Raw genomic sequence first — 57021 nt, forward strand, 5'->3', positions numbered from 1 at the left:
TCCGCGCGCTCAACCACATCGGCTACGACGGCCCGATCTCCATCGAGTGGGAGGACGCGGGCATGGACCGGCTGCACGGCGCACCCGAGTCCCTCGCCTACATCCGCGCACTCAACGCCATCACCCCGCCCGACGCGGCCTTCGACGCCGCCTTCTCCTCCGAGAGCTGATCCCGCCTCTGCTCTCTCCAACAGGGCCGGGCGGCGCCTTCGCCGCCCGGCCCTGCCGTGCTCAGACGGTCCGGCGGGGTGGGAGCAGGGCGTTGACGCGGTCGGAGCCGGGCCAGACGTAGGGAAGGTCGTCGGGCTCGCCGGGGAACAACGGGCCGTAGAACCCGGGATCCTTGCGCAGCAGGGCGGAGCGGTGGCTGAGGTGGAGGGCGGGATCGCCCAGCCACGGCGGAAGCTCGCCCGCCTCGGCGAGGGCCACCTGGGTGCGGGGCGTCTCGATGCCGCGGCAGCCGAGCAGCTCCCTGGTCATCGTCCCGGCGCAGGTGTCGGCCCGGCCCATGTCGCACCACGCCGCGACGATCTCCAGGCCGTAGCGGACCAGCGCCTCCTCGTACCCGGCCCACATGTGCGCGACGGGATGGTGCCGCCAGCCGTACCCCGGGACGGTGAGCGTACGCAGGACCTGCAGCGCCTCGACCCGCTGCTTGCCCAGGCGGAGCGGGTCGAGCACGCGCGCGGAGGCGGTGAAGTCCGGATACGGCAGGAACGTCTGCATGTCGCCGTCCGGGTACCCGCGACCGCCGGAGATATCCGGCCGGGCAGGGAGATCTCCGGTGGTCAGGGGTGGTCCTGCCGTGTGCTCAGTCGAACAGCACGATCTGCCGGAGCACCTCGCCGCCGCGCAGCGCGGCGACCGCCTCGTTCAGGTCGCCGATCCTGATCCGCGAGCTGATCATGCTGTCGAGGTCGAGCCTGCCCGCCTTGTAGAGGTTCACGAAGCGGGGGAAGTCCCTGCGGACGTCGGCGCCGCCGTACAGCGAGCTGAGGATGTTCTTGCCCTCGAACAACAGGCTGAAGGCGTTCAGCGGCACCTGGTCGTCCACGGCGCCCGCGCCGACGACGATGACGTCACCGCCGCGCCTGGTCGCCCGCCAGGCCGTCATGATGGCCGCCGACCTGCCGACCGCCTCGAAGCCGTGGTCGAAGCCCTGACCGCCGGTCAGGGCGCCGATCGCGTCCGTGACCTGGTCGGGGGTGCAGGCGTGGGTGGCCCCCACCTTCAGGGCGAGCGCGTGCTTGGACTCCAGCGGGTCGATCGCGAGGATCGTGGTCGCGCCGGAGATCCGGGCTCCTTGGATCACCGACAGCCCGACGCCGCCGCAGCCGACCACCGCCACGGTCGCCCCCGGGCGGACCTTCGCCGTGTTGAGCACGGCGCCGACGCCAGTGGTGACGCCGCAGCCGATCAGCGCCGCCACCTCGTACGGCACGTCGGGGTCGACCGCGATCGCGCCCTGCCAGGGCACGACGATCTCCTCGGCCCAGGTGCCGCACCCGGCCATCCCGAACGCGGGGGTGCCACCGCCGAAGCGGAAGCGCGGCTCGGTGAAGCCCTTCATCATGTAGGTCATGCACAGGTTCGGCTGACCCGCCCGGCAACTCGGGCAGTCGCCGCAGGCGGGCGTCCAGTTGACGATGACGTGGTCCCCCGGGCTGACGGTGGTGACGCCGTCGCCCACCTCGACCACCTCGCCCGCGCCCTCGTGACCGGGGACGATCGGCAGGGGCTGAGGGAGCACGCCGGTCAGCACCGACAGGTCGGAGTGGCACACGCCGGTCGCCCGTACGCGCACGCGCACCTCGCCCGGGCCCACCGGCGTGACCGTGATGTCGTCGCGGATGTCCAGCCTGTCGTCGCCGACCGCGTGCAGGATCGCGCCGCGCATGGTCACGGGCCTGGTCACGGGCGTCGTCACTCGTCCACGAGGGACAGCGCGGCCTTCGGACAGGACCGGACCGCGTGGCGGACCCGGTCGAGCAGTTCGGCGGGCGGCTCGGGCGTCAGCACCCAGAGGTTGTCCTGGTCGTCGACCTCGAAGACCTCCGGAGCCAGACCCATGCAGACGGCGTTGGCCTCGCACGCCTCGTAATCCACAACGATCTTCACGACGCGTCCTCCTCATCGGGGGCCCGGGTAGGGTGCCCGTCATGGTAACTCCGATGCCCCTTCCGCTGCGCCGTGCCGCCGAGAAGGCGCGCGGCTTCATGCCGCCCGCCGAGGGCGAGGCGCTGTACGAGACCGCCGCGACGTACGGCCTGCGGGGGCCGGTCTGCGAGATCGGCACGTACTGCGGCAAGTCGGCGATCTACCTGGGCGCCGGGGCGCGGCAGGCGGGGACGGTGGTCTTCACCGTGGACCATCACCGGGGGTCGGAGGAGATCCAGCCCGGCTGGCCGCACCACGACCCTGATCTGGTCGACGCGAGGACCGGGCGGATGGACTCGCTGCCGTTCTTCCGCGACACGATCGCCGCCGCCGGTCTGGAGGACGAGGTGATCGCGGTGGTCGGCGACTCGGCGACGGTCGCCCGGTTCTGGGCCACGCCGCTCGCCGTGCTGTTCGTCGACGGCGGCCATTCGGAGGAGCCGGTGACCGCCGACTACGAGGGATGGGCGCCGCACGTCATGCCGGGCGGCGCGCTCGTCTTCCACGACATCTATCCCGATCCCGCCGACGGCGGGCAGGCGCCGTACCACGTCTATCTGCGCGCGCTGGAGTCGGGCGCCTTCAAGGAGGTGCGGGTCACCGGGTCGCTGCGTGTGCTGGAGAAGAGCTGATCAGGCGCGGGCGCGTTCGCAGCCGCACTCGCCGGTGATGCGGGCCTCCCGGCCGCCGGCGTCGCGGAAGATCCCCGAGCCGGGGGTCGCGCGGGCGAGCGCGTCGGCGGCGAGCACCACCGCGGCCGCCGTGTAGCCCGACCGCTCGTCGGGGAAGTGCCGCTCGTTCACGAACTGCCACCCGGTCCAGTAGGCCCCGTCCTCGTGGCGCAGGTGCTGCATGTCCGCGAACACCGTCAGCGCGCGGTCCCGCAGCCCGGCGGAGTCGAGCGCGAGCACCAGCTCGCACGACTCCGCGCCGGTCACCCACGGCTGGTCGGAGACGCAGCGCGCCCCGAGGCCGGGTTCCACGAAGGTGTCCCATTCCAGGTCGAACCGGCGGACGGCGTCAACCCCGCGTACGGCGCCGCCGAGCACGGGGTAGTACCAGTCCATCGAGAACCGGCTCTTGTCGGCGAACGCCTCGGGGTGGTGGGCGACGACGTGGCCGAGCCGGTCGGCGGCGAGCTCCCAGTCGGGCTGCGGGTCGCCCAGCCGTTCGGCGAGCAGCGCCCCGCAGCGCAGGCCCTGGTGGATCGACGAGCACCCGGTGAGCAGGGCGTAGTCCGCCGGTCGGCCCTCGGCGTCGCGCTGCCAGAGGATCTCGCCCCGCGTGGTCTGCAGCCCCATGACGAAGCCGAGGGCCCGGACGACCGCCGGCCACATGGCGCGGGCGAAGTCCTCGTCGCCGGTCACCAGCAGGTCGTGCCAGACCCCCACCGCGATGTACGCCGCGTGGTTGGACTCGCCGGCGGCCTCGGCGGGCCGCCCGTCCCGGATCCTCATGGGCCAGGAGCCGTCCGGGCGCTGGTGCCGTACGAGCCAGTCGTAGCCCTTGCGGGCCTCGTCGCGCAGCCCGGCCACGGTCAGCGCCATCAGGCACTCGATGTGGTTCCAGGCGTCGATGTGGCCCTCGGGCCAGGGCACCCCGCCCTCGTCGTCCTGGATCGCGGCGATGCTCTCGGCCGTACGGAGGACCTGGTCTGCGGTGATGATCCCGGGAACGTGCGGCACCCGCCTCATGCGGGCTTCCGGACGTAGACGACCACGCTCTTGCCGATCAGGGGGTTGAGCACGGCCTCGGCCAGCCGGGTGGCGAGGGGGCGCTTCATGATGTCCCAGACGAGAAGCTCGTGGTACGCCTTGGCCAGCGGATGCTCGTCGTTCTTCACCCCCACCGCGCACTTGATCCACCAGTACGGCGTGTGCAGCCCGTGCGCGTGGTGGTGGCCGCCGACCTCCAGGCCCGAGGCCTTCAGCTTCGCCTGGAGCTCCGCCAGCGTATAAATCCGGATATGTCCGCCGGGGGTGGTGTGGTAGTCCTCCGACAGCGCCCAGCAGACGCGCTCGGGGAGGAAGCTCGGGACCGTGATCGCGGCCCGGCCGCCCGGCTTGAGCACGCGTACGATCTCCCGCATCGCGGCCATGTCGTCGGGGATGTGCTCCAGCACCTCGGCGGCGATCACGCGGTCGAAGGAGGCGTCGGGGAACGGCATGTCGAGGGCGTCGCCGACGACGGTGTCGCCGGTCGCGCCCGCCGGCACCTCGCCCTCCTTGTCCATGGCCGCGAACATGGCCGCCACGCTCTCCATCTCGGCGGCGTCCATGTCGAAGGCGACCACGTCGGCGCCGCGGCGCAGCACCTCGAAGGCGTGCCGGCCACCACCGGCCCCGAGGTCGAGGACGCGGTCACCCGGTCCGACCGGCAGCCGGGCGAAGTCGACGGTCAGCACTCGGTGCCTGCCTTTCGTGGGGTCGTGCTACCTGGGGCTGTGCTTCCTGGGCGGTGCTTCCTGAGCTGTGCTTCGCCGGGGCCGGGGAGTCACCGCGAGGGGGTGTGCGCGGCGATGGCCTCGTGGTAGGCCTCGACGGTGCGCCGGGCGACGACCGGCCACGCGTAGCGCTCCATCACGCGGTCGTAGCCGCGGCGGCCGTACTCCTCGCGCTCGCGCGGGGAGTCGAGCAGGCGGCGCAGCACGGCCGCGAGCTCCTCCGGGTCGCCCGGCGGCACCTGGATCGCCGCGTCGCCGACCACCTCGGGCAGGGCGCCCGTACGCGAGGCGACCAGCGGGGTGCCGCACGCCATGTGCTCGACGGCCGGCAGCGAGAAGCCCTCGTACAGGGAGGGGACCACCGCCACCTCGGAGGTGGCGATCAGCTCGGCCAGCTCCTCGTCCGGGATGCCGTGCACGAACCGCACGCGGTCGTGCAGCGACAGCTCGCCGACCAGCTGTTCGGTGGGCCCGCCGGGGGTGGGCCTGCTCACCACGGTCAGGTTGACCTCCCGCTCGGTGGCGAGCTTGGCCACGGCCCGCAGCAGCGTCGCGACGCCCTTCATCGGGGAGTCGGCGCTGGCCACGGCCACGATCGAGTTCTCCCGCTTCGGCAGTTCCGGCCGAGGGTGGAAGAACCGCGTGTCGACGCCGAGGGGGATCAGCCGCATGTTCGACTGCGGCACGTTGAAGTCGCGGTGGATGTCGGCGAGCGACGACTCGCTGACGGTCAGGATCGGGCTGAGCCGGGGGGCGACGACGCTCTGCATGCGGACGAACCCGTACCAGCGGCGCATCGACAGCCGCTTCCACCCCTTGGCGGCCTTGAGTTCGATCCGCCGGTCGACGCTGATGGGGTGATGGATGGTGCCCACCACCGGCACCAGCTTCTGGATGCCGAGCAGGCCGTACCCCAGCGTCTGGTTGTCCTGGACGACGTCGAAGTCGTCCCGCCGCCTCCTGAGCTCGCGGAAGGCGCGCAGGCTGAACGTCAGCGGCTCGGGGAACCCGGCCGTCCACATGGTGGCGACCTCCAGCGCGTCGATCCAGTCGCGGTACTCCGCGAGCTTCGGTGTGCGGAACGGGTCCTCGTCGCGGTAGAGGTCCAGGCTGGGGACCTTGTTGAGGATCACGCCCTCGTCCAGCTCCGGGTACGGCTGGCCGGAGAAGACCTCGACGTGGTGGCCCAGGGCGACGAGCTCACGGCTGATGTGGCGCAGGTACACCCCCTGGCCGCCGCAGGTGGGCTTGCTGCGATAGGACAGCAGCGCGACTCGCAGCCTCTCCGCCAAGAGGCACCCCTTTCCAGTCGTGCCCCCGTGGGGCTGCTGCCAGGAACACTACCATTTGACCTTATCCGGGGTGCTGTGAGGTGGAAGTGGTCCTCGCTCGACCCTCACCCTCCCCGACCTGGGGTGTTAGGTTACCCGAACGGGATTCGGTGTAACGCGTTCTACTATCGGCCAGGTGGGTGAGGTCGGGCAGGGCGGTACATTCGCCTCTCATAGGCCGAGTTGGATGGTATGAGGAGGATCCGTTGGCCAGGCGTGCGCTGATCACCGGCATCACCGGTCAGGACGGCTCCTATCTCGCCGAGCACCTGCTGCGCGAGGGATACGAGGTCTGGGGGCTGGTCCGCGGCCAGGCGAACCCGCGCGTGCCGCGCGTGCGCCGCCTCCTGCAGGACGTGCGGCTCGTACGGGGCGACCTGCTCGACCAGGGATCGCTCATCTCGGCGGTCGAGAAGGCGCAGCCGGACGAGGTCTACAACCTGGGGGCCATCTCGTTCGTGCCGATGTCGTGGGAGCAGGCCGAGCTCACCGGGGAGGTGACCGGCATGGGCGTGCTCCGGGTGCTGGAGGCCATCCGCGTCTGCTCCGGGATCACCGCCGCGCGCCGCTCGCCCGCGGGACAGATCCGCTTCTACCAGGCGTCGTCCTCGGAGATGTTCGGTCAGGTCAGAGAGACGCCGCAGACCGAGCGCACCCCCTTCCACCCCAGGTCGCCGTACGGCGTGGCCAAGGCGTACGGGCACTTCCTCACGCAGAACTACCGCGAGTCGTACGGGATGTTCGCGGTGTCGGGGATCCTGTTCAACCACGAGTCGCCCCGGCGCGGGGCGGAGTTCGTCACCCGCAAGGTCTCGCTCGGCGTGGCGAGGATCAAGCTCGGCATGGCGTCGGAGCTGCGCCTCGGCAACCTGGAGGCACGCCGCGACTGGGGCTTCGCGGGCGACTTCGTCCGGGCCATGCACCTGATGCTGTCGGCCGCCGAGCCCGAGGACTACGTCATCGGCACCGGGCGTACGCATTCGGTGCGCGAACTGGTCGAGGCCGCCTTCGGCGCCGCCGGGCTGGACTGGGAGCGGCACGTCGTCTGCGACTCCTCCCTGCACCGGCCGGCGGAGGTCGACCTGCTGTGCGCGGACCCGAAGAAGGCCCGCACCCAGCTGGGCTGGGAGCCGACGGTGTCGTTCGAGGACCTCGTGGCGATGATGGTCGAGGCCGACCTGCGCCTCCTCGCCGACGGCCGCGATCCCGAGCAGGACAATCCCTCCTGGCCGTGACCGTCCCGCCGGGGCGGCGCGTTTCTGTCGGTGCGCTCTGGTACGACGGACACATGGGTGTGAGCGTCGAGGAGTTCCTGGGCATGCTGGACCGGCTGCCCGAGGTGCGGCAGAGCGAGGGAGGCGACTGGGTCTCCTTCAAGGTGCGTGACAAGGGTTTCGGCTACCTGTGGGAGCGGACCCGGACGGTCGGCCTCAAGGCCACGATCGAGGAGCAGATCGCGCTGGTGGCCGAGCGTCCCGAGGTGTTCGAGCCGCAGTTCACCGCCGGGCGGTTCGGCTGGGTCGTCGTCCGCCTGGACGGGATCGATCCGGACGAGCTGTTCGAGCTGGTCACCGAGGCGTGGTGCCTGACCGCGCCCAAGGCCCTCGTCGAGGCATTCGAATGACGTCCCGTTGAACTGGAACTCGTTCTAGCCCAATTCCCGGCGTGGCTGCGGGGGTGATTCCGGGAGCGGGCGGTGAATTCTAGAAACCGGCGAGCAGTCGCTCGGCGGCGAGTTCGATCCGGTGCTGGATCTGCTCGTAGGTTCGCCGTCCGCGCAGCATCTCCAGCAGCTCCTGCACCCACACCCCCACCAGGGACCCGGTGAGAGCGAGCTGGTCGTCGGGAGGAAGATCCGCGGTGCGGCCGCCGGCGGCGACGCGCAGCACCAGGCTCGCCATCCGGTCGCCGAACGGCGCCTCGACCTCCGCGATGATCAGGGAGCGGATCAGCGCGTCGGCCAGTTCCGGCTCGCGCATCAGCCCCCGGGTCGCCCGCATCAGCACGTCGGCCGCGCGGCCGGCGGGATGGGCGGCATTCGGGGGCCGCCGCTCGATGCTGGACTCCAGCAGGTCGATCTCCTCGCCGACCACCGCCACGACCAGGTCCATCTTCGAGGGGAAGTAGCGGTAGAGCGTTCCCAGCGCGACGCCCGCGCGTTCGGCCACCGTGCGCATCTGCATCGCCTCGACGCCCCCGCGGGAGGCGAGGGCCGCGGCCGCCTGCACGATCCGCCGGCGTCGCTGGTGCTGGCTCCGGGTGCGGACTCCGGGAGTGGCCGGAGCCGCATGCGCGCCCGTGCCGGACGGTGCGTCGGGACGCGGCGGCGGGACGTCGGCGACCACATGCGAAGTGCGCATGAGAACACGCTATCCGACTCCCGCGCGCTCAGACTGGTTACCCACCAGTCACAGAAACGCGGGCATTTCGCGGAATGTAATCGGTTCTACTTCACTTGTCCCGAGCGGGAAGGTCAGTGCGTGACGATCGTCGGCACGGTGAAGAAGACGACCAGCGCGATGATCAGGCAGATCAGGAAGCCGACGACCTCCCACAGCCAGTCGTAGTGCCGGTCGCTCTTCTTGCGCGGTCCCTTCCCCGCGGGCCTGACGCCGGTGGCCTCGGCGTTCCCGGCGCTACCGGCGTTCCTGGTGGTCGTCTGCTTCTTGGCTGTCTGCTTCTTGGTCGTGTGCTTCTTGGCCGGGCGCTTGCCGTCCTTCCGCGCGGGCGCGACCGGCGAGGCGGCAGGGACGGCAGCAGGGACGGCGGCGGGCGCGGCCGACGCGTCGGCCGATGCGGCTGCCGGTGTGACGGCAGGGTCCGGGACGGGGTCCAGGACGTCGGCCTTCGCCGCAGGCGCGTCGACGGCCTGCTCGCCGCCCGCCTCCGGCACACCGTTCGCCTCCGGCACACTGTTCGTCTCCGGAGCGCCGGGGGCATCGTCCTCGGGGAACGCCGCCGGATAGCCGCCGACGGGATGCCTCACCTGCTCCTCGACCCGCGGGAACTCCGGGAACTCAGCCTGCGGGAACTCCGGGAACTCCGCCTGCGGGAACCGGGTCTCCGGGAACACAGCCTCCGGGAACACGGTCTGCGGGATCGCGGTGCTCTCGGCCGGGCGGAACGCCTCAGTCGGCCCGGATGCCTCGGGCGGAGAGGCGGCCTCCGTGACAAGCCGGGAGTCCGGCCCAGCGGCCGCATCAGCGGTCACGTCAGAGGCAGGCTGAGCAGCCGGCTCGCCGGTAGGCCTGGCGGGTGCCTCGGCCGGGGCCGCGAAGGCGTCGAAGGGTTCGGCGGAGCGGAGCGTCTCGAACAGGAGCGTGTGCGCCGCCTCGAACGGCTCGGCGGGCGTGGAGGCGGTGGCCGGGCCGGGGGGTGTGAACGCGTCGAAGGACTCACCGGGCGGGAGTGAGCCGGGAGGTGCGAAGGCGTCGAAGGACTCACCGGGAGAGAGCGGGCCGGCGGGCGCGAACGCGTCGAAGTCGCGCCGTTCGCCCGGCGTCTGCCGCTGCGGATCGTCCGCGAAGACGGCGGGGGCGGGTGGCGGATCGGCGGGCCGGGCCACGCCGGGAGGGGTCGCGGGAGCGAAGGCGTCGAACGGGTCGGCCGGGCGGAAGGCGTCGAACCTGTCGGCCTCAAAGCTCCCGGCCTCGAACCTGTCGGCCTCGAACCTGTCGGCCTCGAAGCTGTCGGCCTCGAAGCTCCCGGCTTTGAACCACTCGACGGCGGACCTGTCGGTGGCGGGACCTTCGGCACCCACAGAACCGCCATGGCCTGCGTGCCCCGCCGACCTCGCCGATTCCGGGACACCGAAGCCGGGCACGGGAACACCCGACGCGGACTCCGGAAGGCCGGAGCCAGGCGGCTGCGACCCAGGCGGCTGTGACGAGGCCTGAGACTGCGACCCGGGCGGCTGTGACGAGGCCTGAGACTGCGGCCAAGACGGCGTGGACGCCTGGGACGGCGCCTGGGACAGGGCGTCGGACAGAGCCTGGGACGGGAACCGTGGGGGAGTCCGCGGCTCCACCGGCGCCGCCAACGCCTCCTGCGCCGGACTCTCCTGCGCGGACGTTCCCTGTGCCCGGCTTTCGAGTGCCCGGGTTTCGTGCGACTGGGTCTCCTGTGACCGCGGCTCCGGCCGGGTCGCGCGCTTTCTGCGCAGGCGGCCCTCGGTGAGCGAGTTGAGTAGCGCGCCGCGCAGCCGGGGCATGGGCTCGGTCGTCGCCTCGTGCTTGGCCCTGCGCCGGGGCTCCTGGGGCGTGAGGGCCTCGGTCTTGACCACGCAGGTGTTGGTCACCTGGTCGGGGTCGCTCAGCGGCAGCGGCCAGGTCGGGGTGGTCGGCCACAGCCTCTTGGTGACGAGCCCGCCGGACTGAGCCCCAGACTGTGCACCGGGCTGTGCACCGGACTCGTCCGCCACCTGCCCGGTACCGGTCGCGGCCGGGTCGCCGGGCTCCTCGTACGGCAGCGCCGCCAGCACCCGGTTCCGTACGGAGGCGGACGGATGGCGCCAGGGCAGCCGGGCCAGCACGTCGGCCACGGGGGCGACCCCGATGGCGTCGTACACCTCCGCGACGGAGGGAGGCACGAACGGCGCGGACCTCGCCGCGGCGACCGCCGTCGCCAGCGTCTGGGTGAAGCGGCGCTTCGCTCCGGCGGCGAGTTCCCCCGCGGTGTCGACGGCCACGTCGAGCACCAGCGACAGCTCCGGGGGCGTGAGGCCGCAGACCTCCGACAGCAGCAGGACCTCCCGCTGGTGCGGCCGGATGTCGCGGAACACCCGCTCGATCAGCGCGGTGGCCGGGTCGGCGACGGAGTCCACGGCGGGCAGCGCGTAGCTGACGTCCCGGCGGTAGATCTCCCGGCGGGCCAGCGCGTACAGCATGGCGCGCGAGGGCGGGTCGGCGGCGGCCGGAGCGGTGGTGAAGACGGCCACCACGGCGTCGGCCGCCGAGGCGGTCTCGCCGAGCTGGTCGTGGCAGTACGCGAACAACCCCGCGGCGTGACGCTCGAAGAGCTCGGCGATCAGCTCGCTCCTGGAGCGCTGACCGGTGAGCGGTGATGTCACGACCGGCTCCTCTGGGGTTCGTGGCTGGTCCCTACGGGAGGAACGGAGCGGAGGGACAGGAGAGGCGTGAGAGTAATCATGCCAACACATCGGCGCACCACGCATCAGGAGATGCCCTATTGATAGATATTCAGGCCCGGATCTCGCGAGTATCCTCCATAGGCTGTCGGCCGGGCCGACGAACGCGGTGGGGGCCGCCACGATTTCCGGGGCGCTGACGGGGAAGAGCGAGGGCGCCTCCTGTGTTGCCTTGATCGCACACTCTTTCGAAGGGCAGATACGGCGTGATCACATTCGAAGGTGTCACCAAGCGCTACCGGGACGGGACGGTGGCCGTGGACGACCTGAGCCTCGAGGTGCCCACAGGTGCGATCACCGTGTTCGTGGGCCCCTCCGGCTGCGGCAAGACCACCTCGCTGCGGATGATCAACCGCATGATCGACGCCACCTCCGGCCGTATCGCCCTCGACGGCCAGGACGTGCGTGAGATCGACCCGCCCACGCTCCGGCGCGGCATCGGCTACGTCATCCAGCAGGCGGGCCTGTTCCCGCACCGCAGGATCGTGGACAACGTCGCGACGGTGCCGTACCTGCTGGGCTGGAACAAGAAGAAGGCCCGCGCCCGGGCGATGGAGCTGCTCGAACTGGTCGGGCTCGACGCGGGCCTCGCGAACCGTTATCCCTTCCAGCTCTCCGGCGGCCAGCAGCAGCGGGTCGGAGTGGCCCGGGCGCTCGCGGCGGACCCGCCGGTGCTGCTGATGGACGAGCCGTTCAGCGCCGTCGACCCGGTCGTCCGGGCCAGCCTCCAGGACGAGTTGCTCCGCCTGCAGTCGGAACTGCGCAAGACGATCGTGTTCGTCACCCACGACATCGACGAGGCGGTCAAGCTCGGCGACACGGTGGCCGTCCTGCGCGTCGGCGGGCGCCTGGCCCAGATGGCGGGCCCCGCCACGCTGCTCACCGAGCCGGCCGACGACTTCGTCCGCGGGTTCCTCGGGCGCGACCGGGGCATCCGGCGGCTGTCGTTCATCTCCGCCAAGGAGGTGCGGCTCGGCCCGGCGCCGCCCGACCTCGTGACCGGCGAGGACGGCAGGCCGCTCGGCTGGCGGACCGCCGACGGCCTCGCGGCGTACGGCACCTTCGACCCCGAGACCGACTCGCTGCGGGCCGCGCTCGACGCGGCGCTGCTGTCGGCGAACGGCGTCGCGGTCGCCGTGGACGAGGAGGGCCGCGTGCGCGGGGTGGCCGGGCGGGACGCGATCGACGAGCTGCTCGCCGAGTACGCGCCGCCTGTTAAGGGCGCCGGCTCCGCCGAGGGGGCGCCCGCGTGATCGAGGAGCCCCTGGTCCGCTGGGACTGGATCGCGCGCAACTGGGACAGCGGAAGCCCTTCGGCGATCAGCACGCTGCTGGAGAACCACGTCGTGACGGCCTTCCTGCCGGTGCTGCTCGGGCTGGTGGTGGCGCTGCCGCTCGGCCTCGCCTGCGCCCGGTGGCGGTGGCTGTACCAGCCGACGGCCGCGCTGATGAACGTGACCTACTCTCTGCCCTCCCTCGTGCTGTTCTCGGTGTTCCTGTCGGTCACCGGCCTCACCCGCGCGACCGTCGTCATCCCGCTGACGTTCTTCGCCCTGGCGATCCTGATCCCCGCCGTCGTGGACGGGCTGGCCTCGGTCCCCGACCCCGTACGGCAGTCGGCCGTGGCGATGGGCTTCCGGCCCGCGCGCCGTCTGCTCCGGGTCGAGCTGCCGGTGGCGGTGCCGGTGGTCCTGGCCGGGCTGCGGGTCGCGACCGTGTCCAGCATCAGCCTGGTGAGCGTGGGCGCGCTGATCGGCCAGGGCGGGCTCGGCAACCTGTTCATCGACGGCTGGCAGCGGCAGTTCTACACGCCGATCGTGGTCGGGATCGCGCTCATCGTGCTGCTCGCGGTGCTCGCCGACGGGCTGCTCGTGCTCGCCCAGCGGCTGCTGACCCCCTGGTCCCGGGCGAGGAGCACGGCATGAACGGGAGCGGCGTGAACGGGGGCACGGCATGAACTGGCTGGCCGACTTCTTCGGCGACGCGGCGCACTGGTCCGGCCCCGACGGCATCCCGGTCCGGCTGCTGGAGCACCTGGGATACTCGGCGGCGGCCTTCCTCGTCGCGGCGCTGATCGCCGTGCCGCTCGGCATGCTCATCGGTCACACCGGCCGCGGCGCGCTGCTCGTCGTGGTCGCGGCGAACGCCGCCCGGGCCCTGCCGACGCTCGGCCTGCTCGTGCTCGTCGTGCTGCTGGCCGGGGTGGGGACCGTGCTGCCGGTGCTGGTCCCGCTGATCGTGCTGGCGGTCCCGCCCATCCTGGTGAACACGTACGAGGGACTGCGCGGGGTGGACGCCGACCTGCGCGACGCGGCGTACGGCATGGGCCTGCGCGGGCCGCAGGTGCTGTTCCGGACGCTGACGCCGGTCGCGCTGCCGCTGATCCTGCTGGGGCTGCGCCTGTCGGCCATCCAGGTCGTCTCCACCGCCACCGTGGCGGCGTTCGTCGGCCTCGGCGGGCTCGGCCGGTTCATCATCGACGGCCTGGCCACCAAGGCGTACTCCAGCGTGATCGGCGGCGCGGTCCTGGTCGCGGCCCTCGCGCTGGCCGTCCAGTTCGGCTTCCTCCTCCTCGACCGGGTGGTCGTCTCGCCGGGAGTCCGACAGACCCGCTAATCTCCGTATTATCTCCCAAAAATGAAGGGTTTTTCCTTATGAGGCGTATGTTCGGCGTCGCGGCGGTCGCCCTGACCACGGCGCTCACATTGTCGGCGTGCGGGGGGTCCGACCCGCTGTCCACCACCGCGTCGGCCGCCCCTTCGGCCTCCGGGTCCGGCGGCGCGGCCTCCGCCAAGGTGGTCGTCGGCTCCTTCGACTTCCCCGAGAGCGTCCTGCTCGCCTCGATCTACGCCCAGGCGCTCCAGGCCAAGGGCGTCACGGTCGAGGAGAAGCCCAACATCGGCAGCCGCGAGGTGGTCTACGACCAGATCAAGAGCGGCGGCCTGACCGTGCTGCCCGAGTACGCCGGGTCGCTGCTGGCGTTCATCGACAAGTCGAGCACGGCCAGGACCAAGGACGACATCCTCGCCGGGCTGAAGGCGAAGCTGCCGCCCGAGCTGGAGATCCTGGAGCCCGCCGCGGCCGAGGACAACAACTCGCTCACCGTCACCAAGGCGACGGCCGACAAGTACAAGCTCGCCACGATCGAGGACCTCGCGAAGGTCTCCAAGGACCTCACGGTCGGCGGGCCGCCGGAGTTCAAGGACCGCCAGGAGGAGAACTTCAAGACCGTCTACGGCCTGGAGTTCAAGCAGTGGAAGCCCACCGGGGCCACCACCGCTGACGCGATCAAGAGCGGCACGGTCCAGGTCGGCAACGTGTTCACCACCGACCCCAAGATCGTGCTGAACGACCTCGTGCCGTTGCAGGACAACAAGAACGCCTTCGGCTCCGAGAACGTGACGCCCCTGGTCCACAAGGCCGAGGCGAACGACGCCGTGGTCTCCACGCTCAACGCGATCTCCGCCAAGCTGGACACCGAGACGCTGGTCTCGCTGATGAAGCGGATCGCCGTCGACAAGGACGACCCGCCGGCGGTCGCCAAGGACTGGCTGACCCAGAACGGCCTCCTCTAGGTGGGTCCGGAGTGAGGACCGGGTGAGTCCGGTGCAGGGGCTGTTCACCGAGGCCATGCGGCAACTCGCCGCGGGCGTCGCCGTGCTGACGGTGAAGGACGACCGTGACGACCTCGGCACGACGGTCGCGACCCTGATGTCGGTGTCGCTCGACCCGCCGCTCGTGCTGGTCAGCCTCGACTCGGCCGGTTATCTCGCCGAGGTGCTCCTGCGCCGGGACCGGTGGGCCGCCAGCCTTCTCGCGGACGGCCAGCAGGCGGTCGCCTCCCGCTTCGCCGCCGCGGGGCGGCCGGGGGCGCGGCTCCTGCTGGCCGGGGCCGCCCACCACCGCGGCGAGCACAGCGAGGCGCTGGTGGTGGACGGCGGAGTGGCGGCGATCGAGGCCGAGACGACGCAGGTCGTCCCGGCCGGCGATCACACCCTGTTCGTCGGCGCGGTGCTGGGCGTCGACTACGTCGACGCCCAGAAATCCCCGCTCGTACGGCTGCGCTCCCGCTACCGGACGGTCCAGTAGCCCGGCAGCACGAGCGGGCCGTACGCCGGGAGGCCGAGCTCTCCGGCGAGCCGGGCGAGTGGTCCCCACGCCTCCAGGCGCACCCGGGAGAGGGCGGCCGACCTGTCCTCGCTCGACTCCGCCGGCCGCAGCCGCTCCAGGGGGTGCATGCGGGGATAGGTCCGCACCGGGGCGGCGGTGGCGAGCCCGGCCCGGCGGCGGGCCAGGGCGAGGGCGTCCTCCAGGCCGCCGAGCTCGTCGGCGAGACCGGCCGCCCGGGCGTCGGCGCCGGTCCAGACCCGGCCCCTGGCCAGCTCGTGCGCCCGCTCCCTGCTCAGGCCGCGGCCGTCGGCCACCTTGCCCACGAAGTCGTCGTAGATGCGGTCGAGCCAGGCGTTGACCCGCTCCCACTGCGTCTCGGAGAACGCGGTCGTCGGCGAGAACATCCCGGCGTTGGCGCCCTCGGCGACCGACTCCGTCACCACGCCGAGCCGGCCGAGCAGCTCACCGACGACGGGCTTGCCGCCGAACACGCCGATCGAGCCGGTCAGCGTGCCCGGCTGGGCCACGATCACGTCGGCGGCCATCGACACGAAGTAGCCGCCGGAGGCGGCCAGGTCGCCCATCGACACGATGACCGGCTTGCCCGACTCGCGGGCCAGCACGACCTCCCGCCAGATGGCGTCGGAGGCGACGTACGAGCCGCCGGGGCTGTCCACCCGGAACACGATGGCCTTGACCTTGTCGTCCCGCCGCGCCGCGCGCAGGGCGGCGCAGACGGTGTCGGAGCCCATGGCGCCTCCGCCGCCGAGGGGAGACCTGCCGCTGCGCCCGAGGCGGATCGTGCCGGTGCCGTGCACCAGGGCCACGGTGTCGGCGCCGGGATGCGGCAGCTTCCCGGACAGCGCGCTCTTGGCGTACCGGGACACGTACTGCAGGTGGGCGCCGTCCTCGACGGTCTCCGCGTAGACCTCGTCGCGATACTTCAGTCCGTCCACGAGCCCGGCGTCGACGGCCTCGGCGCCGATGAACGGGCCCTGGTCGATCAGCTCGCGCACGCGCTCGGGGGTGAGCCGGCGCGCCTCGGCGATGCCGGCGGTGATCTGCTCGGTCACCGACTCGGCGATGCGGGTCGCCGACTCGCGGTGCGCGTCCGTCATGTGGTTCTGGGTGAACATGTTGGCCGCGGTCTTGTACTCGTGCCGCTGGCCGAGCTGATACTCCACCCCGGCCCTGGCGAGCGCGTCGCGCAGGAAGCGCTGCTCCAGCGCCACCCCGGTCAGCCCGACGTCGCCGGAGGGCTGGAGGTAGACCCGCTCGAACGCGCTGGCCAGATAGTACGGAACCGTGCCGGCGCCGAACTCCCCGAAGGTCTCGGCGAACGCGACGGTCGGCTTGCCCGCCGCGCGCAGCTTCACGACGGCTTCGCGCAGTTCCTGCACCGTCCCCAGGCCCAGGGGGTTCCCGCCGATCTTGACGATGAGCGCGGCGACCCGGGGGTCCTTGCGGGCGCGGCGCAGGCCCGACAGCACTTCCGCCAGGCGTGGCTTGCGCATCGACAGCAGGGCGGTCACAGGGTCGGCGGGCGGTCCCTCGGACAGCCCTTCGGTCAGGTCCAGCTCCAGCACCAGCGGCCCGGTGCGGCGCTGCCGCAGCTTGCCCACGGTCTCCACGATCGTCCTCGACGCGTCCATAAATGCCACCATAAGCGACGGTTTTCGCCTGTATGCCCCGACGATCAGGGGCCCCCGCGTGAGTGGGACACGCGGGGGCCCTGATCGGCTCGAAGCGGTTACCTCAACCCGTTGGACATCGCGGTGATCAGTTCGCCGTTGGCGGTGTCACCGCTGAACTCCCAGAAGAAGGCCCCGCCCAGACCCTGGTTCTTGGCGTAGGTCATCTTGCCGCCGATGGTGGCGGGGGTGTCGTAGCTCCACCAGTTGGAGCCGCACTTGGCGTACGCGGTGCCGGCGACCGTGCCGGTGGCCGGGCAGCTGTTCCTGAGGACCTTGTAGTCCTCGATGCCCGCCTCGTACGTGCCGGGCGCGGCGCCGGTGGCGGTGCCGCCGGGGGCCGACTGGGTCACGCCGGTCCAGCCGCGGCCGTAGAAGCCGATGCCCAGCAGGAGCTTGGCCGCCGGCACGCCCTTGCTCCGGAGCTTCTGGACGGCCGCGTCGGAGTAGAACCCGGCGGTGGGGATGCCCGAGTAGGAGGTCAGCGGGGAGTGCGGAGCCGTCGGGCCCTGGGCCGCCCAGGCGCCGAAGTAGTCGTAGGTCATGACGTTGTACCAGTCGACGTACTGCGCCGCGCCCGCGTAGTCGGCGGCGTCGATCTTGCCGCCGTTCGTGCCGTCCGCGGTGATGGCGGCGGTGACGAGATAGCTGGAGCCGAACCTGGCGCGCAACGCGGCCATCAGGTTCTTGAACGCCGCCGCGCCGCTGGAGTCACAGCTCAGGCCGCAGGCGTTCGGGTACTCCCAGTCGATGTCGATGCCGTCGAACACGTCGGCCCAGCGCGGGTCCTTCAGCAGGTTGTAGCAGGAGTTGGCGAAGGCGGTGGGGTTGGCCGCGGCCTGGGCGAACCCGCCGGACCAGGTCCAGCCGCCGAAGGAGTAGATGACCTTGATGTTCGGGTACTGCGCCTTGAGCTTGCGCAACTGGTTGAAGGCGCCGCGCAGCGCGCCGGCGTCCCAGGTGTCGGCCTTGCCGTCCACGCTGTTGGCCGTCGTGTACGCCATGTCGTAGTCGGCGTAGGAGTCGCCGATCGCGCACTGGCCGTTGGTCACGTTGCCGAACGCGTAGTTGATGTGGGTGAGCTTGGCGGCCGAACCGCTGGTCACGATGTTCTTCACGAAGTACTGGCGGCCGTAGACGCCCCAGTCGGCGAAGTAGCCGAGCACCTTCTTGCCGCCCGGAGGGGGAGGCGTCGGCGTCACGGTGGGCGTCGCGCTGGGGCTGGGGCTCGGGGTTCTGCTGGGGCTGGGGCTCGGGCTCGGGGAGGGGCTCCTCGTCGGGGTCGCGCTCGGAGAGGGGGACGAGGTGGAGCCGCCCGGAAGGAGCTTCCACAGGGCCGGCACGTTCGGCGGCTCCCACCCGGTCAGGGACGTGTGCGCCTGGATGCACTCGTAGTCCTTGCCCCCGTACGTGACCCGGGCGCCGACGGCGTACCAGGTGTTGGGGGCCCAGGCCGCGTAGGCCAGGGTGACGACTCCGGTTCTCGGGGCGGCGGCGACGGCGGCGGCAGTGGTGGTCGCGACGGTGGCGGAGGCGGTCCCGATCGCGAGCGGCGCGAGCAGCGCGGCGCCGGCGATCACGGACCCGAGGAGGATCTTTCGCAATGGAAACTCCCGGTCTGGGGGGTAAACGATAGGAAAGTTTCCTATTAGTTCGCAGCGTAAATACCGATCGCCGGAGGGTCAACGCCCCGGCGGCCGGTTAATCGCCGGTTAACTCCTCGCTAAGGTCGCACCCGGACGTCACCTGCACCGGAGGTGCGGACTCCCGTACGATGATGCGGTGAGCGGTCTCGTTCGCTCGGTCTGGCACGAGCCCCGTCCCCCCGATGCGCCCAGGCGGGTGTGGCGCGACTGGGCGCTCGTCGTGGTGCTGGTGCCGCTCGCGGTGCTGGAGGGGGTGCTGCGGCCGGACCTGCCGTGGCGGGTCTTCTCGGTGGTCGTCACCGCCGGGCTGACGCCCGCGCTGCTGTGGCGCCGGACCCGGCCCCTGGAGGCGCTGGCGGTCTGCTTCGTCACGACGAGCCTGGTCCCGGTCGCCCTGCACGGCGCGATGCTCGACATGTACTCCCTGGCCTACCTGCTGATCCTGCCGTACGCGCTGGTGCGCTGGGGGTCGGGCCGCGAGATCGTGATCGGCCTCGCGGTCATGCTCGCCGGGGCCGGCCTGTCCGTGCTCGTCGAGCACGCCGCGCCCGCCGACGCGATCGGCCCGTTCGCCGTCGTGCTCTCCACGACCACGCTGGGCGGGGCGTTCCGCTACCGGTCCAGGGCGAGGGCCCGCGAACTCGACCAGGTCAAGCTGCTCGAACGCGAGCAACTGGCGCGCGAACTGCACGACACGGTCGCCCACCACGTCTCGGCGATGGCGATCCGCGCGCAGGCGGGCCTCGCCACGGCCGCGGCGCGGCCCGACGCCGCGACGGAGGCGCTGCGGGTGATCGAGGCCGAGGCGGCGCGCGCCCTCGACGAGATGCGGGCCATGGTCCGCGTCCTGCGCCGGGACGAGCCGGCGGACCTGACCCCCGGCCGCCATATCGCCGACATCGAAGGGCTCGCGGCTCCCGGCGGGCCGGATCACCCGTCCGTCGGGGTCGAGATCTCCGGTGACCTCGGCGGCCTCTCCCCGTCGGTCGAGGCGGCGGTCTACCGCATCGCCCAGGAGGCCGTCACCAACGCGCTGCGGCACGCCCGCCACGCCACCCGGGTGGCGGTGCACGTCACCGGGGACGGGCCCTCGGTGTGCCTGCGCGTGAGCGACGACGGAGACGGCGGCTCCGCCCGCCCGGCGGGCCCGGCGGGATACGGCATCGTGGGCATGGCCGAACGCGCCGACCTGCTCGGCGGCACCTGTGTGGCGGGCCCGGACCCCGGCCGGGGCTGGACCGTGACCGCGGTGCTGCCCAGGAACGGGGTGGCCACGTGAGCATCCGGGTGCTCGTGGCCGACGACCAGGAGATCGTCCGCACCGGGCTCGCGATGATCCTCGACGCCCAGCCCGGCATCGAGGTCGCCGGCACGGCCGCCGACGGGCGGCGGGCCGTCGAACTCGCGCGGCGCCTGCGCCCGGACGTGTGCCTGTTCGACATCCGCATGCCCGGCCTCGACGGCATCGAGGCCACCCGCTGCCTCGCCGGGCCGGGGGTCGCCGACCCCCTCGCCGTCGTGGTCATCACCACGTTCGACCTCGACGAGTACGTCTACGCCGCGCTGCGGGCCGGCGCCCGGGGGTTCCTGCTCAAGAACGCCGGCGCCGAGATGCTCTCCCAGGCCGTGCACGCCGCCGCCGGCGGGGACGCGCTCATCGCCCCGAGCGTCACCGCGCGGCTGCTCGGGGCCTTCGCCCGGTCCGGCCCCGCGGCGCCGGCGGCGCGGCTCGTCGAGCCGCTGACGTACCGGGAGGAGGAGATCCTGGCGGCGGTGGCGCGCGGGCGGACCAACAGCGAGATCGCCGACGAGATGCACATCTCGCTCAGCACGGTCAAGACGCACGTCGCGAGCCTGATGGCCAAGCTCGGCGCCCGCAACCGCGTCGAGATCGCGATGTGGGCCTATCAGACGGGCCGCGTCACGGGCTGACGGGCGCCGAGCTCACGGGCGCCGGGCCGGCGCCGGAGGGCCCACTCGGCCACGGCGAGGTTGATCACCCACGCGGCGGTCATGAGCAGCGCGCGGGGGAGCGCGCCGGGCTGCTCACCGGTCAGCACGACCCAGGGCATGATGGTCAGCACCTGGGTGCCCGCGCCCATGCCGAGCGCGTAGCCGCGCGCCATCCACGCCCGGTGGCGGGCGACGTCCCGCCGCCGGATCGCCGCGAAGCCGAGGACGATCGACACGATCATGCCGCCGCCCACCACCAGCCGTACGCCGACGAGGAGGGCGCTGTCGTCCGGCAGGTGCGGGTAGAACAGCGTCATCCACAGGCCCGACAGGGCCGTGACGAGCCCGGCGGGCACCAGCACCCGTCCCGAGATCCGGTGCCAGCGCGGCGCGCGGCGGCGGAGCGCGGGGGCGAACTGCAGGGCGCCGAGGAGGCTGAACAGCGTGACGGCGACGATGTGCGCGACCACGGGGAAGGGCGTCGCGAAGTACCGGGCGCTGTTCGCGGTGACCGGCCCGCCGCCGGTCAGCTGCGACAGCCGGGTCGCGCCGGCGACCACGGGGACGGCGCTGAGCGCGATCAGCCCCGCCGGCACCAGCCATTCCCTCTTCCTCCGGCCGCCTCGCGTGGGCACGGACCGTCGCGTCGATGTCAGTTCTGTCATGGCCCGATCGTCGTACGCGGAGTGGGTGCGGATCATCGGCGGAACGGCTCGATCCGCACCGGTCCATCGGCTGCCGATCGGGCGTACTTTCGGCTGATGAGTCCCGGGCGCGGCGCTTCCTACGCTGGCCTCCCAGCCGCCGAGGCGACGAGGAGAGATGCGATGAAGGCCTACGTTCTACGCTCGTACGGCCCGCCCGAGGTCCTGACGCTCAGCGACGTCCCGACGCCGGAGCCCGGCCCCGGAGAGGTGCTGGTCCGGGTCCGAGCCACCTCCGTCCAGCCGTACGACTGGCACCACATGCGAGGCGAGCCGTACGTCGCGCGTCTGATGGGCGGCACGCTCGGCCCGCGCGGGCCGCGTCTCAGCGTGCTGGGCGCCGACGTGGCGGGACAGGTCGAGGCGGTCGGCGCGGGCGTCACCGCGTTCGGCCCGGGCGACGAGGTGTTCGCGCTGGTCACCGGCGGCGGCTTCGCCGAGTACGTCAGCGTGCGGGAGAGCGATCTGGTCCGCAAACCGGAGAACCTGTCGTTCGAGCAGGCGGCGGCGGTGCCGCTGGCCGCCGCCACCGCGCTGCTGGCCCTGGACGAAGGGCGGGTCCGGCCGGGGCACGAGGTGCTCGTGAACGGCGCGTCGGGCGGGGTGGGCACGTTCGCCGTGCAGCTCGCCAGGGCGTTCGGGGCCGAGGTCACCGGCGTCTGCGGCCCCCGCAACGTGGACCTGGTCCGGTCGCTCGGCGCGGGCGAGGTCGTCGACTACAGCAGGGCCGACTTCACCCGGACCGGCCGGCGGTACGACGTGCTGATCGACATCGCGGGCACCAAGCCGCCGGCGGCCTGCCGGCGGGTGCTGAGGCCCCGGGGGGCGCACGTCGTCGTCGGCGGGCCGGCCGGACGGTGGCTGCAGCCCGTCGGCCACACGATCGCGGCGCTCGCGACGTCGCCGTTCACGTCCCGGCGAGTGGTCCTCGCCGACGTGACCCGATGCCGCGAGAACCGGGCGAACCTGGTCAAGCTGGCCGGGCTCATCGAGCAGGGCGACCTCACCCCGGTCGTCGACCGCGTCTACCCGTTCGACGACCTCCCCGCGGCCGTCCGCTACGTGGAGGAGGGGCACGCCCGCGGGAAGGTCGTCGTCACGCTCTGAACGGCCTGCCGCGGATCAGGACTCGGCGACCAGGCCATCGGGCTCCGGCTCGGCCGACGCCGCGTCCTCCGGCTCCGGCTCCGTCCCCGGCAGGGCCGTCACGGTCCGCTCGTCCATCTCGGCGCTCACCGGGGTCGGCGTCTCCACCGGCCGCAGCCACACCACGCCGAGCGGCGGCACGCGCAGCCGCGCCGAGCAGGGCAGGCCGTGCCGCGGCGTCTCCACCGCCTCGACCGCGCCCATGTTGCCGACCCCGCTGCCCGCGTACTCGTACGCGTCGGTGTTGAGGACCTCCTCCCACCGCCCCGGGGTCGGCAGGCCCAGGTGGTAGTCGTCGTGCGGCGCGCCGGAGAAGTTGGCGACGCAGGCCAGCACCGAGCCGTCCGCGCCGTACCGGAGGAACGACAGCACGTTGCCCGAGGCGTCGTCGGCGTCGATCCAGCGGAAGCCCTCGTGGGTGTTGTCCCGGGAGTAGAGCGCGGGCGACTCGCGGTAGACGTTGTTGAGGTCCCTGATCAGCCGCCGCACGCCCTGGTGGAAGTCGAAGTCGAGCAGCCACCAGTCGAGGCCGCCCGCCTCCGACCATTCGGCGCCCTGGCCGAACTCGCCGCCCATGAACAGCAGCTGCTTGCCGGGGTGGGCCCACATGAAGCCGTACAGCGCGCGCAGGTTGGCGAAGCGCTGCCACTCGTCGCCGGGCATCTTGCCCAGCAGCGACCCCTTGAGGTGGACGACCTCGTCGTGCGAGAGCGGCAGCACGAAGTTCTCCGAGAAGGCGTACATCAGGGAGAACGTCATCTGGTGATGGTGATACTGCCGGTAGACCGGCTCCCGGGACATGTAGCTGAGCGTGTCGTGCATCCAGCCCATGTTCCACTTGAAGCCGAAGCCGAGACCGCCGAGGTAGGCCGGGCGCGAGACCCCGGGCCAGGCGGTCGACTCCTCCGCGATCGTCACGATCCCGGGCTCCTCGCGGTAGACGACGGCGTTCATCTCCTTGAGGAACTCGATCGCGTCGAGGTTCTCCCTGCCGCCGTACTCGTTGGGCGTCCACTCGCCCTCGCGGCGCGAGTAGTCGAGGTAGAGCATCGACGCCACCGCGTCCACCCGCAGGCCGTCGACGTGGAACTCCTTCAGCCAGAAGAGCGCGTTGGCCACCAGGAAGTTGCGCACCTCCTTGCGGCCGAAGTCGAAGACGTACGTGCCCCAGTCGGGGTGGGTGCCGCGGTGCGGGTCGCCGTGCTCGTAGAGCGGCGTGCCGTCGAAGCGGGCGAGGGCCCACTCGTCCATCGGGAAGTGCGCCGGCACCCAGTCGACGATCACGCCGATGCCGGCCCGGTGCAGCTCGTCCACCAGATGGCGGAAGTCGTCGGGGGAGCCGAACCGGGAGGTCGGGGCGTAGTACGACGTCACCTGGTAACCCCACGAGCCGCCGAACGGATGCTCGGCGACCGGCAGGAACTCCACGTGCGTGAACCCCATGTCCGTCACGTACTCGACGAGTTCCCGGGCGAGGTCGCGGTAGGACAGGCCGGGCCGCCAGGAGCCGAGGTGCACCTCGTAGGTGCTCATCGGCTCGACGAGGGCGTCCCGCGACGCCCGGGCGGCCATCCACTCCTCGTCCCGCCACTCGTACGCCGGCTTCTCCACGATGCTGGCGGTCGCCGGCGGGATCTCGGTGCGCCGGGCCATGGGGTCGGCCTTCTCCCGCCAGACGCCGTCGAGGCCGAGGATCTGGAACTTGTACCGGGCGCCCTCGCCGATCTCCGGGACGAACAGCTCCCACACCCCGGTCCCGCCGAGCGAGCGCATGGGGTGGGCGCCGCCGTTCCAGTGGTTGAAGTCGCCGATCACCCGCACGCCCTGCGCGTTCGGCGCCCACACCGAGAACGCCGTGCCGTCCACGTCCTCGTGGCGGACGACCCGCGCCCCGAGCACCTCCCACAGCCGTTCGTGCCTGCCCTCGCCGATCAGGTGCAGGTCGAGCTCGCCCAGCGTCGGCCAGTGGCGGTACGGATCGTCCGTCTCGTACGGCGGGGCGTCGGGGTAGGTGACGCGCAGGCGGTAGTCCGGGACCTTGTCGACGCCGGGCAGTGTCACCTCGAACACGCCGAAGGCGGTGTGGCCCATCTCGTGCGCCGAGCCCTCGGCCAGCACCTCGACCTTCTCCGCGAAGGGCCGCAGAGCCCTGATCGTGACGCCGTCAGGCCCGGGATGGGCCCCGAGAATCGAATGGGGGTCGTGATGGGCGCCCCCCGCCAGCCGGTCCAAATCCATGTCGCAAACCTGCCCTAGATATATCCCACCGAACACTGCGATCTTGTCAGCGGAAGGCGGCGAGCGGTATGGGCAACCAGGTCGGCCGGTTGCGCGCCTCGTAGACGACCTCGTACACGGCCTTGCTCAGCTCCAGCGCGCGCAGCAGGACCGCCTCGTCGCCGCGGACGCGCCCGCCGCCCTCGGAGTAGCCGGCGAGGAACGCCGCGCGGTTGCGTTCCGACCACTCCCGGGCCCGGTGCTCCAGCCCGGCGGCGTCCGGGTGGTCGGCCAGCAGGTGCCGGGCGGCGTACTCGAACGAGCGCAGCATGCCCGCCACGTCGCGCAGCGGCGAGTCGAGCGCCCGGCGCTCGGCCAGCGGCTGCCCCGGCTCGCCCTCGAAGTCGAGCACGACCCAGTCGGTCATGGTGCGCATGACCTGGCCGAGGTGGTAGTCGCCGTGGACCCGCTGCACCGGCACCTCGTGCGCGAGGTCGCCGAGCCGGTCGAACGCCTCGGCGGCGACGTCGGCGTGCTCGCCGAGCCCCGGCACCTCGGCGATCGCCCTGTCGAGCCTGCGGCGGAACCGCTCGGTCATCCGCTTGAGCTCCGGCGGCTCGATCGTGCCCGTGGGGAAGGCCCGGGCCAGCTCCCGGTGGACCTGCGCGGTGGCCACCCCCAGCCGCCGGGCCTCGCCCGCGAAGTCGCCCCCGGCGTCCTCCGCCGGCATGCCCTCCGGGGACGCGTAGAGGTCGCGCACGCTGGTCAGCGCCATCGACCAGCCCTCGTTGGCGTTCCGCAGGTACTCCTGCATGATCGCCAGGGTGGTCGGCTCGTCCTGCAGCGTGGTCTCGATCCAGCCGTACGGCCGGGCCACGTGGGACGAGTCCGCGCCGGCGAGCGCGGTGATGATCTCCAGCTCCGGGTTGGTCCCCGGGCTGAGCTGCCGGAACAGCTTGAAGATGTACGTGTCGCCGTACACCAGCGAGGTGTTCGACTGCTCGGCGGTCAGCACGAGGCTGCGCTGCGAGGTGTCGATCTCCACGCCGTGCGCGCGGTGGAAGGCGAGGCCGTCGAACCCGTGGTCCGCGGCCATCCCCTCCAGCAGGTGCGCGGTCAGGGCGGAGTCGTGCAGCGCGTCGTAGACCTCGGCCTCGCGGCCGTCGCGGCGGCACCTGCCGATGCGCACGTGCTCCAGCCGGTCGGGCAGGTGCTCGCGCAGCCCGACCGGGATCTGGTAGCGCGTGCGGCGGTCCCCCTGACGCACGCACACGACCAGATGGAGCAGCGCCGGGTCCCCGCCGGCGATCTCGATCTCGGAGTCGATGGACAGGTCGTCGATGGCGCGCCCCTTGCCGGCGAACCACCGTTGCCCGGTGATCCAGCCGGCCAGAAGCTCCTGAAGTGAAGTCGTCACTCCTCCTTCGTGCCGGCCGTCCGGTGCGTGACGGGCAACGTGAACCAGTAGAACCCATGCCCAGGGAGCGTCAAAAGATACGGAAGTTCGCCGATCGGGGGAAAAGGAACTCCGCCCATGCACTCGACCGGTGTCGATCCCTCGAACCTGCGCAGGTCGAGCTCGACCGGCTGGGGGAAACGGGAGAGGTTGTTGACGCACAGCACCCGGTCGTCGCCGAGCTCCCGCACGAACGCGAGCACGCTGGGGTTGGAGGAGTTCAGCTCGGTGAACTCGCCGAGGCCGAACACGGGATGCCGCTTGCGGATCTCGATCATCCGCTTGGTGAAGTGCAGCAGCGAGCTCGCGCTCTTCTGCTGGGCCTCGACGTTGATCGCCTGGTACCCGTAGATCGGATCCATGATCACCGGGAGGTAGAGCCGGCCGGGGTCGCAGCTGGAGAAGCCCGCGTTGCGGTCGGGGGTCCACTGCATCGGCGTGCGCACGCCGTCGCGGTCGCCGAGCCAGATGTTGTCGCCCATCCCGATCTCGTCGCCGTAGTACATGACCGGCGAGCCGGGCAGGCTGAGCAGCAGCGCGGTGAACAGCTCGATCTGGTTGCGGTCGTTGTCCAGCAGCGTCGCCAGCCGCCGCCGGATGCCGACGTTGGCCCGCATCCGCGGGTCCTTGGCGTACTCCGAGTACATGTAGTCGCGCTCTTCGTCGGTGACCATCTCCAGCGTCAACTCGTCGTGGTTGCGCAGGAAGATCCCCCACTGGCAGTTCTCGGGAATCTTCGGCGTCTGGGCCAGGATCTCCGAGATCGGATAGCGCGACTCGCGCCGCACCGCCATGAAGATGCGCGGCATCAGCGGGAAGTGGAAGGCCATGTGGCACTCGTCGCCCCCGGTGACCGGGTCGCCGAAGTACTCCACCACGTCGGCCGGCCACTGGTTGGCCTCGGCCAGCAGCACCCGGTCGGGATACAGGCGGTCCACCTCCGCCCGCACCCGCTTGAGGTAGGCGTGCGTCGGGGGCAGGTTCTCGCAGTTGGTGTCCTCCTGCTCGAACAGGTACGGGATCGCGTCCAGGCGGAACCCGTCGATGCCCAGGTCCAGCCAGAACCGGATGACCTCCAGCATCGCGTCCTGCACCGCAGGGTTCTCGAAGTTGAGGTCCGGCTGGTGGTGGAAGAACCGGTGCCAGTAGTACTGCCCCCGCACCGCGTCGAAGGTCCAGTTCGACGCCTCGGTGTCCACGAAGATGATCCGCGCGCCGGGGTACTTCTCGTCGGTGTCGCTCCACACGTAGAAGTCGCCGAACGGGCCGTCGGGATCGTTGCGGGAGGCCTGGAACCACGGGTGCTGGTCGCTGGTGTGGTTCATCACCAGGTCGGCGATCACCCGGATGCCCCGCTTGTGCGCCTCGTCCACCAGCCGGATGAAGTCTCCCAGGTCACCGAAGTCCGGGAGGATCTTCATGTAGTCGGAGATGTCGTACCCGCCGTCCTTGAGCGGGGACTCGTACAGCGGGAGCAGCCAGAGGCAGTCGATGCCGAGCCACTGGAGGTAGTCCAGCTTCTCGATGAGGCCGCGGATGTCTCCGGTGCCGTCGCCGTTCGAGTCGGCGAAGCCGCGGATCAGCACCTCGTAGAAGACGGCCCGCTTGTACCAGCGCTGGTCCCGCGGCTCCTCCTCGGTGAAGGTGTTCGGGATCGGCTGGGTGTGGCTGGGCTGGATGTGGCTGGGCTGAGGCGTGGTCGAGCTCACCTGTTGACTCCCCGTAGTGTGCAGGGCTGCGTCACGGGCGGAGCGCTGACCCGTGGCGGAGCGTGAGGATGTGTGCGGGTTGTACGTGCGGGTCGAGGCGCACGTAGTTCGCCTGCCCCCAGCGGTACGACTCGCCCGACAGTTGGTCGTCCACGACGAAGTCGGCATGCCAGTCGAGACCGAGGGCGGGCATGTCGAGCCGGACCGTCGCCTCATGGGTGTTGTATGGATCCAGGTTGACGACGGCCAGTACGACATCGCCTAGTCCGTGCCGTCGTGAGGCCGTGTCATAGGCGCCGGGCAGCCGCTTCGAGAAGCAGATCACGTCCGGCTGGTCGACGTTGTGAAACCGTAGGTTACGCAATTCCTGGAGCGCCGGGTGCGCTCTTCTCAACAAATTGAGCTGGGTAATGAACGGGGCAAGGCTGCGGCCCTCACGCTCCGCCGCCGCCCAGTCACGCGGACGGTACTGGTACTTCTCGCTGTCGAGATACTCCTCACTGCCCGGGCGGACCGGGACGTTCTCGGCCAGCTCGTATCCGGAGTAGACGCCCCAGGTGGGGGCCGTCAGCGCGGCCAGCACCGCCCGGATCCTGAACGCCGGCACGCCGCCGTGCTGGAGGTACTCGTGCAGGATGTCGGGCGTGTTGACGAACAGGTTCGGCCGCAGGAAGTGCGAGGTCTCGTGGGACAGCTCCCACAGGTACTCCTCGAACTCCTGCTTGTGGTTGCGCCAGGTGAAGTACGTGTAGGACTGGTGGAAGCCGACCTTGCCGAGGGTCCGCATCATGGCGGGACGGGTGAACGCCTCGGCCAGGAACAGCACGTCGGGGTCGGTCGCGTTGATGTCGGAGATCAGCCGCTCCCAGAACCGCACCGGCTTGGTGTGCGGGTTGTCCACCCGGAAGATCCGCACGCCGTGGTCCATCCAGTGCCGGACGACCCGCCTGACCTCCGCGTAGATCCCCTCGGGGTCCTTGTCGAAGTTCAGGGGGTAGATGTCCTGGTACTTCTTCGGCGGGTTCTCCGCGTACGCGATCGTGCCGTCGGCCCGGATGTTGAACCACTCCGGGTGCTCCTTGACCCACGGGTGGTCGGGGGAGCACTGCAGCGCGAGGTCGAGGGCGATCTCCATGCCCAGCTCGCGGGCCTTCGCGACGAACTCGTCGAAGTCCTCGATCGTGCCGAGATCGGGGTGGATCGCGTCGTGGCCGCCCTGCTCCGAGCCGATGGCCCACGGCGATCCGGGGTCGTACTGGTCGGGCGTCAACGTGTTGTTGCGGCCCTTGCGGAACTGCGCGCCGATGGGGTGGATCGGTGGCAGGTAGACCACGTCGAAGCCCATCTGGGCGATCGCCGGGAGCCGCCTGGCCGCCGTCCCGAACGTCCCCGACTTGGGGGCGACGCCCTCCTGCCCCACCACGGCCCCCTCCGAGCGGGGGAAGAACTCGTACCACGAGCCGAACAGCGCCCGCCGCCGGTCCACCCGCACGCGCTGGCGCCCGGAACGGGTGAGCAGGTCGCGCAGCGGATGCGCGGCGATCAGCTCCGCGGTCTCCGGCAGTTGCGTGACCGCGAAGCGCGCCCGGGGGTCCACCGCGTCGTCCCGCAGGCGGGCCGCCAGGGCCAGCAGCGCGGCCCGGTGCCCGCAGGTGCCGCCCGCCTCCGCCGCCACCCGGCAGTCCGTGGCCCGCACGCCCTTGGCCGCCCGCTCGAACAGCCGGGCGCCCTCCTCGCACATGAGGTCGGCGTCCAGGTTGCGGGGGATCTTGATGCCCGCGTCGTGCGTCCACGTGGCGATCGGGTCGCTCCAGGCCTCCACCCGGAACTGCCACAGCCCTTCGGTGGGCAGCGACACCTCGACGCTCCACCGGTCGGTGCCCGGCCCGGCCTCGCGCATGGGCAGCATCCGGCCCGGCGCGCCGTCCGGGTCGATCAGCACGACGCCGGCGGCGACCGCGTCGTGCCCCTCGCGGAACACCGTCGCGCTGATCTCGAAGGTCTCTCCCGCGGCGGCCTTCGCGGGCCACTGGCCGCAGTCGACGACGGGCTGGATGTCCTGGATGGGAATTCGTCCGATCATCGTCACTTCGTACTCGGGGGCGGCACACCGGGTACCGCCGGCAGGCGGGCAGCACGACAGAAGGGACCCGTAGACCGGAGTCCCACCTCGCTCTTACAGGGGTTGCCCTAATAGTCCACTCTTACCCCTGCCGAACGAAAGAGCGCTCGCCGTGTTTGGCGCGACGACGCCTGGAGATCGATCACTGGTGCCGGGCTAGATCGTCCGGCATGGACATCACCAGGTCAAGGGTACTTTGGTGAGGTTTGAACCTGCATGCTGGGGGTGAAAGCGTTCAACGAAGAACTCGATCCGCAGTACGACAGGTATGTTTTCGGTCGCGCGTCGTGGCGCTGAGTAACTAGGGTCTGACCTCGTGAGAGCTATCCGCAGGTTCACTGTCCGAACCGTTCTTCCCTCGCAGCTCGCACCTCTGGGTGAGCTGGTCCAGAACCTCCGCTGGTCGTGGCACCCCGAGACCATGGACCTGTTCGCGGAGGTGGATCCCGAGGTCTGGGAGCGTGTCGACCACGACCCCGTCGCGCTGCTCGGCGCGGTCGAGGCCGACAGGCTGCGCGTGCTCGCCCAGGATCGGCGCTTCCTGCGCCGCCTGGCCGACGCCGCCGACGACCTGCGGGAGTACATGACCGCCCCCCGCTGGTACCAGTCGCTGGAGGCCGCCCCCAAGGCGATCGGCTACTTCTCGCCCGAGTACGGCATCGCCGCCGCGCTGCCGCAGTACTCCGGCGGCCTCGGGATCCTCGCCGGCGACCACCTCAAGGCCGCCAGCGACCTCGGTGTGCCGATCCTCGGCGTCGGTCTCCTCTACCGGCACGGGTACTTCACCCAGTCGCTGTCGGCGGAGGGCTGGCAGCTTGAGCACTACCCCTCCCTCGACCCCGGCGGCCTGCCGCTCACGCTCCTGAAGGAGCAGGACGGGGCGCCGGCGCGCGTCGCGATCAGCCTCGCGGGCGGGCGCACCCTGCACGCCCAGGTCTGGGTGGCCCAGGTGGGCCGGGTGCCGCTGCTGCTGCTCGACTCCGACGTCGCCGAGAACGACGCGGTCGCCCGGGACGTGACCGACCGCCTGTACGGCGGGGGCGGCGACCACCGGCTGATGCAGGAACTGCTGCTCGGCATCGGCGGCGTGCGGGCCATCCGGGCCTACTGCCGGATCACCGGGCACCCCGAGCCCGAGGTGTTCCACACCAACGAGGGGCACGCGGGATTCCTCGGCCTGGAGCGCATCCGCGAGCTCACCGAGGCCCGGCTGTCGTTCGAGGAGGCGCTGGAGGCCGTACGGGCCGGGACGGTGTTCACCACGCACACGCCGGTGCCCGCGGGCATCGACCGGTTCCCCGCCGAGATGATCGCCCGCCAGTTCGGCGGCTCGAACGCCTGGCCGACGGTGTCGGTCGACCGGATCCTGGAGCTCGGCGCCGAGCCCGAGGGGCCCGAGTCCGACCCCGCGGTGTTCAACATGGCCGTCATGGGCATGCGGCTGGCCCAGCGCGTCAACGGCGTGTCCGAGCTGCACGGCAAGGTCAGCCAGGAGATGTTCCAGGGGCTGTGGCCGGGCTTCGACGTCGACGAGGTGCCGATCGGCTCGATCACCAACGGCGTCCACGCCCCGACGTGGGTGGGCCGGGAGATGATGGAGCTCGCCGGCAAGGAGCTGCCGTCGCTGATCGACAAGGCGCAGGGCTGGGAGGGCGTGCACAAGCTCTCCGACGCCGACATCTGGGGCATCCGGGGCACGCTCCGGGCCCGCCTGGTGGAGGAGGCGCGCCGGCGGCTGCGGAAGTCGTGGCGCCAGCGCGGGGCCACCGAGGCCGAGCTGACCTGGGTGGACGAGGCGCTCGACCCGGACGTGCTGACGATCGGCTTCGCCCGGCGGGTGCCCTCCTACAAGCGGCTCACCCTCATGCTCAACCAGCCCGACCGGCTCCGCAGGCTGCTGCTCGATCCGGACAAGCCAGTCCAGATCGTCATCGCCGGCAAGGCGCACCCCGCCGACGAGGGCGGCAAGAAGCTGATCCAGCAGATCGTGCGCTTCGCCGACTCCGAGGACGTGCGGCACCGCATCGTCTTCCTGCCCGACTACGACATGGCGCTCGGGCAGCTCATGGTCACCGGGTCGGACGTGTGGATGAACAACCCGCTGCGCCCGCTGGAGGCGTGCGGCACGTCCGGCATGAAGGCGGCGCTCAACGGCGGCCTCAACCTGTCCATCCGCGACGGATGGTGGGACGAGTGGTACGACGGCACCAACGGCTGGGCCGTCCCCAGCGCCGACGGGGTGGACGACCCCGAGCGGCGGGACGAGCTGGAGGCCACGGCGCTGTACGACCTCGTCGAGCGCGAGGTGGCCGACCGGTTCTACGACCGGGCCGCCGACGGCCTGCCGCGGCGCTGGCTGGAAATGGTCAAGCACACGCTCAGCTCGCTCGGGCCGAAGGTCCTCGCCGGCCGGATGCTCCACGACTATGTCACCGACCTCTACACCCCGGCCGCGGCCGGCGCCCGCGTGCTCGCGGCGGACGGCTACGACAACGCCCGGCTGTTCGCCGCCTGGAAGCTGCGCGTGGTCAAGGCGTGGCCGGGTGTGCGGGTCGAGCACGTGGAGGCGACCGGCGTGGGAGACACCCCCGAGCTGGGGGCCCAGCTGGAGCTGCGGGCCACGATCGCCCTCGGCGAGCTGTCCGCGGAGGACGTGCGGGTCGAGGCGGCGTACGGCCGCGTGGGGGCGCACGACGAACTGCTCGCGCCCTGCTACGTGACGCTCAAGGCCGACTCGGTGGGCGACGACGGCCGGGCGCACTACACCGGCGCCGTGCCGCTGGACCGCACCGGCGCGTTCGGCTACTCGGTGCGGGTGGTCCCGTCCCACCCGCTGATGGCGTCCCCGGCGGAGCTGGGCCTGGTCGCCGTACCGGAGGAGCCGGTCGGGATGACCAACGGCACCCTGCGTTAGACCCCTGCGCCTAGGCGCGGGTCGTCCCCCCTCATCCTGCTTTCGCCGCAGGTGAGGGGGGTAGACCCGCACCATGGCACAGGCGCTGCACATCGGAATGGTCGCGCCGCCGTGGTACGACGTCCCGCCCCGGGCGTACGGCGGCATCGAGACGGTCGTGCACGGGCTGGTCCAGGGTTTACGGCGGCAGGGCCACCGGGTGACCGTGATCGGGGCCGGCCGGACCGTGGACCTGCGGACTTACGACGAGCCGCCCTCGGCGCGCATCGGCGACCCCTTCCCCGAGGTGGTGCACGCGGCCGGCGCGGCCCGCCTGCTGCGGAGCCTGGACGTGGACGTCGTCCACGACCACTCGCTGGCCGGGCCGCTCACCGCCGCCGCCCGGTTCGTGCCGACGATCGTCACCTGCCACAACGACGTGGGGGGTGAGCTCGGCGACTACTACCGCGGGCTCGGGCCGGACGTGGCGCTGGTGGCCATCTCCGCCGCCCAGCGCGCCTGCGCGCCCGACCTCAACTGGGTGGGGCGGGTGCACAACGCGGTGGACGCCGCGGCGTGGCCGTTCCGGGAGCGCAAGGACGACTGGGTCCTGTGGCTGGGGCGGATGAGCCCAGACAAGGGCGCGCACCTCGCGGTCGAGGCGGCGCGCGCGGTGGGCCGCCGCATCCTGCTGGTCGGCCGGCAGGCCGAGCCGGGGGAGCTCGCCTACTTCCGCCGGCGGGTGTCGCCGCTGCTCGGCCCGGGCGCCGAATACCTGGGGGAGGCGGACGGCGCCCTCAAGAGCGAGCTGTTCTCGCGGGCCCGGTGCCTGGTGCTCCCGCTGCTGTGGGACGAGCCGTTCGGCATGGTGATGATCGAGGCGATGGCCTGCGGCACGCCGGTGGTGGCGCTGCGCCGGGGCGCGGTCCCGGAGATCGTGGTGGACGGGGTGACCGGGTTCGTCCGCGACACGCCGGCCGAACTGCCGGCCGCGATCGAGGCGGTCTCCGCGCTGGACCCGCACGCGGTGCGCGCCCGCGTCGACCGGCACTTCGACCTGCCCGTCATGGTGCAGGGATACGAGCAGGTGTACCGCAAGGTGCTGGCGCAGGCGGCCGGCGCTCCCCGGCAGCCCCTCCCGCTCGGACGCTGATCTCCGTCCCGGGTGGAGGGTCTTAGGGTGAGGCTCATGGGTGAAGGTGAATTCGTCAGGGTCGAGACCTCCGGGCACGTCGCCACGATCCGGCTCGACAGGCCGAAGATGAACGCGCTGAACCGGCAGGTCCAGGAGGAGATCGCGGAGGCCGCGCGGCTCGTGGACGCCGATCCGGACGCGCACGCGGTCGTCCTGTACGGCGGTGAGCGCGTCTTCGCCGCCGGGGCCGACGTCAAGGAGATGGCGGTCATGTCCTACGCCGAGATGGCCGTGCACTCGCGTGCGCTGCAGGACTGCTTCACCGCCGTCGCCCGGATCGGCAAGCCCGTCATCGCGGCGATCACCGGCTACGCCCTGGGCGGCGGCTGCGAACTCGCGCTGTGCGCGGACCTCCGGGTGGCGGGCGAGAGCGCGAAGCTGGGCCAGCCGGAGATCAACCTGGGGATCATCCCGGGCGCGGGGGGCACCCAGCGCCTGCCCCGGCTCGTCGGCCCGGCCAGGGCGAAGGACCTGATCTTCACCGGGCGGCACGTGTCCGCCGCGGAGGCGCTCGCCATCGGGCTGGTGGACCGGGTGGTCCCCGACGAGGAGGTCTATCCGGCGGCGCTCGAACTCGCCGCGACGTTCGCCGGGGGGCCGGCCGCCGCGATCCGGGCGGCCAAGCTGGCCGTCGACCACGGCCTGGAGACCGACCTGGACACCGGCCTGGAGATCGAGCGGCTCCAGTTCTCCGGTCTGTTCGCCACCGAGGACGCCAGGGAGGGGATGACGGCCTTCGCCGAGAAACGCCGTCCCACCTTCACCGGCCGCTGAGACCGCCTCCGGAGTTGAGCCGAGATCGCTCCAAAATGCCGCTATCGTGGCGGTTCATGATGCGGTTGCGAGTCCTGACCCCGTCGCGGTTGCGCCGGGCGCTGCTGTCCCGGCTCGATTCGCGGTACGTCACCAAACCCGACCACCGACAGGACCTCAAGGACGCCCTGTGGGAGGTGCAGATGCTCCGCCGGGAGGTCGTGGCGCTGCGCGACGAGATCGACCGGCTGCGGCGGGGGAACGCGGCGCCGGCCAGGGCGGCCGTCGACCCGAAGGCGGCCGAGGCGCACCGCCTCGCGACCGAGACCGCCGAGGCGGTCGACACGCTGCTGCAGAACGAGATGCGCATCTGGCAGGCGATCGACGACCTGTCGGCGCGCGTGGGCGACTCCGGGCGCGTGGGGTAGCCGGTCATGCGGGTGAAGTGGACGCGTGACGAGGGCGTGTGGCGGCTGGTCTTCCTGCTCGACCCCGAGGACGGGACCACGGGGGCCTGCACCGACGGCACCCCGGTCGAACTGCGGACGAACTCCTGTCACGTCCACACGGGAGCCGGTGGCGGGTCCCCCCACCCCGACCTGCTCGCGCTGTCCGCCTGGACGGTCGTCGCCCCGTGGACCCGCCGCCGGGTGACCTTCGACCGGCCGATCTCCCCGGGACTCGCCGAGGCGCTGCGTACGGGATGGGGGGTGGACGCCGGGCCGGTGGGAGAGGACGCCAGGAGCGGCGCCCGCCTGGCCATCTCCTACAGCGGCGGCGCCGACTCGATGGCCGTGGCCGCGATGTTCCCCGACGCGCCTTTCGTCCACTTCCAGCGGGTGAGCCACCCACGCGTGCCGAACCGGTGGACGCACTACCGCGCCGAGGTGCTCGCGGATCTCGCCCGGCGCACCGGCCGGGAGCTCCACATCGTCCCGTCGGACCTGGAGTTCCTGCTCAGCCGCCCCCGGCCCGGCTACCCGGAGCACCACGCCGTCACCGTGGGGGCGCTGCTCCTCGCCGACGACCTGGATCTTGGCGGCGTCGCCCTGGGCTACGAGATGGGGTCGCGATGGCTCGACAGCGGCCGGCAGGCCGACCGCTTCGCATCGGACAACCCCATGTGGGCGACGCACGGGCCGTGGGGCCGGCTGTACGCCGCCGCCGGGCTTCCGCTGGTGCTCCCGGTGGGCGGGGTGAGCGAGCCCGTGACCATGCGCATGGCGCTGGGCTCCGACCTCGCGCATCTGGTGCGCTGGTGTCTGCGTGGTGACATGTCAGGACCATGCCAGAAGTGCGGCAAGTGCCTGCGTAAGGAGCTGATCCTCGCCGCCGTCGAGGGCCGCCCGCTCAAGACGACACTCACCGCCGCGTCGGTCCCCGCCCGCGTCTGGCAGCAGCCGCCGCCGTACCCTGGCCAGGAGACGATCGAGTACGGCTGCGCGCGGGTGCCGGGCATCGAGACCACGCCGTTCGCCACGGCGGCGGAGCATCTCCGGGCGACGGTGGAGTCCACCCGCTGGATGGACCGCTGCTATCCCCCCGCGATCGACGAGACGCCGGAGCCCTGGCGCGGGGAGATCGGCGCCTACATGCGGGAGCACATCGGGCTCATGACCGCGGACGAGCAGCGCCAGGTGGAGGCATGGACGGCGGTATGAAGATCTACCTCTCGGTGGACATGGAGGGGGTCACCGGCCTCACCGACCCCGAGGAGATGCACCACGGCGGCCGGGGCTACGAGCGCGGCTGCGAGCTGATGACGGGGGACGCCAACGCGGTCGTCCAGGGCGCCTTCGACGCCGGCGCCGCGTCCGTGCTGGTGAACGACGCGCACGGGTCCACCAAGAACCTCAGGATCGACCTGCTGGACGAGCGGGCCACCCTCATCAGAGGGCCGGGCAAACCGCACCGCATGGGGCAGGGCCTCGTCGCCGGCATGGACGCCGCCTGTCTCGCCGGCTACCACGCCCGCGCGGGGGTGGCGCACGGCGTGCTCAACCACACCTGGATGGGCAAGGAGATCCAGAACGTCTACCTGAACGGCGAGATCTGCGGCGAGACCCGGCTCGTCGCCGGGTTCGCGGGGTCGATGGGCGTGCCGGTCGCGCTCGTCGCCGGCGACGAGGCGGTCTGCGAGGAGGCGCGGGAACTGCTCGGCGACGTCGAGACCGTCGCGGTGAAGAAGGGCGTGGACAGGTTCTCCGCCGAGCTGCTGCCCCCGGCCGTCGCCTGGCGGCGGATCCGCGAGGGCACGGCGCGGGCCCTCGGCCGGCTGGCCGACTTCCGGCCCTACGTGGTCGAGCCGCCGTACACCCTGGGCGTGGAGTGGAACTCCACCGCCATCGCGGCCGCCTGCGCGATCATCCCCGGCGTGCGGCTCGCGGACCCCCGGCACACCGAGTTCGGCACCGGCGACTACCACGAGATCATGGCCCTGTTCGGGCTCTTCTCCATGATCGGCGGGCAGGTCGCCTGCGGCAGCGGCCGGTACGGCTGACGCCCGGCCCTCCCGGCGCCCGACACCCGCAACCCCAACTGCACCTGCGCGGTCAAGGAGGACCGAATGCCACTCGACTGGGTTCCCGTCTCCGAGCGGCCGGATCTGCTCGCCGATCCGGTGGCCAAGGCCGTCGCCTCGCTCGGCGTGCCGCCGCGGGTCGCCGAGATCGACCCCGGCCTCTCCGACACCGCGGCCTTCTGCGAGCGGTACGGCGTGGCGATGGAGGACTCGGCCAACTGCGTCGTCGTGAGCGCCAGGCGCGGCGGGGAGACGAGGTACGCGGCCGTCATGGTGCTCGCCACGATGCGGGCGGACGTCAACGGGGTCGTACGCCGTCACCTGGACGCCAGGAAGGCGTCCTTCGCCCCGCAGGCGGAGGCCGTCGAACTGACCGGCATGGAGTACGGCGGCATCACCCCGATCGGACTGCCCGACGGCTGGCCGGTGCTCGTTGACGAAAACGTGACCCGGCGGCCGTTCGTCGTGATCGGCAGCGGTGTACGCCGCTCCAAGCTGGCGCTTTCCGGCGAGGCGCTGGTCGCGGCGACCCGGGGCGAGGTCCTCGCGCTCACCATGTGATCGCCCGCCCGGAAACCGTTCGTGTCCTTTCTCCGTTGTGCTGAGCGGAGATGTGGCGCGATGGTTCACTCATGGGCGTTCTTTTAGTCGGTATGGTGCTAAGGCGATGAATCAAGACGACCGACTCGGCCCGTACCGGCTGCTCCGGCGGCTCGGTGAGGGTGGCATGGGGGTGGTCCACCTCGCCCTGGACCCGCAGGGCCGGCAGGTGGCGGTCAAGGTCCTGCGCCCGGAGGTGGCGGGGGACGACGTGGCGCGCAGGCGGCTGTCGCGCGAGGTCGAGACCATGCGCAGGGTGCGCGGACGGCACATCGCGGAGGTCGTCGACGCCGACGTCACCGGCCGCCGGCCGTACATCGTCACGCGGTACGTGCCCGGACGGGCGCTGGACGAGATCGTCAAGAAGGACGGCCCGCTGCCCCTCGACGGTGTGCTCAAGATCGCCATGGGGGTGGCCGAGGCGCTCGCCGCCGTCCACGCCGCGGGGGTCATCCACCGCGACCTGAAGCCGGGCAACGTGCTGATGCTGGACGGCCAGCCGGTTCTCATCGACTTCGGCATCGCCCAGGCGGTGGACGCCACCCGGCTCACCCAGACCGGGATGTTCATCGGCACGCCCGGCTACCTCGCCCCGGAGATCATCGAGGGCCACGAGGCCGGGCCGCAGGTCGACGTGCACGCCTGGGCCGGCACCGTGCTGTACGCCGCGACCGGCCAGCCGCCGTTCGGCAAGGGCACGCTGGAGATGATCTTCTTCAACATCACCTCCGGCCGGGCCAACGTGGACGCCGCTCCGGCGCCGATCCAGCCGGTGCTGCGCGCCGCGTTCAACCGCGATCCGGCCAGACGGCCGACGTCGGCCGAGCTGGTGCGGCAGATCGGCCGGTTGATGCCGCAGGGCGCGGGGGGCAGGCCGCGGGTGCCCGACGAGATCATGACGGTGCCCAACGTCGACGACACCGGCGGCCAGCGGATGCCCGACTTCGGCGGCCGGCCGCCGGTGCGGCCACAGGCGACCGGGCCGGCGGTGACGCCGCCGGTCGCGCCCGTGGCGACGCCGCCGGTCACGCCGTCCCGCCCCGCCGACCGGGCGGAGGAGTTCGTCTCCCTGCTGCGGGACACGCCCGTGGCGGGTCAGGGCGGCGATCCCTTCCCGACCGTGCGGGTCACCGGGGAGGACCTGCGGAAGGCGGGTCTCGGGGCGCCGGCGGAGGGCGACATCCCCACCCGGATGCCCCCGCACCGACCCGGCCCGCACCCCGGCACCGGCCCTGGCACAGGCGCCGGTACAGGCGCCGGTACAGGCCCAGGCACAGGAGCCGGCGCGGGCCGGTCGGCCACGGGGCCCGACGAGTGGCCCACGCCGATGCTGCGGCCGGAGGGGGACGTCCCCACCCGGCGGGTCACCTCCGAGGAGGTGCGCCAGGCCGTCACCGGCGGGACGGCCCTGCCGCACGACCCGGCGCCGCCACGCCAGGCCCCGCGCGAGGCGGGCTCGCCCGGGCCGGGGCACCGGGACGTCGCGGCCCGCGACCAGGCCCTCTTCGGGCACGCGCCCGAGATCTACGAGCAGACGCCGCACATCCACCAGCACTATCCGCCCCAGCAGAACCTCGACCGGCAGAACGCCCACCAGCAGAATCCGGTGGCGTACATGCCGACGGTCCGGGTGCCGCCGCCGACCGTGCCGCCGTTCCCGCCCGGCGGGCTGCTCCAGCGTTCCAGGGCGTACGGCGTGGCGAGCGCGCTGCTGCTCGTCGTGATGACGAGCCTCGCGGTCGTCGCGCCGATGCTGGTCTGCCTGGTGGCCGTGCCGGTCGCGGTGCTGCTCCGCGCCGCCGACCTCGACCAGGCGCACCTGAACACGCGCCGCGCGGCGGGCGCCGCGGCCACGGACGTGCTGCGGGTGCTGGGCCGGCCGGCGGCGCTCGTCAGGTCCGCCGGGATCACGCTGGCGCTCGTGCCGTACGCGCTGGTCCTGGGGCTGGCCGTGACGCTGGCGCTCACCGTGCTCGTGGGGTCGGCGCCCCTGCTCGCCGCGCTGAGCTGGGGTGTCGCGGTGGCGCTGTGGACGTTGTGCGCCGGGCCGGGGGTGACCGGCCCGAGCCGGCAGATGCGGCGCACCCTCGCCTCACTCGCCCCCGGCGACGGCGCGGCGCAGGGGCTCGCCTGGGGGATCGGCGCGGTCGCGGTGCTCACGGCGGCGATCGCGCTCGCCGCCCTCATGGGTAAACAAACAGCAGGGCACTTCTGGGGCCCTATCGACGTTCTGTCAGTACTTGATCGGCTCAGGGACCTGCGGAACCAGGCGGGGTATGGGTGACGGGGGACGAGATGTCGGCTACTGAGGCTCCCGAGAGGATCGGCCCCTACCGGCTGCTGCGGCAGCTCGGCGAGGGCGGCATGGGGGTGGTCCACCTCGGCCTGGACGCGGAGGGGCGCGAGGTCGCGGTCAAGGTCCTGCACCCGCACGTCGCCTCCGATCTCAAGGCCCGCGACCGGCTCACCCGCGAGGTCGAGACCATGCGGCGGGTGCGCAGCAGGCGCGTCGCCGAGGTCCTCGACGCCGACCTGACCGGCGCCGCGCCGTACATCGTCACGCGGTACGCCCCCGGGCGGACCCTGGAGCAGACCGTGCTGGAGGACGGCCCGCTCCGGGGGGACGCCGTGGTCCGGCTCGCCCGCGGCCTGTGCGAGGCCCTGGTCGCCATCCACGCGGCCGACGTGATCCACCGCGACCTCAAGCCGGCCAACGTCATGCTGGTGGACGGCGAGCCGCTGGTGATCGACTTCGGCATCGCCCATCTCGTCAACGCGACGCGGCTCACCCAGACCGGGATGTTCGTCGGCACGCCCGGCTACCTCGCCCCCGAGATCATCCGGGACACCCAGATCACCCAGGCGGCCGACGTGCACGCGCTGGCGGCCACGGTGTTCTTCGGCGTCACCGGCAAGCCGCCGTTCGGCTCGGGCACGTTCGAGTCGGTCTGCTACAACATCCTCGAGGGCAAGGCCCAGGTGGATCTCGCGCCGGTCTGGCTGCGCGGCTGGCTCCGCCTCGCGCTGGCGTCCGACGCCGCGTCGCGTCCCACCGCCGCGTCGCTGCTGCGGCTCACCCGGTCGCTCGACCCCACGGTCACCGTGTTGCGGGAGACGCCGCAGGACGGCGGGACGAGGGTCCTCGACGGCACCCGTCTGCTCGACGAGACGACGGCCCCCGGCAGCGGCCACGGCAGCGGCAACGGAGGCCGGACCAGCATGCTGCCGTCGGACGACGACAGCTACTCCGACCTGCTGCCGCCGGTGAACTACGTGGCGCCGGAGCGGCCCTTCCGGGAGCCCCGGGCGCCGAAGCAGCGCCGCCCGGTGTCCGCGCCGCCTCCGGCGCACCCGCAGGCCCCGCCGTACGGCCAGGGGGGCCCGCCCCCGCCGCCGTACCAGCCGGCGGTCTTCCAGCCGCACACCGACCAGCGGGTGGCGGGCTATCCCGAGCCGCAGGTCGCGCGGCCGCCGGCCCCGGAACCGGCCGCGCCGTACCCGCCGGAGCCCCCGCGGGCTCCCTACCGCGCGCGGCATCCGGTGCTCGCGGCCCTGCTGCTGGCCACGCTCGTGGCGCTGGCCTGCCTGCTGCCGGTGGTGGTGAGCCTGCTCGCCGCCGTGGCGGCGCTGTGCCTGCGGGTGGGGCAGTACCTGCTCGGCGACCTCGCCGACCGCCGGGCCGCGCGGGGCAGCAGCGGCGCCGACCCGCTCCTCGCGGTGCTCGGCACGCCGTGGGCGCTGATCCGGGCCGGTCTGGCCACGGTGGTACAGGTGCCGCTGGCCGTGATGTTCGCCATGTGCTGCTGGGGCGGTTTCCACTACCTGGGCGGAGTGCGTCCCGACCCCGCCGCGGCCTACGCGGCCGGCGCCTTCGTCGCCGGGCTGTTCCTCCTGCCCGGCGGCAAGGCCCCGCGCAGGGCCGTGGCCCGTACGCTCACCGCGGTGATCCGCAGCCCGGGCGCGGGCATGATCGTCACGATCGTGGTCGGCATGGTCGCGCTGTTCGCGGTCATGACGGCGCTGTCCGCGGACGCCTCCTGGGTCCCCTGGCGGCCGCCGTCGGTGGCGATCGACAAAATCGTCGGGGATCTCCAACGGAAGGGTGAGGACACCGTCGTCAACCTGATCGGCGGCGTCGTGGGCGACATCATGGACCGCATCGGCCTGGGCTTCCTGACCTTCTGGACCTGATCCCCGCCCCGACGAGCGAAGCGGGAGACGCAATGGGCACGACGGAAGAGATCGGTCCTTATCGCTTGATCTCCACGCTCGGGTCGGGAGGGTTCGGGGAGGTCCATCTCGCGCTCGACGCCGACGGGCGCACGGTCGCCGTCAAGATCCTGCATCCCCATGTCGCCTCCGACGCGTTCGCGATCACCCGTCTGGCGCGCGAGGTGGAGACCATGCGCCGGGTGCGCGGGCGGCACGTCGCCGAGGTGCTCGACGCCTCGCTGTCGGGGGAGCGGCCCTACATCGTCACCCGGTACGTGCAGGGCAGGCCGCTCAGCACGGTGGTGGCGAAGGACGGGCCGGTCACCGGCGCGGCCCTGCTGCGGCTGGCGCTGGGGCTGGCCGAGGCGCTGGAGTCGATCCACGCGGCCGGGGTCGTCCACCGCGACCTCAAGCCGGCCAACGTGATCGTCTCCGACGGCGAGCCGTACGTGATCGACTTCGGCATCGCCTGCGCGCTGGAGTCGGCGTCGGTGACCGCGTCGGGTGCGGTGGTGGGGACGCCCGGCTATCTGGCCCCGGAGGTGCTGGAGGGCCGGGACGCCGGGCCGGAGGCCGACGTGTTCGCCTGGGGGGCGACGGTGGCCTTCGCCGCGTCCGGGCGGCAGCCGTACGGGACGGGGCCCGCGGCGGCCGTCGCCTATCGGGTGGTGCACCGGGAGCCCGACCTGTCGGGCGTGCCGTCGTGGCTCGTCCCGCTGGTGGAGCGGTGCCTGAGCGGCGATCCGGCCGCCCGTCCGGAGACGGCCGGGCTGGCCGGCCGCCTGAACGAGGCCGCGCCGATGGCGGACGGTTTCGAGCCCTCGCGGCGGGCCCTCTCCGAGGCGTCCACCCGCGAGTGGCGGCCGGGTGATCGGCGGCCCGACCGGAGTGCGAAGCGGGCGGAGGTGGACGACCCGCGGGCCGCGCGCCGGGAGAAGCTGCACCGCCGCTGGGTCGTGGGCTCCGCGGTGGTCGTGGGCCTGTTCGCCGCCGCCGCGCGGGCGAACCTCCCGGAGGTGTCGCTTCTCCTGCTGGTCCTCTACGGCATCGCCCTGGTGGCCGACGCGGGGTTCGTGCTGCTGGCCCGGTCGCGGCGGCGCAGGCTCGTGGTGGACGCCGCCGGCGGTGCGGGCGCCGTCGGGGTCTGGGCGCTGCTCAGCACGCTGTTCAGCACCACGACGTTGCTCATGGCCGTCGGCACCGTGGTGTTCATCCTCGTCATGCTCGTGTTCGCGAGCTGAACCCCGCTGCCGCCCTTCCCGTCCCGGGACGCGACCGAGATCCTTGATGTCCCGCCTCGCGCGAGGACGTCGATCCCGGTCCGACCGTCACGTGCACGGTGACCTGCGCAGGACGCGCCGCTAACGCCCGGCAAACGATGCGCTGACGTCACCTCTGCCATCTTCTGCGCGGAGGGGAGGAGACGCGGTGGAGCGGTGGGACGAGGAACTGGCGGACCTGGGCGGGCGCGTACGGCACTGGCCCGCCGGTGCGGTGCTGTTCCGCGAGGGCGATGGGGCGGACCAGGTGCTGGTGCTGCGGTCGGGCAGGGTGAAGGTCACCTGCTCGACCATGGCCGGGACCGAGGTCCTGCTGTGGATCCTCGGGCCGGGAGAACTGCTGGGGGAGTTGTCGGCGCTGGGAGAACGGGAGCGGCCCGTGTCGGCCGCCGCGCTCGAACCGGTGACGGTGCTGTCCCTGCCCGCGTTGTCGTTCGCCGCCTACCTGCGGGCCCGCCCCCAGGTCATGAGCTCCCTGGTACGCCTGCTCGGCCGGAGATTACGCGAGAGCGAGGAGAAGCTGGTCGAGTTCCACTCGGTCGACACGCTCGGCCGGGTGACCAGACGGCTGGTGGAGCTCGCCGACCGGTACGGCGCGCGGTGCCCCGCCGGGTTGAGGATCACCCTGCCGCTCTCGCAGGAGGAACTGGCGGGCTGGACCGGCTCGTCCCGGATCGCGACGGCGAAGGCACTGCGCGTACTTCGCGATCACGGCTGGATCGAGACCGGCCGCCGGGAGATCGTCATCCGGAACGTCGACGCCCTGCGGCGCCGCTCAGGACACCGCCTCCCGGTGCGACCACCGGTGTTCAGCGACGCCGGATGACCGGCGCGGTGCCCAGGCGGGCGTGGATCCGGGCGGCCTCCTCCGTCTCGCCCAGGACTTCGAGCGACCTGGCCTCGTCGAAGGCGATGCCCAGTCGCCGAGCGGCCGCCAGAGCGCGTCCGGCGGCCAGCCGGGCCCTCGGCCGCCGTCCGGTCACCTCGTGCGTCAGCGCCGTCGCCCAGCCCATGCGGGGCGCCGCCGACGGGGTACGGCGAGCCAGCCGGGACATGTGGCGCGCCACTTCACGCACGGCCGGGTCGTCCGCCTCCAGCGCCCACAGCACCTCGGCCAGCCCCGCCCACGCCTCCAGGGTGCCCCTGAGCGGCATGTCCGGCCGGTCCGCCGTACGCAGCGCGTCGTCCAGCGCCAGGCGGGCGGCGGGCACGTCGTCGCCGAGCAGGTGGAACCGGGCCCGTGCCACGCCGAGCCGCAGCCGCTGGATCGCCGGGATCTTGGCGCCGGCCCGGGCGAAGTGGTCCTCGCCGAGTACCGGCAACGCCAGTGTCGCCTCCTCGGCGGCCTTCAGGACCGCGCTCACGTCTGCGGGGTCGCCGTCGACGAGCCGCAGCAGCGCCTCCGCCTGCCCGGTCAGCCCCCAGTAACCGGACACGGTCTCGCCCATCCGCGTAACCGACGTCTCGGCCACCGCCGCCATCAGCTGCGCGGCCGCCGCGTAGCACCCTCGCTGGATCTCCAGATCGGCGAGGAGCCCGAGGCAGTGCTCCGCGAGCCGGGGATCGGCGGGGTGCCGGCGGGCCAGCGTGAGGACCCGGTGCGCGGCGGCGAACCGCCCTTCCGTGATGAGCCGCAGCCCGCGCGCGAGACGGGCACGGGAGACCGCCACCGGGTCCGGCACCGTGGCGATCTGCTCGTCGGCGAGGCGGCCGTAGCGCCGGGCCACCGCCTCGGACCCGGCGAGGGCGGCCACGACGGCGACGTTCGCATACGCCTCGCCGCGTTCTACCGGGCCGCCCGCCCGCTCCGCCGCGTCGAGGTGGCGCACCACGCTGAGCAGCATCGTGCCCTGCTCCTGCCGGTGATAGCCGAGTTCGGCGAGGACGGACAGGGTGCGCGCGGCCTCGGCGGCGAGTTCGCGCGCCGGCCCCGTCCGGGCGCGTCCGCTGAGGGGAGTGGTGCGGCGGATCACCTGGCGTGCCAGCCCCCCGGCCACCGCACTCGCCTTCTCGGCCCAGGTCGACGGCAGCGGCCGGTCCGCGATCGCCAGCGCCCTCCTTAAGGCCGTCAGGCTCTCCGCGCCGCGCTCGAACTGGAAGTGCGCCAACCCCGCCAGCCGGTGCCACCGTGCCGACGCCGCCCGGTCCTCCGGCCGTACGGCCGCGATCATGTCGTGGGCCACGGACAGCGCTTCGGCGTAGCAGTGCCTGCGCAGGCACAGCGTCCAGTAGCTCTCCGCGAAGGCCGCCCGGTCCTGATCGGCCGGCCCGTGGACCGCGTGCCGCCAGGCCTGCCGGACGTCGTCGATCTCAGGCTCGATCTCGCCGAGCACGGCCGTGTCGGCGTAATCGCGAAGCCGGCCCGCCCGCTCTCGGAGAAACCGGGCGTACCAGGCGGCGTGGCGAGCCCGGGGTGACTCGTCGGCGAGGTGCGCGACCGCGTACTGCCGCACGAGCTCGTGGACGCGGTGTCGGCCGTCCTGGTCGCGGCGCACCAGTGAGTGATCGATGAGCCTCGCGACGACCACGGCGGTGGTGCCCGCGACCTCGATCCCGGCGGCGAGCGTGAAACCGCCGGCGAACACCGAGACGGCCGCCAGCGCCCGCTGCTCGACGGCGGTGAGGAGGCGCCAGGAGGTGTCGAAGACCTGCTTCATGCTCGCGTGCCGGGTGGTCGCCGCCGGTTGCGGATGCACCAGGAGGTCCGCCGGAGCATGCGCGGCGCGGGCCGCGGGACCGCCCGGGTGGAGATGCTCCGCGATCTCCTCGCAGGTCATCGCCCGGGTCAGCGTCGCGGCCAGCTCGACGGCGAGGGGCAGCCCGCCGACCGCCCGGCAGACGCGGTCGAGCGCGTGTGTGTCGGGAGCGATGGTTGGCACCAGGGCTCTGGCACGTTCCAGCAGCAGCGCCCGCGCCGAGGCGCCGCACAGCGCGGGCACCTCGTGGACGTGCTCGGCGCAGATTCCCATCCTGCGCCGGGAGGTCGCCAGGATCCGTACGGCGGGCGCGGCCGACAGGATCGCCCCGGCCAGCAGCGCCACGCTGGGCAGGTGCTCCAGATTGTCCAGCACCAGGATCAGGTCGCGGTGACGTACGGCGGCGAGCAGCAGATCGCGGGCGGGCCGCGGTGGGGTCAGGTCGACGCCGACGGCCTCCGCCAGCGTCGTCGCGACCACGTCCACCTCGCCGGCCGTCCCGCTGACGGCCGCCACCGCGGTGATGTCGTACGGCTGCGCCGTGGTGTCCTTCGGCCTTACCGACGTGAACGAGACGAACAGCACTTCCTCGTCGAGCCGTTCGGCGACGGCGACGGCCAGCCTCGTCTTGCCCACGCCGCCCGGTCCGGTCAGCGTGAGCAACCGCACCTCCCGGTCGCGCAGCTTCGCGCGGACGTTCTCGATCTCGGCCTCGCGGCCGATCAACCGGGTCAGCGGCCGGGGCAGCCGCCGTGTGGCCGTACCACCCCGCGGACCCTCGCGGAGCGGCGCGGCGGCCTGCGCACCGCGAGCCGGTGAGTGACCGGACGGCCCGCCGAGCGCGATCCGTTGCCGGAGCGCCTGGGTGCGGGGATCGGGTGCGACGCCGAGTTCGCGGTCCAGGCTCCGGCGGCACGCCTCGTACTGCGTCAGGGCGCCCGCCCGGTTGCCCGTGGCCGACAAGACCTCGATGATCAGCCGGTGGGCGCTCTCGTCCAGCCCGTCGACGGCGAGGACCCGGCGCGCCAGCCGTACGGCGCCGTCGCAGTCGCCCCGGTTCCAGGCCGCCCGTGCCCGCTCGCCGAGCGCCTGCGCCGCGGCGTGCCCGGCCTGCCGCCGGCGTCCGGCGACCCAGTCGTCGAAGGCGGGGGCGTCCGCGACCACGAGGTCGTCCAGGAAGCCGCCGTGGTAGTCCGCGGGCACCGAACCGTTCTCGACCAGGTCCGCCCAGTCCAGCGAGTACGGACGGCCGCGGTCGAAGGCGACGTGGGTCCGGTCGACGAGAAGGTGGCTCCCGGCGGCCCGGCGCAGTTCCATCAGGGCGAGCCGGAGGCTTCCGCGTGCGTTCGCCTCCGCGCGATCACCCCACAGAAGCCCGGCGAGGGCCGGTCTCGTCTGCGGTGTGCCCTCCACCGCCAGGTAGAACAGCACGGCCTTCGCCTTCGCCGATCGCACGGGCACGGCGGAGCCGTCCCCGGCTGTCAGAGACGAGGTTTTGAGCACGCGCACCTGCAACTCGTCCATCCGCGACCCCCGTCGGCGTGACCCCGTGCGAGTGGCCCGATGGTATATGCGTTTCAAGGTCACTTATAGGCATTAATGCCGAGAAATGCGTCCAATCCGGGTCGCGGCGAACGGCGGGCGCCGGAATTCTCTCCGGCGCCCGCCAAGGTGGTCGGTGCTGACGACGCGTCAGGACGTGACTTCGTACAGGAGCGTGTACTTCGCGTGATTGCGGAAGTCGAATGTCGCGACGTGGACGTTGCCGTCGGCCTGGGCCGAGGTGACCTGGGCGCTGCCGAGGAAGTCGTCCTGGCCGTTGTCCACCTCGAACAGCTCCATCGTGGCCGTGCCCGTGAAGGTGGCCGACCTCCCGGTCAGGATCGCCGTGTCGCCCTTCTTCATGCTGCCGGGCCCGAACTTGCTGACCCCGTCGATGAACAGCTCCGGCTCGTCCTTGTCGACGTCCTGCTTCTTGTTGCACGTCAGGGAGATCAGCTCGATCGTGTACGTCGTCATGGCCGTCGCGCCCGTCGCGGCCGACGCCGACGCGGCCGGCAGCAGCGTCGTCCCCGCCAGCGCCGCCACGGTGAGCGGAGCCGCCGCCCATCGGAGAATTCTGTTCATCGCCCTTCCTTCCCCCTTCGGGCTCACACCCGGGTGCCTTTTTCGGAACGGCACCCAGTTCACCCGGAGAAGGCGGCGAAGTCTGTTTCGTCCTATACAGAGCGATGATGTATTTCGCTACAGTCCGCCGGTCGGGTACCGTCGCCGGCGGCGCCGCGCAGTGCTGGGGACACAGTTCCTCCGAGATGCGGGGACAGCGCGCGGAGGAACTCGGGGGCGCGCCTACCGCCGTACCTTCCGCTCGCGGGCCCGCACCTGAGGTCCCGGCGACAGGGGCCTCCCCGAGGGCTTCTGGAACATAGTTCGGTAGGGTGGGGTGGGCGTGACCGGGTTCTGGGAATTCCTCGACCGAAGGACGCGGCCGTAAAGACCTGGAGGTTTGCACCTAAGCTACCGATGGGTAACATTGTGCGTGGGGGACCAGGGACATGCTCGACACCCGGGCCACCTGCGCAACCGCGCCCGCGAGCACCTGGCAGTCTTGCAGCACGTGCGCGTACCCCGCGCCACGTACCGAAACCGCGGCGTCAGCCGTACGGAAAGGGGAGGTCGGCCACCGGCCATGAACATCGTCGTCTGCGTGAAGCAGGTCCCCGACACGGCGACCGAGCGCAAGCTGAGGTCCGATGACAAGACGCTCGACCGCGACGCCGCCGACGGCGTCGTCAACGAGCTCGACGAGTACGCGGTCGAGGAGGCGCTGCGGCTCAAGGAGGCCCACGGCGGTGAGGTCACCGTCCTGAGCATGGGCCCGGCCAAGACCACCGAGACCATCCGAAAGGCCCTGGCGATGGGCGCGGACAAGGCGGTCCACCTGCACGACGACGCGCTGCACGGCTCGGACGCCCTGGGCACCTCCTACGCCGTCTCCCAGGCGTTGAAGAAGATCGGCTTCGACCTGGTCATCCTGGGCTCGGAGTCGACCGACGCCCGCACCGGGATGCTCGCCGCGATGCTGGCCGAGCGGCTCGGCGCCCCCCAGCTCACCCTGGCGAGCAAGGTCGAGGTCGAGGGCACCGCCATCCGGGTCGAGCGGATCACCGACTACGGCTACGACAAGGTCGAGGCCTCGCTGCCGGCCGTCGTGTCCGTCGTGGAGAAGATCAACGAGCCGAGGTACCCGTCGTTCAAGGGGATCATGGCCGCCAAGAAGAAGCCGGTCGAGACGCTCGGCATCGCCGACGCGGACATCGCGGCCGACCAGGTGGGCCTCGCCAACTCCTGGAGCGAGGTCGTCGACTTCGCCGCCGCCCCACCCCGGGCCGCGGGCACTGTGATCAAGGACGAGGGTGACGGCGGCGCCAGGGCCGCCGAGTTCCTCGCGTCGAAGAAGTTCATCTGAGGGGCTGCGAGATGAGTGAGATCCTGGTTCTCGTCGACCACGTCGACGGCGACGTCAAGAAGGTCACCTTCGAGCTGCTGACCCTGGCCCGGTCGCTGGGCACACCGGCCGCGGTGTGGGCCGGCCCCGGCTACTCGGACAGCGCGAAGGCCAGGCTCGCCGAGTACGGCGCGGAGAAGATCTACGTGGCGGCGGCCGACGAGATCGGCGACTACGTGGCGGCGCCCAAGGCCGAGGTGCTCGCGCACCTGGTGGCCGAGCGCTCCCCGGCCGCGGTCTTCCTCGCGGCCACCGGTGAGGGCAAGGAGGTCGCGGGTCGGCTCGCGATCAAGACGGACTCCGGTGTGATCGCCGACGCCGTGGGCGTCGGCGAGGGCTTCGTCGCCGAGCAGTCGATCTTCGGCGGCGGCGTCAACGTCCACAGCCGGGTGACCAGGGGCGTTCCGATCATCACCGTCCGGCCGAACAGCACCGCTCCCGTCGCGGCGGCCGGGGCCGGCGCCGAGGAGAAGGTGGAGGTCGCCCTGTCGGACGCCGCCCGCGCCGCGCGGATCGTGGAGCGGGTCGTGCAGGAGAAGGGCGGCCGGCCCGAGCTGACCGAGGCCGCGATCGTGGTCTCCGGCGGCCGGGGCGTGGGCTCGGGCGAGAACTTCGCGATCATCGAGAAGCTCGCCGACTCCCTCGGCGCGGCGGTCGGCGCCTCGCGCGCCGCGACCGACGCCGGGTGGTACCCGCACCAGTTCCAGGTCGGCCAGACCGGCAAGACGGTGTCGCCGCAGCTCTACATCGCGGCCGGCATCTCCGGCGCGATCCAGCACCGGGCCGGCATGCAGACCTCGAAGACGATCGTGGTGATCAACAAGGACGCCGAGGCGCCGCTCTTCGAAGTCGCCGACTACGGCGTGGTGGGCGACCTGTTCCAGATCGTCCCGCAGCTCACCGAGGAGATCGAGAAGCGCAAGTAGCACCCGGACCGGAAGCGGCGCCGCACGGCTGACGCGGCGCCGCTTCCGGCGTTCATGAGGTTGTATGGGGGTAGTGGGGCGATCTCGCTCGAAATCACCGCCATCCCTGGCAATTTGTCTTATACATACGTATGATACAGACAGACGGCCAGATTCGAGGGGATGGTTCGGATGGCAAGCGCGATCAAGATGCTCATACGTGGTTCGGCCGGCACGGCGGTGATCGCCGCGACGGTGGCCGCGCTCGGAAAACTGCGCACCACGCACCTCATCACGGTCACGCGGCAGACCACGGCCGAGCCGGAGCACATCTGGCCCCTCTGGGAGGATGTTCCCGCGCGCGTCCGCTGGGACGACGGGCTGGACTGGATCCGCCTCGACGAGGGGCCGTTCGCCCTCGGCGCCACCGGTCACGTCAAGCTGAAGGGCCAGTCGGCCGTCCGCTTCGAGATCATCGAGTGCGACCCCATGCGCAGGTACACCGACCGGTTCTTCCTGCCCGGAGGCACCTTCATGGACTGGGAGCACACCATCGAGGACCGCGGCGACGGCACGCGCGAGGTGACCTTCAAGGTCGTCGTGAAGGGACCGACCGCGCTCGTGCTGACCCCCATCATGAAGAAGATCCTGGGCGGCGCGCTGCCCGAGACCGTGGACCGGCTCGTCACCCTCGCCGAGGAGACCGCCAAGGCCGGCCGGGGGTGACCGACGTCCCCGGCCGGCTCCCCGGCCGGGCGTAGGTGCGGGTGTCAGGCGGCCAGCGGCAGGTGAGGCTCCCCGCCGCCGTCCCGGGCGGACGCCCGCAGCGGGACGATCTCCGTACGGGACGCGGGCAGCAGCCGCCCCGCCGCGGCGATGACGACGCCGAGGACGACGGCCACGCCCATGGCCAGCCGCAGCGACGCCGCGGCGGACAGGAAGCCGATCACGACCGGCCCGAGCAGCAGTCCCGCGTAGCCCATGGCGCTCGCCTGCGCGATCGCGGGGCCCGGCTCGGCCGTCGCGGTGCCCGCGAGCGACAGCGCCATCGGTGAGATCGTCGCCACCGCGAGCCCGACGAAGAACAGCCCGGCCACGGCCGCCGCCGTCACCGGCGCGGCGATGACGGCGAGGAACGCCAGGGCCGTGGCTCCGCCGGAGATGGCGATCAGCGCGCGGGCGCCGAGGCGTCCACGCAGCCGGTCGCCGCCGAGCCGCGCGACCAGCATGCCGGCCTCGAACACCGGGTAGCCGAGCGCGGCGACCGCCTCGGAGGCGTGCAGCGTGCCGAGCAGGTAGAGCCCGTTCCAGTCGGCGACGACGCCCTCGACCATGAAAGCGGCGAAGGTGATCGCACCGAGCAGGTAGACGACCCCCGGCAGCCTCCGCCGGGCCCGGCCGCTCTCCCGTGCGGCGCCCGACTCCGGCGCGCGGTCGGGCAGGTGGGTACGGCTGAGAGCCAGCGCGGCGGGCGCCGAGATCAGGGCCACCAGGAGGATGTGGGTGGTGAGGGACAGGCCCAGCGCGATGGCGGCCGTGCCCAGCAGGCCCGCCGAGATCGCGCCGACGCACCAGCCCGCGTGCATGCCGATCATGATCGGCCGGCCGTACGCGCGCTCGACCAGGGAGCCCTGCGCGTTCATGCCGACGTCGACCGCGCCGAACGCCATGCCGAACAGCGCGGTGGCGGCGACCAGGGCGGGGAAGGTCGGCGCGAGCGCGACGAGGACCAGTGATGCCGCGCACAGGGGCACGGCCGCGCGCAGGACGCCGCGGCTCCCGGCTCTGCCCAGCACGACGCGCATGATCTGCATCGTCAGCAGCGCGCCGACTCCCCAGCCGAGCAGGGCGAGGCCGACCGACGACTCCGGCAGGCGGAGCCGGTCGGCCAGCGCGGGGAGGCGCACGGTGAACGTTCCGCACATCAGGCCGGCCAGGACGAAGGTGAGGACTGCCCCGTGACGGGCCTTCCTCAAAGCGCGGGTCATCACAGCTTCCTTTCCATGTGTGTCAAGTGGGTTTCCGAACCCGGAGAAGTGGGCACACAGCAGCAGGTCGCCCTTTCACGGCATCAGCCGGAAGGAAGGGCGACCACCAGTCGCGCGTGCGGCTCGGTGTAGTGGGCACGGTCCGCGCCGGTGCGGCGCGTCATGGATTCCGCGCGGGCGCGGACGAGTCACCTCCGCGCGGGCGCGGACGGGTCACGCGGGCGAGTTGCGCGGACGGGTTGCGGACGGGTTGCCCAGAGCGCCGCGACGGCGCCTGCTGAGAAGGGCCCTATAACAGGGCGAGCAGCCTGGCGCGGACGGCGGCGAAGTCGATGATCGCCGCACAGTGGGTGGCGACCTCCCAGACGCCCTCGCAGGCCAGCCGTACGATCTGGGACGCCGGCGGGTCGGGCTCGTCGTCCAGGCCCTGCCGCATCCAGCGGGCCATCGCCTCGCGCAGCGGCGCGAGCAGCGCGGGATCTCCGGCGGCGCCCGTGACCACCGCCCAGCGCCGGAGCCGGCCGGTCTCCACCGCCTCGAACGTCGCGGCGAGGTAGGACCGCGTGTAGGTGCTCTCCCCCTGGGCCTCGATCAGCGCGTCGAAGTCGGCGATCAGGCGCTCGATCATCCCTCTGACGAGCGCCTCCTTGCTGGCGAAGTGGTAGAGGAGGCCGCCCTTGCTGACGCCGGCGCGCTCGGCCACCGCCGCCAGGGTCAGGGCCTGGGCGCCCTGGTCCTGCAGCAGGGCCTCGGCCGCGTCGAGCAACTCGTCTCGCCTCATGCCACCCTCCTCATGCCGCCTACTGTACCGTCTGGACGGTTAACTCGCGACACCGTTCCGGTGTTCCCCTTCTCCCCGGATACGCTTGGTGCGCACGAAAAGGCGTTCAGGGGAGGGGTCGTGGGATCTGCGTACTTGGACCATGCCTCGACCACCCCGATGCGGCCCGAGGCGATCGAGGCGATGACGGCCCAGCTCGGCCAGGTGGGCAATCCCTCCTCCCTGCACGCGGCGGGCCGTCGCGCCCGCCGGGTCGTCGAGGAGTCGCGCGAGACGATCGCCGGCGCGCTCGGCGCCCGGCCCAGCGAGGTCGTGTTCACGGCCGGCGGCACCGAGGCCGACAACCTCGCCATCAAGGGCCTGTTCTGGGCGAGGAAGCGGCCGAGGATCCTGGTCAGCGCGATCGAGCACCACGCCGCCCTCGACCCCGCCCACTGGCTGGGCGACAACCATGACGCCCGGGTCGAGTTACTCCCGGTCGACGAGCAGGGCCGGGTCCACCCCGAGACGCTGCGCGAGGCCATCGCCCGCGACCCGGACGACGTCGCGCTGGTGAGCGTGATGTGGGCCAACAACGAGGTGGGCACCGTTCAGCCGGTGCACGTGCTGGCCGCCATCGCGCACGAGCACGGCATCCCGTTCCACACCGACGCGGTGCAGGCGGTCGGCCAGCTTCCGGTCTCGTTCGCCGACTCGGGCGTGGACGCCATGACCGTCTCCGGCCACAAGGTCGGCGGGCCCGTGGGCGTGGGGGCGTTGCTGCTGGCGCGCGGCGTCGATCCCGTCCCCGTCCTGCACGGCGGCGGGCAGGAACGCGACATCCGCTCCGGCACGCTCGACGCCCCGGCCATCGCCGGGTTCGCCGCGGCCGTCGAGACCGCCGTCGCGCGGCAGCCCGCGACCGCGGAGCGCCTGTCGGCGCTCCGCGACGACCTCGTCGAGCGCGTACGGCGGGCCGTGCCCGACGTCGTGCTGAACGGCGACCCGGCGGACCGGCTGCCGGCCAACGCCCACTTCTCGTTCCCCGGCTGCGAGGGCGACGCCCTGCTCATGCTGCTCGACGCCAAGGGCGTGGAGTGCTCCACCGGCTCGGCCTGCTCGGCCGGGGTGGCCCAGCCGTCCCACGTGCTGCTGGCGATGGGTCAGGACGGCGTGCGCGCCCGTGGCTCGCTGCGCTTCTCGCTCGGCCACACGTCCACCGAGGAGGACGTCGACCGGGTCACCGAGGTCATCGGACAGGTCGTGGAGCGCGCCCGCCGCGCCGGCCTGTCGTAGGGCGCCATCGCCGTATACCTCCGCCGTACGCCGCTATCGGGCGGTCCGGCGCAGCAGCGCCCGTTGCAGGCGGAGGACCAGCCGCGTGCGCCGTGACGAACGCAGTTGCCGCAGCCGGTCCCGGAGCCGGTCACCCAGCTCGACCAGCAGGTCCTCGTCCGCGAAGCGCTCGATCTCGGGGAACATCTCCCGTTCCTCGTCCAGGTGGGCGTGCGACTCCAGCGCGTCGTGCATCACCCCCAGCTCCCGGTCGAACCGCCCGGCGCGCGGGTCGGCGCGGACCAGCGCCGCGAGCTGGTCGCTGAGCTGGCGGTGCTCGGACCAGGCGGCCGCGATGCCCGGGGTGACGTCCCGCATCGCGGGATAGAAGATCTCCTCCTCGATGACCTCGTGCATCCGCAGCTCGTCGAACAGCTCGTCGGCGAGCGCGCGCCGCCGTCGGGGTTGGGAGCGCGGCGTCGCCAGCAGGCGCCGCATGAGCCCGCGCAGCACCTCGTGGTGCTCCACGAGCACCCGCGTGGCCTTCTCGCGCTCCGGCGCCTCCCGTACCTCGGTGAGCACCTCGGGCCGCCTCCTCATGGCCGCACCTCCTGCTGGTGGACCAGGGTGCTTCCGGGCGGCGCGGTGACCACCGTGGGCGCCCGGCGTACCTCGATCCACCTGTCGCGTACGCGGGTCTGGAAGCACGGCGCGGGCGTGACGGCCGGGCCGTTCAGGCTCTCTCCGCTGTGCAGCTCGAACGCCGAGCCGTGCCAGGGACAGGTGATGGAGCCGTCACGGAGCCAGCCCTGGGACAGGGGGCCGCCCAGGTGCGGGCAGGCGTCCTCCAGGGCGTGGACGCGGCCGTCCGAGCGGACCAGGACGACCTCCACGCCACCCGCCCGCGCCCGATGCGGCCTGCCGTCGGTCAGCTCGCGCTCGGCCAGCACCCGGGTGAAACGGCGTGGTTCGAGCCGCCGGTCCGTCTGGTCGACCCCGATCCGGTGGTTGTAGGTGAGCGCCCCGCCGAGGTGGCCGCTGACCATGATCACCGGATAGCCGAGCAGGGCGGCGAGCCGCCCGCGCAGATGGCGGTCCCGGCCCCGCTGCCACCACGACCAGCCGTACAGGCCGAGGGCGAGCGCGTTGAGCGTGCCGTGGACCAGTCCGACCCGCCGGGCGTTGTCGTGGGTGTGCTGCCAGTCGTGCAGGCCGGTCACGGCCGCGGCCAGCGCTCCGGCGAGGCCGACTCCCACGGCCGTCCGCGCGGCCCGCCTGTGCCCGGTGAGGTCCAGGACCAGCGCCGTCGTCCACGAGCCGATCGGGACGTCGGTGAGCAGCGGATGAAGGGGGTGTCCCAGCCATACGCCGTGCAGGAGGCCGCGGGCGCGGCCCCTGGTGACCCCGAGGAGGTTCTCCGTGAACGCGAGACCCTGTTCGAGCCGATGGCCCGGCCGGTCGAGGCGGCCTTCGCCCTCGATCGCGTCCATCATCCGGTGCAGTGCGCGGTGAGCCATGTCCGACCCCAATCCCATCGGATCGGCCCCGCAGGCTGCGGGAACGGGTGGAACGCGGGCGCCCGCCCGCGCGTCGCGTCTATCGCGGCGTGCCCGTCCCGTATGTCATGAAACGCGCTGAATTTCTGGTTCGAGGCAGGAAGCCGGTTCAGGTCAGGAAGGGGGCGACCGCGCTCCAGGAGGGATCCTCGGCCGTCTCGATCCGGGCGGGTCCCTCCTTCCAGCCGGCCGCGACCTCCTCGATCACCGGCGGCACGTCCCCGGAGGGGTCGGCGTAGAGATGCAGCGTCCGGGTGTGGTCGGCGCTCAGGTGGGCCGCCAGCACGGCCGAGCCGTGCGCGGCCAGCCGTCCGGTCAGCCGCTCCTCGAACTCGCGCAGCGCGTCCAGGGAGGCCCCGGCGGGCTGCCCGTCCGCGTCCGCGTGCTCGTACGGCAGCGTGACGGCGATGTGCTGGTCGAACAGCGGGAAGTCGACCGGTCGCAGGGGATAGCGGGCCGCGGCGGTGAGGCGGGCGCCGGTGGCCGTGTGGCCCTCCAGCAGCGCCCACTGCTCCTCCTTGAACCCCTCCGCCACGTCGGCGACGACCGAGGGGAGGTGGATCGCCGGGAGGGCGTCGATCGGCTCGAACTCGGCGGCCCGGATCTCGCCGACCCAGCGGGCCACCTCGTCCTCGCCCAGCAGCCAGTCGAGGGCGGTGAGGGCCGCCTCCATCCGGGCGTCGTCATCGATGTCCGGAAATATGGGGTGAAAGGCGGTGACGTCCACGCGCGGCGTGCCGGGCGGCACGCGCAGCGCCACCACCAGCCGGTCGAGCCCGAACTCCCGCCCGGCGACGCCGACCGTGAGGTTCGCGGCCTGCGGGTTCGCCTGCCGGGACGGGTGGAACTCCCACATCGCGTCGACCGGCGGCGCGGCCAGGGCCCAGCGGTGGGCGAACGGCCGCAGCTCCGGATCGCCCGACGCGCTGACGACCAGCGCGTGCACGGCGAGACGCCCGGGCACGACCTCCCAGACGAGGGACGGGTGCAGCGCGGCGACGGCCGGGCCGATGGTCTCGGCCAGGGCCTCGGGATCCTCCGCCTCCACG

48 protein-coding genes and 1 pseudogene (1 of these 49 only partly in view) are annotated in these 57021 nt (G+C 72.3%); 27 read left to right on the forward strand and 22 right to left on the reverse strand.

Annotated features, from left to right (window positions below; genetic code table 11):
- A pseudogene (locus HHX33_RS36095) lies at window positions 1-170 on the forward strand (sugar phosphate isomerase/epimerase); the annotation flags it as partial.
- A 61-nt stretch (window positions 171-231) separates the two neighbouring features.
- Here the strand turns inward: HHX33_RS36095 and HHX33_RS16065 are convergent.
- The 3 genes from HHX33_RS16065 to HHX33_RS16075 all read right to left on the reverse strand — a co-directional run bounded on the left by HHX33_RS16065 (window position 232) and on the right by HHX33_RS16075 (window position 2118).
- The gene (locus HHX33_RS16065) at window positions 232-726 is read right to left on the reverse strand and encodes an MSMEG_6728 family protein (protein ID WP_182875321.1); all 495 of its coding nucleotides are present in this window, start codon (window positions 724-726) and stop codon (window positions 232-234) included.
- 85 nt (window positions 727-811) lie between these two features.
- A complete protein-coding gene (locus HHX33_RS16070) occupies window positions 812-1915 on the reverse strand; it encodes a Zn-dependent alcohol dehydrogenase (RefSeq protein ID WP_310741401.1) in 1104 nt (367 codons plus the stop codon).
- 8 nt (window positions 1916-1923) lie between these two features.
- Window positions 1924-2118 (reverse strand): ferredoxin, encoded by a 195-nt coding sequence (locus tag HHX33_RS16075; RefSeq protein WP_111698898.1) that lies wholly within the window; start codon window positions 2116-2118, stop codon window positions 1924-1926.
- A 41-nt stretch (window positions 2119-2159) separates the two neighbouring features.
- Between HHX33_RS16075 and HHX33_RS16080 the strand changes: the two genes are divergently transcribed.
- Window positions 2160-2789: a class I SAM-dependent methyltransferase gene (locus HHX33_RS16080; RefSeq protein WP_182875322.1), complete on the forward strand. Its 630-nt coding sequence runs from the start codon at window positions 2160-2162 to the stop codon at window positions 2787-2789.
- On the opposite strand, the gene HHX33_RS16085 is transcribed toward HHX33_RS16080, so the two are convergent.
- From HHX33_RS16085 to HHX33_RS16095, 3 genes are all read right to left on the reverse strand, one after another.
- The gene (locus HHX33_RS16085; protein WP_182875323.1) at window positions 2790-3851 is read right to left on the reverse strand and encodes a prenyltransferase; all 1062 of its coding nucleotides are present in this window, start codon (window positions 3849-3851) and stop codon (window positions 2790-2792) included.
- The gene (locus HHX33_RS16090) at window positions 3848-4561 is read right to left on the reverse strand and encodes a class I SAM-dependent methyltransferase (RefSeq protein WP_111698894.1); all 714 of its coding nucleotides are present in this window, start codon (window positions 4559-4561) and stop codon (window positions 3848-3850) included. Before HHX33_RS16090 ends, HHX33_RS16085 begins: the two co-directional genes overlap by 4 nt.
- Before the next feature lie 89 nt (window positions 4562-4650).
- Window positions 4651-5892: a glycosyltransferase family 4 protein gene (locus HHX33_RS16095; protein ID WP_182875324.1), complete on the reverse strand. Its 1242-nt coding sequence runs from the start codon at window positions 5890-5892 to the stop codon at window positions 4651-4653.
- 245 nt (window positions 5893-6137) lie between these two features.
- Between HHX33_RS16095 and HHX33_RS16100 the strand changes: the two genes are divergently transcribed.
- Both HHX33_RS16100 and HHX33_RS16105 read left to right on the forward strand, forming a co-directional pair.
- Window positions 6138-7166 (forward strand): GDP-mannose 4,6-dehydratase, encoded by a 1029-nt coding sequence (locus HHX33_RS16100; RefSeq protein ID WP_111698890.1) that lies wholly within the window; start codon window positions 6138-6140, stop codon window positions 7164-7166.
- A gap of 53 nt (window positions 7167-7219) precedes the next feature.
- Complete coding sequence (locus tag HHX33_RS16105; protein WP_111698889.1) at window positions 7220-7555, forward strand: MmcQ/YjbR family DNA-binding protein; 336 nt, start codon at window positions 7220-7222, stop codon at window positions 7553-7555.
- A 79-nt stretch (window positions 7556-7634) separates the two neighbouring features.
- Here HHX33_RS16105 and HHX33_RS16110 read toward each other — a convergent pair whose 3' ends face one another.
- Both HHX33_RS16110 and HHX33_RS16115 read right to left on the reverse strand, forming a co-directional pair.
- Window positions 7635-8291 carry a TetR family transcriptional regulator gene (locus HHX33_RS16110; RefSeq protein ID WP_182875325.1) on the reverse strand — a complete coding sequence of 219 codons (657 nt, stop codon included), beginning with the start codon at window positions 8289-8291 and terminating at the stop codon, window positions 7635-7637.
- A 113-nt stretch (window positions 8292-8404) separates the two neighbouring features.
- Window positions 8405-10999 carry a hypothetical protein gene (locus HHX33_RS16115; protein WP_182875326.1) on the reverse strand — a complete coding sequence of 865 codons (2595 nt, stop codon included), beginning with the start codon at window positions 10997-10999 and terminating at the stop codon, window positions 8405-8407.
- Window positions 11000-11283: 284 nt separating this feature from the next.
- Here HHX33_RS16115 and HHX33_RS16120 point away from each other — a divergent pair, with 284 nt between their 5' ends.
- Genes HHX33_RS16120 through HHX33_RS16140 form a run of 5 tightly spaced genes read left to right on the forward strand, consistent with a single transcriptional unit; the run spans window position 11284 to window position 15165 of the window.
- Window positions 11284-12330, forward strand: a complete 1047-nt coding sequence (locus HHX33_RS16120) for an ABC transporter ATP-binding protein (protein WP_182875327.1) — start codon at window positions 11284-11286, stop codon at window positions 12328-12330.
- Window positions 12327-13001 (forward strand): ABC transporter permease, encoded by a 675-nt coding sequence (locus tag HHX33_RS16125; protein ID WP_111698875.1) that lies wholly within the window; start codon window positions 12327-12329, stop codon window positions 12999-13001. Before HHX33_RS16120 ends, HHX33_RS16125 begins: the two co-directional genes overlap by 4 nt.
- Window positions 13002-13029: 28 nt before the next feature.
- A complete protein-coding gene (locus HHX33_RS16130; RefSeq protein WP_138463169.1) occupies window positions 13030-13692 on the forward strand; it encodes an ABC transporter permease in 663 nt (220 codons plus the stop codon).
- Between the two features lie 38 nt (window positions 13693-13730).
- Window positions 13731-14651, forward strand: a complete 921-nt coding sequence (locus HHX33_RS16135) for an ABC transporter substrate-binding protein (protein ID WP_182875328.1) — start codon at window positions 13731-13733, stop codon at window positions 14649-14651.
- A 55-nt stretch (window positions 14652-14706) separates the two neighbouring features.
- The gene (locus HHX33_RS16140) at window positions 14707-15165 is read left to right on the forward strand and encodes a flavin reductase family protein (RefSeq protein WP_182875464.1); all 459 of its coding nucleotides are present in this window, start codon (window positions 14707-14709) and stop codon (window positions 15163-15165) included.
- Here the strand turns inward: HHX33_RS16140 and HHX33_RS16145 are convergent.
- Both HHX33_RS16145 and HHX33_RS16150 read right to left on the reverse strand, forming a co-directional pair.
- The gene (locus HHX33_RS16145; protein WP_182875329.1) at window positions 15147-16838 is read right to left on the reverse strand and encodes a S49 family peptidase; all 1692 of its coding nucleotides are present in this window, start codon (window positions 16836-16838) and stop codon (window positions 15147-15149) included. The genes HHX33_RS16140 and HHX33_RS16145 overlap by 19 nt on opposite strands.
- Window positions 16839-16936: 98 nt before the next feature.
- On the reverse strand, window positions 16937-18481 hold the full coding sequence (locus HHX33_RS16150) for a glycosyl hydrolase family 18 protein (protein WP_182875330.1): 1545 nt from the start codon (window positions 18479-18481) through the stop codon (window positions 16937-16939).
- Window positions 18482-18659: 178 nt separating this feature from the next.
- Between HHX33_RS16150 and HHX33_RS16155 the strand changes: the two genes are divergently transcribed.
- The gene (locus HHX33_RS16155) at window positions 18660-19802 is read left to right on the forward strand and encodes a sensor histidine kinase (protein WP_182875331.1); all 1143 of its coding nucleotides are present in this window, start codon (window positions 18660-18662) and stop codon (window positions 19800-19802) included.
- The gene (locus HHX33_RS16160) at window positions 19799-20455 is read left to right on the forward strand and encodes a response regulator (protein ID WP_138463165.1); all 657 of its coding nucleotides are present in this window, start codon (window positions 19799-19801) and stop codon (window positions 20453-20455) included. Before HHX33_RS16155 ends, HHX33_RS16160 begins: the two co-directional genes overlap by 4 nt.
- Here HHX33_RS16160 and HHX33_RS16165 read toward each other — a convergent pair.
- Complete coding sequence (locus HHX33_RS16165; RefSeq protein WP_182875332.1) at window positions 20431-21072, reverse strand: DUF2306 domain-containing protein; 642 nt, start codon at window positions 21070-21072, stop codon at window positions 20431-20433. The two genes, HHX33_RS16160 and HHX33_RS16165, sit on opposite strands and share 25 nt — an antisense overlap.
- Before the next feature lie 231 nt (window positions 21073-21303).
- Here HHX33_RS16165 and HHX33_RS16170 point away from each other — a divergent pair, with 231 nt between their 5' ends.
- Entirely contained in the window at window positions 21304-22287 is a 984-nt protein-coding gene (locus tag HHX33_RS16170; protein WP_182875333.1) for an NAD(P)-dependent alcohol dehydrogenase, read from the forward strand.
- 15 nt (window positions 22288-22302) lie between these two features.
- Here HHX33_RS16170 and glgB read toward each other — a convergent pair whose 3' ends face one another.
- The 4 genes from glgB to HHX33_RS16190 form a co-directional block, all read right to left on the reverse strand.
- The gene (gene glgB, locus HHX33_RS16175; protein ID WP_182875334.1) at window positions 22303-24564 is read right to left on the reverse strand and encodes a 1,4-alpha-glucan branching protein GlgB; all 2262 of its coding nucleotides are present in this window, start codon (window positions 24562-24564) and stop codon (window positions 22303-22305) included.
- Between the two features lie 46 nt (window positions 24565-24610).
- Window positions 24611-25960: a maltokinase N-terminal cap-like domain-containing protein gene (locus HHX33_RS16180; protein WP_182875335.1), complete on the reverse strand. Its 1350-nt coding sequence runs from the start codon at window positions 25958-25960 to the stop codon at window positions 24611-24613.
- Window positions 25957-27678 carry a maltose alpha-D-glucosyltransferase gene (treS, locus tag HHX33_RS16185; protein ID WP_182875465.1) on the reverse strand — a complete coding sequence of 574 codons (1722 nt, stop codon included), beginning with the start codon at window positions 27676-27678 and terminating at the stop codon, window positions 25957-25959. The genes HHX33_RS16180 and treS overlap by 4 nt, the downstream gene beginning before the upstream one ends.
- Before the next feature lie 61 nt (window positions 27679-27739).
- Window positions 27740-29791, reverse strand: coding sequence for an alpha-1,4-glucan--maltose-1-phosphate maltosyltransferase (locus tag HHX33_RS16190; protein ID WP_182875336.1), 2052 nt, complete (start codon window positions 29789-29791; stop codon window positions 27740-27742).
- A 355-nt stretch (window positions 29792-30146) separates the two neighbouring features.
- On the opposite strand from HHX33_RS16190, the gene glgP reads away from it, so the two are divergent.
- From glgP to HHX33_RS16245, 11 genes are all read left to right on the forward strand, one after another.
- Window positions 30147-32744 carry an alpha-glucan family phosphorylase gene (gene glgP, locus HHX33_RS16195; RefSeq protein ID WP_182875337.1) on the forward strand — a complete coding sequence of 866 codons (2598 nt, stop codon included), beginning with the start codon at window positions 30147-30149 and terminating at the stop codon, window positions 32742-32744.
- A 73-nt stretch (window positions 32745-32817) separates the two neighbouring features.
- A complete protein-coding gene (locus HHX33_RS16200) occupies window positions 32818-33876 on the forward strand; it encodes a glycosyltransferase family 4 protein (RefSeq protein WP_182875338.1) in 1059 nt (352 codons plus the stop codon).
- 36 nt (window positions 33877-33912) lie between these two features.
- Window positions 33913-34692, forward strand: coding sequence for an enoyl-CoA hydratase/isomerase family protein (locus HHX33_RS16205; RefSeq protein WP_111698848.1), 780 nt, complete (start codon window positions 33913-33915; stop codon window positions 34690-34692).
- 56 nt (window positions 34693-34748) lie between these two features.
- Window positions 34749-35099 (forward strand): hypothetical protein, encoded by a 351-nt coding sequence (locus HHX33_RS16210; RefSeq protein WP_259402540.1) that lies wholly within the window; start codon window positions 34749-34751, stop codon window positions 35097-35099.
- 6 nt (window positions 35100-35105) lie between these two features.
- The gene (locus HHX33_RS16215; protein WP_182875339.1) at window positions 35106-36332 is read left to right on the forward strand and encodes a DUF6395 domain-containing protein; all 1227 of its coding nucleotides are present in this window, start codon (window positions 35106-35108) and stop codon (window positions 36330-36332) included.
- Window positions 36329-37171 carry a M55 family metallopeptidase gene (locus tag HHX33_RS16220; protein WP_182875340.1) on the forward strand — a complete coding sequence of 281 codons (843 nt, stop codon included), beginning with the start codon at window positions 36329-36331 and terminating at the stop codon, window positions 37169-37171. The genes HHX33_RS16215 and HHX33_RS16220 overlap by 4 nt, the downstream gene beginning before the upstream one ends.
- Before the next feature lie 66 nt (window positions 37172-37237).
- Window positions 37238-37753 (forward strand): YbaK/EbsC family protein, encoded by a 516-nt coding sequence (locus HHX33_RS16225; RefSeq protein ID WP_111698842.1) that lies wholly within the window; start codon window positions 37238-37240, stop codon window positions 37751-37753.
- Window positions 37754-37859: 106 nt separating this feature from the next.
- Complete coding sequence (locus HHX33_RS35010) at window positions 37860-40076, forward strand: serine/threonine-protein kinase (RefSeq protein ID WP_220501865.1); 2217 nt, start codon at window positions 37860-37862, stop codon at window positions 40074-40076.
- A gap of 11 nt (window positions 40077-40087) precedes the next feature.
- A complete protein-coding gene (locus HHX33_RS16235; protein WP_182875341.1) occupies window positions 40088-41983 on the forward strand; it encodes a serine/threonine-protein kinase in 1896 nt (631 codons plus the stop codon).
- A 32-nt stretch (window positions 41984-42015) separates the two neighbouring features.
- Complete coding sequence (locus HHX33_RS16240) at window positions 42016-43245, forward strand: serine/threonine-protein kinase (protein WP_182875342.1); 1230 nt, start codon at window positions 42016-42018, stop codon at window positions 43243-43245.
- A gap of 187 nt (window positions 43246-43432) precedes the next feature.
- Entirely contained in the window at window positions 43433-44110 is a 678-nt protein-coding gene (locus tag HHX33_RS16245; protein ID WP_310741403.1) for a Crp/Fnr family transcriptional regulator, read from the forward strand.
- On the opposite strand, the gene HHX33_RS16250 is transcribed toward HHX33_RS16245, so the two are convergent.
- Both HHX33_RS16250 and HHX33_RS16255 read right to left on the reverse strand, forming a co-directional pair.
- Complete coding sequence (locus HHX33_RS16250) at window positions 44094-47504, reverse strand: ATP-binding protein (protein WP_182875343.1); 3411 nt, start codon at window positions 47502-47504, stop codon at window positions 44094-44096. The genes HHX33_RS16245 and HHX33_RS16250 overlap by 17 nt on opposite strands.
- Window positions 47505-47672: 168 nt before the next feature.
- Window positions 47673-48107, reverse strand: a complete 435-nt coding sequence (locus HHX33_RS16255) for a hypothetical protein (RefSeq protein WP_182875344.1) — start codon at window positions 48105-48107, stop codon at window positions 47673-47675.
- 562 nt (window positions 48108-48669) lie between these two features.
- Here HHX33_RS16255 and HHX33_RS16260 point away from each other — a divergent pair.
- The 3 genes from HHX33_RS16260 to HHX33_RS16270 all read left to right on the forward strand — a co-directional run bounded on the left by HHX33_RS16260 (window position 48670) and on the right by HHX33_RS16270 (window position 51119).
- Window positions 48670-49449, forward strand: coding sequence for an electron transfer flavoprotein subunit beta/FixA family protein (locus HHX33_RS16260; protein WP_111698838.1), 780 nt, complete (start codon window positions 48670-48672; stop codon window positions 49447-49449).
- An 11-nt stretch (window positions 49450-49460) separates the two neighbouring features.
- A complete protein-coding gene (locus tag HHX33_RS16265) occupies window positions 49461-50414 on the forward strand; it encodes an electron transfer flavoprotein subunit alpha/FixB family protein (RefSeq protein WP_182875345.1) in 954 nt (317 codons plus the stop codon).
- Between the two features lie 171 nt (window positions 50415-50585).
- Window positions 50586-51119 carry an SRPBCC family protein gene (locus HHX33_RS16270; RefSeq protein WP_182875346.1) on the forward strand — a complete coding sequence of 178 codons (534 nt, stop codon included), beginning with the start codon at window positions 50586-50588 and terminating at the stop codon, window positions 51117-51119.
- 44 nt (window positions 51120-51163) lie between these two features.
- Here the strand turns inward: HHX33_RS16270 and HHX33_RS16275 are convergent, their stop codons facing one another.
- Complete coding sequence (locus tag HHX33_RS16275) at window positions 51164-52381, reverse strand: MFS transporter (RefSeq protein ID WP_182875347.1); 1218 nt, start codon at window positions 52379-52381, stop codon at window positions 51164-51166.
- 289 nt (window positions 52382-52670) lie between these two features.
- Complete coding sequence (locus HHX33_RS16280; RefSeq protein WP_182875348.1) at window positions 52671-53162, reverse strand: TetR/AcrR family transcriptional regulator; 492 nt, start codon at window positions 53160-53162, stop codon at window positions 52671-52673.
- Window positions 53163-53282: 120 nt separating this feature from the next.
- Here HHX33_RS16280 and HHX33_RS16285 point away from each other — a divergent pair, with 120 nt between their 5' ends.
- The gene (locus HHX33_RS16285; protein ID WP_310741404.1) at window positions 53283-54437 is read left to right on the forward strand and encodes a cysteine desulfurase family protein; all 1155 of its coding nucleotides are present in this window, start codon (window positions 53283-53285) and stop codon (window positions 54435-54437) included.
- Between the two features lie 33 nt (window positions 54438-54470).
- Here the strand turns inward: HHX33_RS16285 and HHX33_RS16290 are convergent, their stop codons facing one another.
- The 3 genes from HHX33_RS16290 to HHX33_RS16300 all read right to left on the reverse strand — a co-directional run.
- Window positions 54471-55016, reverse strand: coding sequence for a hemerythrin domain-containing protein (locus HHX33_RS16290; protein ID WP_182875350.1), 546 nt, complete (start codon window positions 55014-55016; stop codon window positions 54471-54473).
- Window positions 55013-55933: a Rieske 2Fe-2S domain-containing protein gene (locus HHX33_RS16295; RefSeq protein ID WP_220501866.1), complete on the reverse strand. Its 921-nt coding sequence runs from the start codon at window positions 55931-55933 to the stop codon at window positions 55013-55015. The genes HHX33_RS16290 and HHX33_RS16295 overlap by 4 nt, the downstream gene beginning before the upstream one ends.
- Window positions 55934-56081: 148 nt before the next feature.
- Window positions 56082-57021, reverse strand: the 3' portion of a protein-coding gene (locus HHX33_RS16300) for a DUF695 domain-containing protein (RefSeq protein ID WP_182875351.1). Its footprint extends 101 nt past the window's final position; the window shows 940 of its 1041 coding nt (coding positions 102-1041); its start codon lies off the right edge, out of view; its stop codon occupies window positions 56082-56084.

Source organism: Microbispora sp. H10670 (genome assembly GCF_014161385.1).
Classification (GTDB): domain Bacteria; phylum Actinomycetota; class Actinomycetes; order Streptosporangiales; family Streptosporangiaceae; genus Microbispora; species Microbispora triticiradicis.

Coding starts and splice junctions, on each gene's coding strand:
- HHX33_RS16065 (WP_182875321.1), bottom strand. CDS start 726: ATGCAGACGTTCCTGCCGTATCCGGACTTCACCGCCTCCGCGCGCGTG.
- HHX33_RS16080 (WP_182875322.1), top strand. CDS start 2,160: ATGGTAACTCCGATGCCCCTTCCGCTGCGCCGTGCCGCCGAGAAGGCG.
- HHX33_RS16085 (WP_182875323.1), bottom strand. CDS start 3,851: ATGAGGCGGGTGCCGCACGTTCCCGGGATCATCACCGCAGACCAGGTC.
- HHX33_RS16105 (WP_111698889.1), top strand. CDS start 7,220: ATGGGTGTGAGCGTCGAGGAGTTCCTGGGCATGCTGGACCGGCTGCCC.
- HHX33_RS16110 (WP_182875325.1), bottom strand. CDS start 8,291: ATGCGCACTTCGCATGTGGTCGCCGACGTCCCGCCGCCGCGTCCCGAC.
- HHX33_RS16130 (WP_138463169.1), top strand. CDS start 13,030: ATGAACTGGCTGGCCGACTTCTTCGGCGACGCGGCGCACTGGTCCGGC.
- HHX33_RS16135 (WP_182875328.1), top strand. CDS start 13,731: ATGAGGCGTATGTTCGGCGTCGCGGCGGTCGCCCTGACCACGGCGCTC.
- HHX33_RS16140 (WP_182875464.1), top strand. CDS start 14,707: ATGCGGCAACTCGCCGCGGGCGTCGCCGTGCTGACGGTGAAGGACGAC.
- HHX33_RS16145 (WP_182875329.1), bottom strand. CDS start 16,838: ATGGACGCGTCGAGGACGATCGTGGAGACCGTGGGCAAGCTGCGGCAG.
- HHX33_RS16170 (WP_182875333.1), top strand. CDS start 21,304: ATGAAGGCCTACGTTCTACGCTCGTACGGCCCGCCCGAGGTCCTGACG.
- glgB (WP_182875334.1), bottom strand. CDS start 24,564: ATGGATTTGGACCGGCTGGCGGGGGGCGCCCATCACGACCCCCATTCG.
- HHX33_RS16190 (WP_182875336.1), bottom strand. CDS start 29,791: ATGATCGGACGAATTCCCATCCAGGACATCCAGCCCGTCGTCGACTGC.
- HHX33_RS16200 (WP_182875338.1), top strand. CDS start 32,818: ATGGCACAGGCGCTGCACATCGGAATGGTCGCGCCGCCGTGGTACGAC.
- HHX33_RS16205 (WP_111698848.1), top strand. CDS start 33,913: ATGGGTGAAGGTGAATTCGTCAGGGTCGAGACCTCCGGGCACGTCGCC.
- HHX33_RS16210 (WP_259402540.1), top strand. CDS start 34,749: ATGATGCGGTTGCGAGTCCTGACCCCGTCGCGGTTGCGCCGGGCGCTG.
- HHX33_RS16215 (WP_182875339.1), top strand. CDS start 35,106: ATGCGGGTGAAGTGGACGCGTGACGAGGGCGTGTGGCGGCTGGTCTTC.
- HHX33_RS16220 (WP_182875340.1), top strand. CDS start 36,329: ATGAAGATCTACCTCTCGGTGGACATGGAGGGGGTCACCGGCCTCACC.
- HHX33_RS16225 (WP_111698842.1), top strand. CDS start 37,238: ATGCCACTCGACTGGGTTCCCGTCTCCGAGCGGCCGGATCTGCTCGCC.
- HHX33_RS35010 (WP_220501865.1), top strand. CDS start 37,860: ATGAATCAAGACGACCGACTCGGCCCGTACCGGCTGCTCCGGCGGCTC.
- HHX33_RS16235 (WP_182875341.1), top strand. CDS start 40,088: ATGTCGGCTACTGAGGCTCCCGAGAGGATCGGCCCCTACCGGCTGCTG.
- HHX33_RS16240 (WP_182875342.1), top strand. CDS start 42,016: ATGGGCACGACGGAAGAGATCGGTCCTTATCGCTTGATCTCCACGCTC.
- HHX33_RS16250 (WP_182875343.1), bottom strand. CDS start 47,504: ATGGACGAGTTGCAGGTGCGCGTGCTCAAAACCTCGTCTCTGACAGCC.
- HHX33_RS16255 (WP_182875344.1), bottom strand. CDS start 48,107: ATGAACAGAATTCTCCGATGGGCGGCGGCTCCGCTCACCGTGGCGGCG.
- HHX33_RS16260 (WP_111698838.1), top strand. CDS start 48,670: ATGAACATCGTCGTCTGCGTGAAGCAGGTCCCCGACACGGCGACCGAG.
- HHX33_RS16265 (WP_182875345.1), top strand. CDS start 49,461: ATGAGTGAGATCCTGGTTCTCGTCGACCACGTCGACGGCGACGTCAAG.
- HHX33_RS16270 (WP_182875346.1), top strand. CDS start 50,586: ATGGCAAGCGCGATCAAGATGCTCATACGTGGTTCGGCCGGCACGGCG.
- HHX33_RS16275 (WP_182875347.1), bottom strand. CDS start 52,381: ATGACCCGCGCTTTGAGGAAGGCCCGTCACGGGGCAGTCCTCACCTTC.
- HHX33_RS16280 (WP_182875348.1), bottom strand. CDS start 53,162: ATGAGGCGAGACGAGTTGCTCGACGCGGCCGAGGCCCTGCTGCAGGAC.
- HHX33_RS16290 (WP_182875350.1), bottom strand. CDS start 55,016: ATGAGGAGGCGGCCCGAGGTGCTCACCGAGGTACGGGAGGCGCCGGAG.
- HHX33_RS16295 (WP_220501866.1), bottom strand. CDS start 55,933: ATGGCTCACCGCGCACTGCACCGGATGATGGACGCGATCGAGGGCGAA.